This window comes from Leptospira chreensis (assembly GCF_016919165.1).
In the GTDB taxonomy this organism is placed as follows: Bacteria; Spirochaetota; Leptospiria; order Leptospirales; family Leptospiraceae; genus Leptospira_A; species Leptospira_A chreensis.
This window is the reverse complement of record NZ_JAFFPS010000028.1, coordinates 1-57671: the sequence shown is the minus strand read 5'-3', so window position 1 is coordinate 57671 and position 57671 is coordinate 1. Positions and strand designations below refer to the sequence as shown.

The following is a 57671-nucleotide window of genomic DNA, read 5'->3' as shown; positions in this document are numbered from 1 at the left end:
ATGGGGAAAAGATTCCATCCAAAAGTCTGGATACGGAAACATTCTATATTCTGAACTAGAACGAATCCAAAATTTGACAGAAACCCAGTCCATTAACGAAAAAACTTTTTTATTTAGAAACGAAATGAGGATCGAAGTGTCAGAAACCGCTGTGGCTTCCCCCACTACCGAATCGGCAAAAAAAACAAACACAGATCCCATCGTCCTTCCCACAGAAATCAAAGCGGGTAGGATTTTATTACAACATAGTTATACCAGTTTACAAACTTCTCAAAGTCTATTGGCAAAACTAAATGAAGAAATACAAAAAGAAATTGAAGAACCTTTGGAAGCTGAATTCACTAAAATCAAATCAGACCTTCCTTCTAGTTCTAAAGTAGGAAATTTCCTACACCGAATTTTAGAGTTATCCGAGTTTTCCATCTTTGAACTTCCAGTAGATTCCATTCTAAACCATCCTTCTTGGAAATGGGCCTATGCCGAATCCATTCGACAGTATCCGATCCAACTTCCACTCAGTTCAGAAGAACCATTAGAATCAATTGTGGTCAAACTTTTGAAACGAGCCATGACAGCAGAGATCACACTTGCTGACGGCGAAAATTTTTCTTTGAGTGGATTGAAACCAGAAGAGAAGTCTTCTGAATTAAAATTCCATTTATATGTGCAGAAGATGTTGGAGGCCTCGGGGGTTCCACTGACGCAAGGATTCGAAAACTATCTCAAAGGAGCGATTGATTTAGTTTTTTGCAAAAATGGAAAGTATTACATTGCCGATTACAAATCCAATCTTTTACCAAACGGGAATTATGATACAAATGCCGTGACCTCTGCGGTGATTGAGAAAGGATATATGATTCAAAAATCAGTCTATGCTTTGATTCTTTATGATTATCTTTCTTCTTTGTACGGAAATGAATTGGCCTTGGAACGATTTGGAGGCGTGTATTATCTTTTCCTTCGGGGTATGGGACTTACCAAAAATTCAGGTATCTATTCCGATCTTAAATCATCCGCAATGGAATGGAACCAAGAGACATTCAGAGAAATTCGGAAAGAAATTTTATCTTATATCCAAGAAGCCGCATCCAGTTTGGAGAAATTATATTTATGAAACAAACCGAATCATCTTATTTGGAACTAGCAAAAGAAATTTTAACCTACTTTCCAAAAATGCAAGGAACACAAGCAGACTTGGTGGCAAAACTCATTGAAGCCAACCAAAATGGAGATCTCTACCTCTCTTTAACAGATCTATCATCCAGTAGCGATTTTCCAAACCAATTCCCTTTTCATATAGAAGCGGTAGATGGAGAGAATAGACTTTTTTTTCAAAAAACATACAAAGAAAAAATTCATTTTGAATCCAAAGTCAAAAGTTTCATAACAAACCGCAAAGAAGAAACTCCCGACAAACAGGACTCTACAAAAATAGAGTCTGTCATCTCTACGCTCGAGTCTCAATTTGGGAACAAACTCTCTTCCGAACAAAAACAAGCAGTCATAGAATCCATCACCTCTTCCTTCCGAATCATTGCCGGGGGACCGGGTACCGGAAAAACTACCGTGGCTTCTTTCATCTTAAAGGTGTTAGATGCCTTGCAGAAACTACCGACACCGAACCATATTGCGCTTGTGGCACCGACAGGAAGAGCCGCACAAAGACTCACAGAATCCATCCAAAAAAATCTAAACCACTTCGCAGATACCAAAGAACTCGCCTCTTCCTTACGAGGACAAACCATCCACAACCTACTAAGGATTTTTCCGGATGCACCCAAACCGTATTATGGAGAAAAAAGATACTTACCGTTTGACCTCATCATCATGGATGAAACCTCTATGGTGGATCTAACTCTAATGAATCTTTTTTTAGATTCCATTGGCGAAAAAACACACCTAATTTTGTTAGGTGATCCGAACCAACTTCCTTCTGTAGGACAAGGAGAGGTTCTAAGAGACCTACTCACGGAATTCAAAAAAAGAGGCACGTTTGTCTCCGAACTAAAAACCAATCATAGATCCAAATCATCTTCGAAGTTTAGTGTATTTGCCGAACTGGTAAAAGATTCTTTTGATTCACCCGATCTCCACCCAACATTTTCTGATCCCAAAATCACGGAATCACTCAAAAGAGATGAGGAGGAGGATTTCATTTGGTTACAAAAAGAACCATCCAAACCTTCTGACACCAGTCCCTTTAAAGATTGGAAAGGAGATGATCTAATTCAGTTTTTATGGAAGGATTTCTTTTTACCAACAGCGATTAAAGCCACAAACCTAGACTGGAAAGGAGATGATCTAACTGAAGGAAAACACAAAACCCATTTAGAAGAAATGATTTCCGAATATCGATGTTTGACTATTTTAAGAAATGGATATTACGGAATCGAATCCATACAAAGCCGGATTCTGGAACTTGCCAAAAAACAACTGACTTCTTCGAATACCAATCCGCATCACATTGAATACCGACACTTGGCAAAATCTTTTTACTTCCAAGGAATGCCCATCATCATCAAAAGAAACGACCAAATTAGAAAACTCTTTAATGGTGACATTGGCCTCGTCATCAAAATTGATTCCGAACTACGAGCCGTTTTTCCTATCGAAAATCGTTTGTATTCTTTTGCTTTGGACACTTTACCAGAACATGAACCAGCTTTTTTTCTCACCATCCATAAAAGCCAAGGCTCCGAATACAACACCATCTTACTCTATCTGCCACCGATCCCTAGCTTTGATTCGGAAAACACAAAAGAAATCCCCCTACTCAATCGAAGGATCCTCTACACAGCGGTGACAAGAGCGAAAAAGAAAGTCATTCTTATGGGAGATTATCATACTTGGAAGTTGGGGTTAGAGACATTTAGAAAACGAAACACAGGATTTCAATTATCTTAAACCTTTCAGAAGTTCCAAAACAGTTTTCAAATTTCCCAAAACCAAACTACCCCCAGACTCTAAAATGGAAAATTCCAACATCAGATTGATGCTGTTCCCAAAATCTTCATTCAATAAATATCCATCTTCATCAATCGCATAACCAGAAACATGTGGCTTTGTCGGAATTTTGGAGCGAACAATTTCCGGTAAACTACGTTTGTCATTCAAATAACCAAAAACAGGTTTTCCTTTCGCATAGGCATACCCAATTTCAAAAGCAGTTCCATCATCCACACAAACACCCCGGAAGGGATTGCAGTTGGCAATGACCATGTCGCTTTGATGGATGAGGGAAACATTTTCCTTAAAGATTTGTTTTGCTTTTGCCAATTGGATTTGGTCTGTCACTTCCCCATCAAAGGGGGTCAAAGCACGATATCCAAAAGATGTGCAGAGAACTTTTGCCTCAGAGAGGACTTCCACTGCATTGGGCAAAAAAACTTCCGGGCCCGCTAGATAGATAGTTTGCATACTGAAATTCTATCAGGAGCCGGAAAGAAATTTAAAGGATTTTTTAATTCATCCTGGGTTCTACTGGAGTGGCCTTGACTTCATTAAAAGCAAACTTCCCATCCAATCCAAAATAGAAGAACCTAGGCCTCTGAGGATTGTATTGTAAATCCCATGCATCTAAAGCATTGTCTACCCCGACAAACCATTGAAAGTGTCCAAAAAATCTTTGTGACAATCGTAAGTTAAGATTTGTATGTGGGTTCACCATTCGATATCCATAAGTAGCGCTAGTCGTACAAGCAGAGAGATTGTTTTCTGCACAATAATCAGAAACCCCTGCCGGAAGTGCACTCAGCGCATTCGTTATGTTAGCCTGGGCTTGACCTGCGAATACCGCTTCCAAACCATCAAAGTTCGTTGGAAGGTCTGGATTACACCAAAACGGATTTTTAACACAATAGTAAGGTTGTTTTCCAAAAACCACGGCAAATACAGACAAAGACATCCCACTCGATTTTTCATCTAACCGAATGCTGAAATTCCAACGATGAGGCCCTCTTCCTTCGAGAGGAAGTTTCGTCAGTTCATCTCTTGTATCCGTATAAGTATAACCAACGCTAGTGGATACAATTTCAGTCAATCGAAGGTTGATAGAGGACTCGATCCCTTGGGTTGTTGCCTTTTGGTAATTGGAAGTTTGGTAAACCATTAAACCTGATGAGTCTCTGGCAGGATTGGTTCTAAATCCAATTAGGTTGTCTACATTGTTGTGAAAAAGATTGGAACTATACCAAATTCTTTTTGTGATGTCCCACTCCCAACCAAAGTTATAACTTCGTGAAAGTTCTGGTTTGAGGTTCGAACTTCCGACAACGCGATACCCTACTCCTGGATTCAAAAAATTAAAGTATAAATCTTGAAAACTAGGCGCCCGATACCCAAGCCCATTGGCTGCACGAAATCGGAATTGGTCGGTAACATCATAACGGACCGCTAACTTAGGAAGCCACTCTCCCCCATAAATCGAATCATGATCATAACGAACTCCTGGAACAATTTGTATCCTAGGTTTATCAGACACTCGCCACTCATCTTGCAAATAAAAAGCATTTCTAAAACGATAGGCATTCCCATTGATTGTTTGTCCTTTTGCTATTTCTGGATTAAAATCTTCAAAACAAACATTGGGATAAGTTCTGCGGCAATCAGGAGCAATCCTTGCAGAAGAAATTTGGTCCTGTAAATTCTCTGCACCGACAGAAGTTACATGGTTTTCCGAGAATTTATAATCTACTCTAGAACGAAACTCAGCTACGGCATTGTCCGTCCTTTGTTGTGAATCTAAATCATCTGCCTTTCTTTGGTCCGTTGTATACAAATCTTGAAATCTAGAATAGTTAGCATTTAAATTTACATTCACTTTTTGAGTGGCAAGCCAGTCCACATTGAATGCACCCATAAAGTCATGGGTTTTATTTCTCCTGTCATAAACAGTTCTTGGAGGAGTAGCATCCACTGCTGTCTGGTCTAGGTGTCTATAGTAGAACTGACCTGTTAAAGTTAAGTTATCTGTAGCACGGTATACTGTTTTATTCGAAAGATTCATATCATTAAACGCACTTCCAGAAGTTGATTCTAGAGGTGGTGAATAATTCGGTAGCCTAGTTGCTAGTAGATAAGAATTAACAGCAGATGTATTTGCAGGATAGGGATTGTAACCGGGTGCAAGAGAGGCATACCTTCCATTCCTTGGACCTGGTGTCGCATCTGGTGTTAGGTCATAACCATCCCCCTTATGCCAACCGACAGTAATGAGAGTTGATAATTTATCACTTTTTGCTCCGACGGTTGCATAGTTTCGAAACTCCATATAAGGCCCGTAATACTTTTCACTTCCAGACCCACCGAGTGTTCGAAACTCAGCATACAACGGATCTTGGGCTTCTTTCGTAATGATATTGATCACACCAGCAATGGCATCTGATCCGTAAATGGCAGAAGAAGCTCCCTTAACAATTTCAATTCTTTCGATGTCTTCTGCTTTGAATCGAGTTAAGTCAATCGATCCACTAAAACGTCCCGTGGTTCTTTGTCCATCCACAAGGATGAGGACATTCTGTGCGGATAATCCTTGCAAACGAACTGTCTGACCTCTTTCACCGGCTTGGGCTGGTCTCACTTCAATTCCAGGCACATTCCCTAATGTTTGCGACAAGTCTCTTGCACCCATCGCATCGATGTCTTTTCTTGTTAAAACCTCTGTTGTAATCGTGGAATCTTTTAAGAGGTTCTTCCTTCTTGTTCCAGTCACAGTAATCATATTGGCACGATCAAAATTTGTTTCGTTTGGCTGGACCCCTGATTCACCATGTTTTGTCTGTTTGGTGGCCTCAGGAGTTTCTTCTTTTCCGGCAGAAGACTGGGAATACAAAGCTGAATGAATTAACGCTGAACTCAAATAAATTAAAAAAGAAAGATGGAGAACCTTTTGGGCGAGCAAACCCAAGGTTCTTTCAAAACTAGTTTTCATACATTATCTACTGATGATCCAATCGATTGAAATTATAACTTTTTCCATTGAAACTTTGGAGTCCCTGAAGTTCCTGCGGCGCTATAATAATCCAACATCTGAATTGCGTATTTAGATCCATCACTGCCGGTAATGATATAAACGTCCGTTTTGGCAGTTAAAATTGTATTAGAATAAGTATACCAAGCGCCATATCCGGCTGGCATCGGAGTCAAATCCAGGGGGGCAGCCATTACAGGATTAATACTTTCTGAGGAAGAAGTCACAGGTCCTCCACCAGCAGAGGAGAGCCGAACGTCCACAACTGGCGTACATTCTGCACCAGTAAAAGCGGAAGCGAAATTTGTAGAGCCCGATTTACATGCCCCACCACTCCCAGATCCACTCGTCCCACTATTTGTCTGAATATTATATCTTTTTAAAGCAATATCCCATTGCGAAGTAGATTCCACCTTAACTCCGTTTGACTTCAGACTGACATACACCCAAACACAACTTGAAGTTGCATTGACTGTCGTTGTATAAGTTCCCGTTGTGTTCACGGCATTGGCAGGAAGCGCGGTACAAGGAATACTACCACCTTCCACTCCCCCAGCTAAAAGTAATAATGCAACGGAGGAATCACCATCACCTTCTTTTTTTAGCGAACAATTATTGAAAAATAAAATAATTAATAAAATTGCGAATGAGAAATGTTTTAATGTTTGGAGTTTTGATTTTATAGCCATCTGAATGCCTCTTCTTATATTTATTTGCCAAAGAACCCGGAAGTCCTTTGGCAAATCCTACATTATTAAAATTATAGGATTGGTTTTGTGGATACGTGGACTTTTGTTGCTGTTAATAAAGCTGTGCTTGAAAAACGGAAGTATGCAGGAATAGTATCCGCCGTTGCCAAGACATTGCTTGCATCAGGCCAAGAAGAATACTTAATGATCGCATTATCATTATTAAGCGAACCTCTAACTTTACAATCAGCTCCGTTCACACCAGTTGCCCAGAAATGAACTGAAGGAGCAGCAGTTGTAGAGTTTCCAATGCTAATACAAACATCAGTAGCATTTGCTAAGGACAGAGTTGGGTTAGCACCGGAATCGACCTGACCTCCTTGGTAGTTTCCGTAATCTTTATTCCGAAACCAAGCGTATGGATTGGCACTGGAAACAGATTTACCAACTACAAAAGAATACTGGCCAGTCAAAGTGGGAGCCGTAGCAGTAGGAGCCGTTTTATAACCTAAGAAAAAATAAAAATAGCCATTGTCTCCTAGAGCTTTTAAGTTCTCGATTCGAACAAAATTTCCATTTCCAGCAACCGGCTTACAAAGTGCTGCATAAGTGCCTGATGTATAAGATGCATCGATGGTTTTTTCACAAACGGTATTGGGGTCTTCGAAGTTCGCAGCAAGAGCTAACAATCCAAGGGAAGTATTATTATTATCGCTCGATTCGTCAGGACATGCAATCGAGAGGGAACCCACTACTAGTAGGGTAAGAATCAGAGTCAATTTGCGGAGTTGTTTCATTGGTCATTTTCCTAAAAGAGAATGAGTCTCATTTTTTGTACCTCCGAATTCCGTCAAGTACTTTGAGACTCATTCTCTTTTGTATTGACGTTTCCTCCCTTCTCCTCGAACCTTGGATCATGATTCAACTCAACTCGACCAAAACATTAGGAACCATTTTGGCATCCCTGATGGTTCTATCATCAGCCATAAATGCAGAAACGACCCATCGAATTGTTTCTGTAAACGGTACAGTCACTGAAATTATTTACGCACTCCAACTCGAAAGCCAATTGGTTGCTGTAGATTCCACATCCTATTTCCCAAAACAAGCAACTTCACTTCCGAATGTTGGTTACCAAAGAACACTGACAAGTGAAGGGATTTTAAACGTGAAACCCACACAAGTGATTGGTTTAGAATCCGCAGGTCCACCAGCGACCCTCCAAAACTTAAAAGACGCAGGGATTCCCCTTCTATTGTTTCCAGATGAATACAAACTAGAAACCCCAAGCAATCGAGTGTTAGAGATTGGAAAAATTTTCGGCAAACAAAAAGAAGCAGAAAGTTTAGCAAAATCGATCAAAGAACAAATCCAAAAACTTAAAATCAAAAAAAGTAATCTAAAGGTTCTCTTCATCTATTCACGAAATCCAAGTTCTGTTTTTATTGCTGGGACGGGAACTGCCGCTCATGCCATGATCGAACTCTCCGGTGCAAAAAACGCCGTGAACGAATTTTCTGAATACAAACCGCTGACTAGCGAAGCCTTAGCAAAAACAAATCCCGATATCATTCTGATGCCAGAAAAATCGGCACAAGGATTTGGTGGTGAAAAAGCCATTTGGGAAATCAACGGAATGGAATTCACTCGCGCAGGCAAAGAAAAGAATTTAATTTTAGTTGATGATTTACTTCTACTTGGGTTTGGTCCAAGGCTACCTGTAGTTTTAAAAACACTCAATGATAAGTGGAAGCAGTTGGAATGAAGAAAAAAATTCTTTTTATCACCTTCTGCATAACCTTTACTATTTTTTCTGCATTCGCATCTTCGTTATTCGGAGCGATGAACATTCACTGGGGAGATTTATTCCTCAGTGATAGTATGGAAGCTCGAGTATTTTTTGAGTTACGCGTACCAAGGATTCTTCTCGGACTCATGGTAGGAGGATCTCTTGCTTGGTCTGGTGCTCTGGCTCAAGGATTATTTAGAAATCCTATAGTAGATCCAGGCCTGATTGGAATCACAGCAGGTTGTTCTTTATTTGCTTCCATTGCCATTGTACTCGGTAGTTCCATCCCATTTTTACATTCGATCTGGAGTGTTGTTCTCTTCTCTTTTGTTGGAGGCATTTTATCTTCCTTTATCATTTTCTTTTTTGCAAAATCAAAAGGAAGAACCGATATTTTTGCAATGTTACTCTCCGGAATTGCAGTCAATGCAATTTGTTTTTCAGCGATTGGAATTTTGAGTTACATCGCAAACGAAGCACAACTTAGGAACCTTTCCCTTTGGAATATGGGGAGTTTAGGTGGTGCCTCCTGGAATCTCTTAAAATCATTTTCCTGTTTTTTTGTATTACCACTTCTCGTAAGTCCCTTCATTGCAAAACAATTGAATGTATTTATCCTGGGAGAGAGAGAAGCAACACACTTAGGAATCTCCACTGAAATTTTAAAAACCTCCATCATCCTCTTAATTGGTGTGAGTGTAGGGACTTGTGTTTCAATTGTAGGTAACATTGGATTCGTTGGTTTGGCAGTACCTCATATCGTCAGGCTTGCCATTGGACAGGACTATAGGTATCTACTCATCACAACTTACATTTTAGGTGGGGGACTACTTTGTTTTGCGGATGCGATTTGCCGCGTGATCATTGCTCCTTCCGAAATTCCTGTAGGGATTGCAACAGCACTACTGGGATCGCCTTTCTTTCTTAGTTTGATCAGAAAAAGGATGCACTCTACATGACAATACAAGCTATCGACTTAGACTATTCGATTGGATCCAAACAAATCCTCTCCCAAATAGAGTTAGAAATCAAGCCAGGGGAACTCCATGTATTAATTGGGCGCAATGGTGCTGGTAAATCTTCCCTCTTTCATATGTTATGTGGTGATATAATCCCACAAAAGGGAAATATATATTTGGATGGAATCGAATTACGGAATTACTCCAAAAGCCAGTTGGCCCGGATCAGAGCCGTTCTCACACAAGAGACAAACATCACCTTCCCCATTCATTCGGAAGCCGTGATCGCACTCGGTCGACACCCCCATCCAACAGATGTCTCTAGGGATAAAGAAATTGTTCAAACTTGTTTGAAGATTACTGATTCTATTGAACAAAGAGAACAAAACTATGCCACTCTTTCCGGCGGAGAGAGACAAAAGATCAACTTTGGTAGGATCTTAGCGCAAGCCTGGGAAACACCACCTCGGTATATATTCCTTGATGAACCGGTATCTGCTTTGGATATCCCCAACCAATACAAAACTCTCAATATCTGTAGGCATATGGCAGACCAAGGTTATGCGGTTTTTATGATCTTACACGATTTAAACCTAGCAGCCCAGTATGCAGACAAGGTGACCCTACTCCACAAAGGGAAGATCATTAAGTCTGGGAAACCAAATGATGTACTCACGATCGAAAACTTAGAAACTGCATTTGGAATCAAAACAAGAATTTTAAATGCACCTGAAGGTAATTTTATCATTCCAGAAATCATAGGAGAAACAATATGAATGAAAACTTAAAACAACAATGGGAAAATCTAACAAAAGAAATGCCCAAACTCAGAATCCGTGACGCTGCCAAACATTTAAAAGTAAGTGAAGCGGAACTACTTGCCACAAAAATTGGACCTTCTGTAAAACTTCTTAAACCAGACTGGGCAGGATTTTTACTCGAAACAACAAAACTCGGTTATGTGATGGCGCTCACCCGAAACGAATCTTGTGTTCACGAAAGAAAGGGAGTCTACAAAGATGTATCGGTCAATGGACAAACGGCTCTTGCGGTTGGCGAAGACATAGACCTTCGAATTTTTCTTAAAGATTGGAAATACGGATTTTATGCAGAAGAACCAAGAGAAAACGACGTGATGTGTAGTTTTCAATTCTTTGACTCAAAAGGCGAAGCAGTTCACAAAATCTACCAAACAGAAAAATCGTTAGTCGATGGTTGGGAAAGTATTAAAAACCAATTTGTGGATGAGACACAAACCTTTACCACACCAACAGGGGCAACGCCCCCAAAAACAGAAACCAACGACCCGAAAGACATTCCACAATTTTTAGAAGCATGGGGCAAACTCGAAGATACACATGATTTCTTTTCTTTACTTCGTAAGTTTCAATACTCCCGAGAATTTTCTCTCAAAGCCGCTAGTGGTAAGTTCTCTTTTAAGATTTCGACAGAAGAATTTCTAAATTTAATGAAACAGGCAAGCAAATTAGAATTGGACATTATGATCTTTGTTGGAAACCCAGGAATGATCCAAATCCACACGGGAAAAATTCAAAAATTAGAACCGATGGGGCCTTGGTTCAATGTATTGGATCCTGAATTCAATTTACATCTAAGAACCGATAGGATTGAATCCGTATACATCGTCGACAAACCAACTAGAGATGGGCTCGTAACTTCTGTCGAAGTTTTTGACAATGATGGAATTCTGATCTTACAAATGTTTGGAAAACGTAAACCCGGAATTCCACAATCAAACCATTGGTTCCAACTATCGAGAGAATATACGAATAAAAGCGAGGAACTAAACCCTTCTCTTGTATAAATCACTAGGGAAACTCAACTTCATTCGAAAACCTTGAGTACCATCAATACTCAAGGTACCTCTCATCTGTTTCTCTGCGATCGTTTTCGCTAAACTTAAACCCAACTTCTTTTCTTTCAACAAATCAAACCCTACAGGTAACCCAACACCATTATCACCATATTCAAAATGGCATACATTTTCTTGGAAAGAAAATAGAATCGATATCTCACCAACCTTATGATCAGGAAAAGCATATTTAAAACTATTGGATAGTACTTCCGTAAACACAAGCCCCAGGGGAACGGCAGTATCAAGAAGTAATGACCCCTCACCTACCTGGATATTTACGCGAATTTCTGCCCCAGAAGGAGGATAGGTATCACGAACCATAACAACTAACGAATTCAAATAATCAGAAACTGGAATTTCGCTTAGGTCTTTGTTGGCATATAAATGGTCATGAACCAATGACATAGTTTGGATTTTTATCGAAGTATCCTCTACAATGGCCTGGATATTTTTATCATCTGGAAAATCTGATGCCTGAATCATTAAAATAGAACGAACCATCTGAATTGAATTTTTGGTTCTATGAAAAATTTCTGCGACCAAACTTTCTTTTTCTCGCAAAGACTTCCGGATCACTTCTGCATAAACTTTGTTTTCTTCAATTTCTCCGGAAAGAAGCCTGTTACTCTGAATTAACTTCTCATAAGGATCATTGATTGCGGCGAGAAAAACTGCCTTATAAATCAAATAAAAAGCACCAATTTTATAGATATGCCCGATGACATTGTATACATCAAACACACTTGTATACACGGCAAAAACCATTTCACTAAAAATACAAACAATAAAAGCAGATAAATAATATTGCCTTTGCCTTTTCGATACATAAAAGGTAGCTCTTCTATAAATCATGAGAGAAAAAAAGAGGAGGGCAATGATCACAAACTCTGCATTTTTTTTGAAGTTGGTTAGTCCTTTCCCCTGTTCATAGGTTTTAGGGATCCACTCAGAATAAAAAATAACCAAAAGGAAAACGACAAAAGCCAAAAGTAGAGCAAAGAATAACAAAAAATACTTTTTTACCAAACGGTAGTTTTCCTGTGGTTTGATAAAAATAGCACCAAACAAAACCATTGCCGTGATCATCCGAGAAAAAATCCAAAACTGCGAAGACTTATTACCTGAGTTTTGGGTGATGAAATCAGGCATACCGGTATACCCCAGTGCATGCATAAAGTCAATCAACCCGACAACAAGGAACCCAACCCCAAGAAACAAGGTATGGGCATTGCGACTTTGCGAATAAGAAAAGTAACCGAGTCCAAAAATAGAAAAAGAAACAATAACACTAAAGATTTCGGTAACATTATGAAATACCAGAAAATACCCAATTTCATATTCACAATAAAAATAACCAGGGAATGCACTAACAAGCAGAAGTGGGGAAAAACAAAAGAAAACAACACCGAGATACAGGTAATTGCTTTTCAATACTGCAAAAAAAGAATTATTCAGGTGCATTCGTTAGCAGGAAATTAAACAGGTTTCTTTCATTCAGGCAAGAATTTATTTTAAAATGGTGAATAATAAAAACAATGGCCTGCTTTTAAGTCTTCGTTAGATCGATAGAAACCAAAGTGATATCATCTTTTGATACCTGTCGCATTGCGGACAATCTGTTCATCAAATTTGTGTGGAACAAATTCTGAGGGAGGTCCACTAGCGGCTTAATTTCTGGAAACAAAATAGCATCAGGCTCTTCATCTGGCCTTAGGTTTTCGTACAATCCGTCCGTAAAAATCAAAATACGGTCTCCTTCTTTCAAACCAATCACTTTTTGTTCGTATTCAAAATTAGACCGAACGCCAAGCAAAAGGCCAGGACATTCGAATGATTCTATCTCTCCATTACGGATCAAAACAAAAGGAGGATTCCCCGCAGAACTAAAGTATAATTTCATTTGTAAAAAATCGATATAGAAATAAGCGGCACTGACAAAGCGGGCGTTAAGACTTGTACAAAGGAACCGGTTCATAGCCGCGATTAACTCTTTCGGTGATTCTTTAAATTCTTTTGCGTTACGAAATGCAATTTTGACAGTGGAGGAGTCGAGAGCCGCGCTCACTCCATGACCTGTCACATCCGCCATCACAAGCCCAAAACCATCCGAGAATTCGAAATAATCATAAAAATCTCCACCCACATCATAGAGTGGATGATAGGAGACAACCATGGACAATCTCCGATTATCCGGCAGTTTGTCTGGTAAAATGCGCATTTGGATCTTTCTTGCAGTCTCCAAATCTTTTTTGATCGTCGTTAGTTGGCTTTGTGCAACGAGATTCTCTTCCAACAAAAAACGTAACCGTCGACCTAGGGCAAGAGAAAACAAAATGACTTCGAATGCTGTTCCGATTTGCACCCCATAACGACCGAAAGTCGAGGATGGAATGAGCGAGGCCTTTGTTAAAGAATCAAAAATCACACCAATAAACAAGGTGACCCAAGCAAAAAGAAAAAACAAAGAAGACTTCACTCCCTTCAAATAGGAGTAAGCACCCGCAGACATGAGCAAAAGAAAAATATAAGGGAAGGTATAAATAAAAGAAACTTCGATCCAATTATGGGGGATCACAAAGGAAAAAATTGCCATAAATCCAAAAGTGATCACACTCAAAAGTATCAAACGGTGCAAAAGTAGATTTACCTTTTTTAAATTCAGGAATGTTAACGAAAAAAGACCCACAAAGGTAAGAGATGCGTTTACAGAAACATAAAGATAGGGTTTGACCGACATCGCTACATTCGGAAGGAATAATTGTTTAAAAAACCCTCCGAGTAGTGAGTAGTTGATTGCGAGTGTTGCCAAATACATACAATAATATACATAGGCTTTTTCTCGAACACTGACATAAATGAGTAAGTTGTATAACAATAGAGCAAGAATGATCCCGAAATAAATTCCATTGGCAATATAATCTCTTTCCATCCTGTCGAAAAATGAATTGATCTTCCAAATCCGAAAAGGTGCACTCAAAATTCCCGAATTTTGTATATTAGCATATATTGTTTTGGTTTCAGAAGGCTTTAAAGTTAATTTATAAATTGGATTTCTATGTTGTATTTCTCTTTCCGCGAAAGGTTTAGAGCCATCAAATTGTTTTTGAACGATCACACCACCCATCTCCCAACCGAACAAAACCCGGTCCACCCAGGGAGCTTCCAATTCCAAAATATAATCATTGGTTTCTTCATCAGGATTGGAGATGTCAAACTTCACCCAAACAGAAGGTTTCCAATAACCAAAGTTATATTTGAGTTCGTGTGCTTTTGACCAAACAGCCTCGCCTGACAGGATTTGGTCCAAAGACTTAGTTTCGAAGGTATATTGGATGAGGGGACGTTCTGGAAAATTTGAGCCGCAGGAGATAAAAATTAGAATGGATAGAAATAAATTAATTCTTCTGAGTTGGTTCATAGAGCGAGAACTGAAATATAATACCAATCTTTTGAATGGAACAGTTCCTGGAATTCAAAATCAAAATTAAGAAGAAAACGTATTGCCAAAATCCCTAAAGACCAGATACTCTTGGCAAATCAAGGAGATAGGTTTATGTCAGCAAAATTTGAAATTTACAAAGACAAAGCAGGAGAATTTCGCTTCCGCCTCAAAGCAGGCAACGGGGAAATCATTGCCTCTAGCGAAGGATATGCATCCAAACAATCTTGCGAAAACGGCATCGCTTCAGTAAAGAATAATGCCGCAGCAGCAGAGATCGTGGATCAAACGTAAGAACAGCAATAGTCTGTTATAGTTTGAACTTTTAATTTAAACTTGGATCCAGCAGGGACTTCAAATTCGGACTGACCGTCGATTTGGAGCCATGTTTCGGATCCTGCTAACAAAACAGAGAGTTTTCCTGACTGGATTTCCATAATTTCTTTCTGGTCGGTTCCAAATTCATATTCCCCGGGCATCATAATTCCCAAGGTTTTCTTTTCCCCATTCGGAAATAGGACCGTACGGCTGGTAACGTTCCCGTTGAAATAGATATTGGCTGGTTTTAGTACTGTTACGGATTCAAATGAACTCATACAGACCAAAATCTGGACAGACTCCAGACTTCCAAGTGAATTCTAAAGGCCCCATCTCTTCGATTTGGCATTAAAAAGTGTTTGCGAAATTCGAAAGTACCAGAACGGTGAAGTCAGTGCCCATTAAGTCCTCACAAAAATCCGAGAACAAAAAACAACAAGCCAGGGAGAAGTCCATCGAAAGGATTCTCACCTCAGCCATTGTTTTGTTCGCAAAACATGGGTTCTCTCAAACTACCATGGAAATGATTGCCAACCATGCTAAAATTTCCAAGGGTCTAGCTTATAATTATTTCAAAAGCAAAAACCAAATTTTCGAACAAATCATAGACAACCACCTCGCCAAACAAGAGAAGTTTTACAACAACATCCCACCCAATCTTTCTGCGAAGGAATATGTCAGGGAATTTTTTAACCGCTCTATCCAATTTGCAAAAGAAGAAAGAAAAACCATGGTTTTGATTTCAGTATGTCTTTTCCAACCGGGGTCTGTTTCTCTTTCGAAGAAGATGTTAGAAAATGTAGAGAAACGATTTGCCCCATTCAAAGAGGCAATGAAAGAAAGGTTCCGATCTTACGGGGTCAAAGAACCTGATAAAGAAATGATCCTCATCAAAACCTTTCTTCACGGTGTCATCATGAGCCAACATTTTAATGACACCACAACTTGCACTCCAACGATCATTGAAATGGTTTTGGAAAGATACGATTACAAAAATTAATTCCTAATCCCCTGCCCCACCAGGAATTTTTAAGATCAAAAGGTTCGTGGTTGCAGTTGCTAAAAGTTTATCTTTTTCTGTTCGCATCTCTCCTACCATATGAATGGTAGAAAACCCTTTTGCTTCTACAGTTGCTGTTACAACCACCTTTTGGTTCACCGCCACTCCCCGAATGTATTGAATGTTCATGTCAATGGTAGTTGTAGGACGTTTTGCGACTAAATAACTGAGTGGTCCAAACGCATTGTCAAAGGCTGCGGCAATCACACCACCTTGCATCATTCCCATGGGATTGGTTTGGTCTTCTGAAACAGGGAAGGCAACAGTAATACTTTTTCCCTTTGTATAAGATAAAATTTCTGCCTTCATCGCGACAAATATGGGAGGGGGAACAGTGATTTTCCTTCCACCATGATTAAAATTAACAGTCATATCGTTTAAGATACTTTGGGTTTCTTCGGCTGTCAGGGTTTGCATAAAACAACCTCCATATGTTACCAACAGTAACATTATTTGGTTTTATTTCAAGAAAAATGTTGCCAATGGTAACTTATTTTCCAAAATTCTATTGTGAAACGATCCTCTTACCACCATGGTGATTTAAAAAATTCCATCATCAAATCTTGTCATAAATTGTTACAAAAAAAAGGTGCTTCTGATTTTTCCCTTAGAGAGGTGGCTACCCTTTCGGGAGTTTCCCATGCTGCCGTGTACAGGCATTTCCAACACAAAGAAGAGGTTTTAGAAATTTTATCAGCCATTGGTTTTGATCGGCTTGGGTCTTTACAGAAAAAAGTACTCCAAAATTTAAAGAACCCAGATGATTATTATGTAAAACTAGGTTTGGTTTATATCCAGTTTGCGATCAAAAATCCCAATTATTACCGTCTCATGTTCCAAACAAAAAGACCCAAAGAATCAAAGATTTTAAAACGATCCAAATTGAAATCTTATGCAATCCTCGTTCGCGGGTGCCGGTTCTATTTAAAAGCAAAACGTCGTAAGGAAAACCATCGCAGTTTTGCCCTTATGGCTTGGTCTCTTGTCCATGGTTATAGCAATTTATGTATCGAAACAGACTTCCCTGATACCGAGAGCCAAGTGTTGAACAAATCCAAAACAGAAATGGCAGAAGACATCTTACGGTTTTCCATTTAGAAAACAGGATCCAATTTTTAAATTTTTAGTTCTTCAAATTTTTCCAAAAACTCAGATTTCTCTCTTACAAATTTCATGGGATTTTCCTTCCCGTATTCACAATAATAAACCATCTGTTGGCCATCATTGGCATTGGTACAGTTTTTGGCCTCATCCAACTTTAAGTATAAGTTCCCTGTTTTTTTGTGCCTATAAACGATCATAATAAAATCTCCGATGATTCAATTCAACTGCGAAAGGAATGGCTGGCTTGAACCATTCTCTGGTTAGGAATTGTATTTGTCTCCATCCAGTTTTTCCAAATCAATTGCAAACTTCCGGCTAAAGATTCCGGTGAAGGTAAGTTCAAAATCTGATAGTGGGTTGACTTTGATAAAGTCTTTTCACTCCAAATTTTAAATTCATCCCAAGAGGTTTTCTTTTGTACTCTTTTTTGTACCTCTATTGTACTAATAAAGGGAGAGCTATTGTTTTCCGAACCTGCATTGGATTTTTGTAAGACGGGGGTTTGGAGATTCTTACTTTCTTTTTCCTTCTGCATTGGATTTTTTTCCAGGGTCAGCTCTTTATGAATCACTTCTTTTGCGGTAGGTTTCGAAAATATAGGTCTTAAGAATCTCCTTCTTCCATCAAATCCAGTTTGTTCTAACAACCCCAGTTTTTTTAGAGAGGTGATGAGTCTTGAAACTGTGTCCATTTTGAGTCCAAGGACTTCGCCGAAGTAACGGTTGGAGGCAAAACATCCTCCTTTGTCATGTAGGGAGACAATTTCTGCGTAGAGTTTGGTTTGGCTATGAGAGAGATTGAGATCCTCTATCCAAACGGGAATCCAAATTCCGGTTCGATTTGTTTTCATTTTAGGTTCCTTCTTCCAAACGAACACATCTCCGGCTACGAGCGTTTGGTTGTTTTTGCCAATACACCTTTTGGGTATATCTCCCCTACTCTAGTTTTGAAAATTTGTTTTTAAATTCGAACAAACCTTCGGTCAAATTAGAGAAGAGAAATTTTGGAAGTTCTTTCGAACGTCCTTTCGGAACTTTTTTAGGATTCCGGTTTGAACAATGACGGCATTGTGGTAGAGCCGTGTTCGGTTGTGTGACCCGAACGTTCCCTATATGTACAAAATCAAAAATTTCGTCAAGTGAAAAATGAGACATAATTCTGGGAGGGTCTCATTAGATCTAGAGCTTTGTAGATTGGGGTTTGGGGGAATCAGAGAGAGGAAATGGCCCCGGGTCGCTACCACACTTCCCAGGGCTTTTATTGTTCAACCCGGTTACGGATCTAATGAACAATTTAGTCTGCAATCTAAAGGAGTACAAGTTTTTTTCTGATTCTTTGCCAAAAAAACTAGGTTCTTTTTCGCTTTGAATTTGAGACCAATGGACGGGTTTATTTTTTGAACTTACGAATCGCCTCTTCTAGGATTGATTTTTCATTCTGTAGTTGGGAGATTTTTTCTTTGATTTTTAAGAGTTTGTTTTTTAGATCTTTGAGTTCTAGGTTCCCCAGTTTTGGTTTTGATGCTTTGGGTTTGTTCGGTTTTAAGGGACGTACAAATTCTCTTAGGTCGTTACGAGAAGGGAAGTCCCCTTTTTTTTCTAATCCTTTGATCAGGTAGTCGATTGCTTTTTTTCTGTTGGATACATCTAAAGGGGCAATCTCTGTAAACAAACTGGTCGGAATTTGGAAGATCGGATGATTTTTGTCGGAGGTTATGCTGATATTTGTTTCTTTTAGGATTTCTGCATGAGCTATTTTAGTTTTCACCCATTGCCCCGATTTATTGATTCGTTTAGCGAGTTGTTCGTTTGTTTCTTTGTGCCTATTTTTTAATTCCTGGAGAGAAAGGGCCAGGTCAGATTCGGAAAGATCCTCACGTTGTAAGTTTTCGACCAACTTAATTTCGGGTAATTTGGATATATCGATTTGTTCTACGTTTTTGACAATGGCTAGGATGTTTTTTCTTTTGAGAAGTTTATGTGCCCGGAACCTTCTTTCCCCATTGATGAGTTCATATTTCCCTGCTTTTTTTCTGACAACAATCGGTTGCAAAAGACCGTACTGGGAAATGGATTCCGCAAGTTCTCTGATTGTGGATTCGTTAAAAGTTTTTCTTGGATTGTTTTCTGTGAGGATTTGGTCTACAGGAATCTCTGTTGCATTGTGATTTGATGTGGCCTCTTCTTTTAAGAATGGGTTGAGTGAGGAAGTTCTAGCACTTGCTCTGGAAAGGATATCGGCTGGGTTATAATTTGTTTTATTTTTCATGGTTTTGGTAAGGTACGCCGGCGTACTTTATTTTAATTTCTCCGCTAAAGTTTCGAAAGCTTTCCAAGGAGCACTTCCTTCTTGTAGAGGTTTCCCAGTTTCTGTACGGTCCCGAATACTGTCATTTTTTGGGATTGGTTCTAAAATTTTTAGAGTTTTAATGGTGTTTAATTTTTCCAAAAGATCCATCTGTTTTTGGGAAGTTCCCCACTGGGAGGGGAGGATCATTACGGATTTTTTCTTTGATTGTTCGTCGAACCTTTCTGCTTCATCTACTTTTTTGAGAACCTGTGCGACAGTTCGGACTGCCCATTTGGATGGTGTGACGGGAACTAAAATTACTGAAGCAGGTAAGTAGGATGCGATGTTTTCCGAAGATCCTGAACCGGGTGTGTCTATGATTACATAATCGTATTTGGCTTTGAGTAGAATATTTTTTAGCCGAGGGATCATAGAGAAATCCTTGGAGGCTAGATAACTTAGGTCAGAAAGTTCGATGATGGAAGGTAATACATCGATGTTGTTTGAGGGTTTTACTGACTCTGCGAGTGTTGTTTCTGCGTTAAGGACAGAAAGAGTGTTCCCGGAATCAAAAAATTCTACAGGTTCTTCCGGGAAAAAAAAGTCGGAAAGATCTGCTTGTGGGTCCATGTCTATGGCCAGAGTGGATCCCCGTTTGGATAATGCTAGGGCCAAGTGGATGGCTGTTGTAGATTTGGAAGTTCCGCCTTTGATATTGGCAACAGTAATGATCTTCATTGCAAAATGAGTTTGTGACTAGTGGTTTTGTGTGCAATGAAAAATCTAAAATTGGGATTATTTTTGAAAAGTACGCCGGCGTACCTAACCACTTATAAAAAATCAGAGAATTGTTTTTCTTTTGGGACTTAAGAAGATATCTCTTTAAAAGAAAAATCCTTCGCGCAAAGGATCGAAGCGGAAATCCTTTCCCTGCGGGAAAGATTGCAGCGAAGAGCCTGTCGGTTTTGGAGGGATTGTAATCGAGGGAAAAATTCGATGCGCCCAGATGATGGGTTCCATTTTTATTTTCTCGCGACAGAAAAAATTCTTGTACTAATTCTCCGGATTGTTAGATTGTTCGTAACCCCTTTAACCGGGTGATGTAAACTCTCTGGATTGTGTGGAAGCAGTTCAGAGAGACTTCCCTTCTCGCTCACCCCTCTTTTAAAAAATTCCCCTACTCCACTTTTTGAAACGCTCTATAACCTTAAATGTTCGTTGTCATTGGTCCAATTTGACTGGAAGTCTGCCTGGGAATTATGTCACATTAAAACTTGACAGAAAATAGAATCTGATGTTTCTAGAGTTAGGGTAGGGGAGGTGTCTCTATACCCGAAAGCGGTCTTCCACAATTTATTCCGCTTCTATACATCACCTGGAATTCAAAAAGAATTCCAATACGGACGTTCGAAAGAACTTCCAAACTCTTAGTAACGGTGCCGAAGGTTTGTCTTCTCGTTGTTACAGGTCCAAGAAAAAAATCTCTTCTTGGATACCGGAGGTTTGTGTTGGCCAAGGGGTTATATGAGTGAATCAAAAAGAATGGGTGTATGGGTCGCCCAATGGATGGAAGATTTGGGGCTCAGTCCCAATCAGACAAGGCTGTATGCTGAAATCGTTTCCTTAAATGCGAAGGGAGGATGTTTTGCCTCGAATGAATATTTGGGTGCGGTGTTACGATTGAAACGAGATACAGTGTCTCGGTTGGTGTCGCAGTTAAAGAAGAAAGGGCTTTTGAAACAAACGGGGTTTGATGGAAGAAAACGATATCTATTGCCTCTCGTTTTGGAAGCTGGGTCTGGATCGGAGCCTCATCCTAAAGAGGTTCGCTCCTCTGGTTTGAAGGTCGAAACCTCCTTGGGATTTAGATCCAAGTCTGAATCCCATCCAGATACGAAGCCTTCTCTTAAATACGAAGTACATACCTATATACAAAAGAGTGGGGATGGGAAAAGTAAGGGTGAAGATTGGAAAGAGTTTTTAGCCTGGAGCGAAAAGCGGCTCTCCTTTTCCACAAGTCTTGCTTTGTCTAAACTGCGAGGCCCAGAGGTCCTCACGGGATTGCCTCTCTCTTATTGGGAAAGGTTTAAGGCAAACCCAAGATAGAACAGTCTTGGGTTTGTTTGCTGGGTTTTTATAGGAATCGGTGTGGGAGTTTCAAAGTGTCACTTAATTTGCGTTAGATCTTGGCGAAATTGTTTTCTCCCGCCGGGGTATTCAATGGTATAAAAACATTGGCAGGATTCCCAAGCAGGGCTTGTGAAAAAATAACTGCCTTCTTCTGTTTGGCAGGATTCTTGTTTGGGTTTGATTTTGTGAGCGGAGATGAGTCTACCTAAATCTTTGGTTTCGACTTCATCTAACTGGATGGATTCTTGTTCTAAGAGGATGGCGGTGAGTTTGGGGGAAGTGGAAAGAAGGTTTGTTGCGTTGATACAAGTGCTTCGTCTCATGGCGAGGCTTCCCGATTCGATGGCCTGTTGGCTCGCTTTTGCGGAGACGGCAGCGTAAAACAATTCGACTCCGTCTTTTGTTTTCCATTCGGATTTCCAAGGCATATAACTTTGGCAGGTGATTAGGACCAAGGGGATGCAGAGAAATGAATATTTCATAAGAGAATCCTAACTCGGATGGGGGCTTTGTCAATGGAAACCCATCTTCCTTTGGCCCATCCAGGATAATTTATTGAAACTATTCTCAACCGAATCAAAGTTGGGAGGATCTGCTATGAGCCTTTTTAAGCCCCTCCCTATTTTTTCCGGTGCCATGGTGCAGTCTTTTATGGCTTCCTTTAAATCGAAATCGGACAAACGTTATGCCCATTCGGTTGCGGGTTCATGGAAGTCGGTAAAGGCAAAAGACGGAACCACTCTCCTTGCCAAGGTGCATGATGTGGTAAATCCCAAAGGCCTTGTGGTTCTTGTACATGGATGGGAAGGGAGTATTCATTCGAGTTATATCGTTCGAACCGCTAGGCATTTTTTACAGAAAGGATTTTCTGTTTATCGCTTGAATCTGCGAGATCATGGGGACACCCATCATTTGAATGAAGGAATCTTTAACGGTAGTTTGCTTCCAGAAACTTATGAAGCTGTGAGGGAGCTGGTCAAAGCTTCCGGCTCGAAGGGGCCTGTGTATTTAGCGGGATTTTCTTTGGGTGGGAATTTTGTTTTGCGGATGGCAGGAAGGCATTCTCTTTCTAAAGTGGCTGACCAAATTCCGGGATTAAAACATTGTTTTGCATTTAGTCCGGCGCTCGATCCGAAAAGAGCTACCATCAAAATGGACGAACATCCTTTTTTACGAAAGTATTTCCTCAACTCATGGAAGTCTTCCCTTGTTAAGAAAGCAAATTTGTTTCCGCACTTGTATTCGTTTCATGATTTGGATGATTACCAATCGGTGATGCATTTAACAGAGAAGATGGTGAAAGAGTTCTCCCATTTTTCTTCTGTGGATGAGTATTTTGATTCTTATACTTTGAATGAATTGTTTTTTAAATCGGTTCGGATCCCAACAACCATTCTCACTTCTATGGATGATCCTGTGATTCCTTGGAAGGAATTTGTAGAGATCCCCACTTCTTCTTATTTAGAAGTTGTGATTGAGTCGAAGGGGGGACACTGCGGATTCATTGAGGACTGGAATCGTTCTTCTTACTATTGGAAATTGATGGAAAAAAAGATGGGTTGATCTCTTCCCAAATGGTTTTCCAGTAACTCGCCCAATCTTCTTTTTTTGAAGTCCAGAATTTTGAGTAGAAGGAATCGAGTAACTCTCTGTTCGATAAAATTTTTAAAAGGGATTTTGTTTCTAAACCACCGGGACCTTTTGTGAGTAAGGTTTTTAAATCTACTTCGGTGGATTTGGGAAGTTTAGATTGGTAAAGTTTATTCCCTTGGAGTTGTTTGTGTTCTTTGTGGAATACAGGATGCACCAGGGCAAAGAAGAATTCCCGACCTTCCAGATAACTATTCTTATGCGAGTTAAGTTCTTCTTCTAATCTTTGGGTCAAATTTGTATTTGGTTTCCAAAAAGAAGGATCGAGCGATTTGTTTAGAAGTTTTTGTTCCCTTCCTGTTAGGACCACAAGAGGGATGGCCAAAATCCATCCGATCCAGATGGGCATTGTCAGAATGAATAACATGGTGGAATGCGCATGGCTGATATAAGCACAGGCAAGTCCTAAAATGGTCACACCAAAAAAAGAAGAAAGTATGTAGGTGAGACTGTATCCGGAATCAGCATCCCTGTTTTGCGGCCCCCAAGTGATCCTTTTGTTGAGTAGGATGGAAAACACAAAAATGCTATGATAGATCATGTAGATGGGTGCGATCAGGATGGAGAATGCAGTTTCCAAAAGAAAGGCTGGAAACTTCTTTAGGATTTGGATTACAGGGAGGCTTATGAAACTAAGCACTCTTGGTAGAAATAATAACACTAAAGAAAGGTATAATAGTTTTACGTAAAGAGGGTCGTAAATCTGAGATTTGAAAAACTCAAATTCTTCGGGTAACATGGAGTAGTTTAAATATTTGTTATCCTCTAAATAATTCCATAAACTCAAAACGATATAACACATCCAAATGGGTGAGTTGAGGTAAGAGAGGATTCCATTCAGGATATGGATTCTGTTGATAAAGGGAATTTTTTTTCCAAATAAAAACCAAAAATGCTGCAAGTTCCCTTGGCACCAACGTTGGTCTCGTTTGAGGGCATCAATGATGTTAGGTGGGTTTTCTTCGTAACTTCCATCGAGTTCGTAAGCGCATAAAACTTCATATCCTGCTTTTCGCATGAGAGCGGCTTCCACCGTATCGTGGCTTAAAATTTTTCCGCCAAGGCCCCCGTATTCGGGAAGGTGGGGGAGGGCGCAGTGTTCCATGAATGGTTTCACCCGAAGGATGGCGTTGTGTCCCCAATACCCGGAAGAGTTGACTTGCCAAAAACTGGCTCCTTTTAAGAAAAAAGGGCTGAATAGATAAGAGGAAAATTCTGTTAGTTTTTGGAATAGGGTGGTGGAACGAAAAATGCGAGTGCTGGATTGGATGATTCCGGCAGTGGGATTTTTTTCCATATTGGCAATTAGTTGGAGGATGAGATCTCCTGAGACAAGGCTATCCGCGTCAAGGATGAGCATGTATTTGTATTTTTTCCCCCACCGCCGGCAGAAGTCGGCGATGTTTCCACTTTTGCCGTTGAGATTACTTTTTCTCCTGCGGTAGTGGAAGTTATGAAAGTTTCCTGTGGACTCGCATAATTTAATGTAGGCGGCTTCTTCTTTGATCCATTTTTCTGGTGTTCTTGTGTCACTTAAGATAAAAAAATCAAGTTGTGGTAGTTTGTGGATTTTGTTTGCGGACTCAAAGATCACTTTGATTCTAGAAAAGATGGAAATTTCATTTTCTTCGTAAACGGGCATCACAACGGCAACGGGAAGAGATGCAATTAAGGATAAGTCGAGTTCCCCTTCTGGGATTCGTTTTGCTTTGAGGAGTGTATCGGCATTTTTTTTGAGAGAAAGTAAAAATCCAAAGAAGGCAGTACTGGCACCGTAAGACAACATCGGCAAAAGAAAAATCAGTGTGATGAATTGGTAGTATTCTGTGATTTCAATTCCTTGGAAGGAAATGATTTCAATAAACAAACTAAATCCCCAGATGACAGGAATGATGAAGGTAAGAAAAAATAAAGAGCGATGGATCTGGATCATAACAACCTAAATATAATGATGTAATAGAGGAAACTCCAAAGAAAGATGGAGGCAATGATGAATACTGGTTTTAAAGATCCAACAGTGGATTGTTTTGTTTTGATGGTATCCCTCTTCCATTCCGCAGATTGTGGAATCATCGACCCGAATTGCCAGGAACGATCAGGTAATGGTAAGGATTGTGTGAGTTCTAATTTATTGGCGCGTAAATGGTCTAACCAAAGTTTCCAATCCGATTCAAATGCTAAAATTAGAGCTGCCGATTTAAAAAATTCATTCAGCACTTCGGCAATTTTATATTCGTTATGAATCCCACTTAAAATTAAATAGGAACGCATCCTTTCGCTCAGTTCATTTAGATAAATTGTGTTATTTGGATAGTCCATCTCGATAAATCCATGTTTCTGTAATTCTTTGGTTTTCATTTTTTAGGAAAACGCTCCAATTGGATTCCCCTTCCGAACTTGGATACCAGATTTGAAGGCGCCACTGGTCTAGTTCTGTTATTTTTTCGATTTTGTAACGAATTTGTTCAGGTGGAATTTCGCTATTTTGAATGAGGGCGCTTAACGATGTTTTTTTGTCCAAAGACTTTAAGTAGTCACCAGTGAAGTACAAGGTGAACACTTTTTCTTTTGGAAAAACTGGATCCACTCCTCTGTAAAAGGCAGATGCTTTCCCAAGAGTATGGTGTTTCGGTGATCTTTCTGTATAATGCAAAGTGTATTCAAATTCATAACCTTCATTTAGATTCGGTGGAATGGCGGGTTCCCAAAAGGTTGTGACATTGTCGTCAGAGTCTAGGTTGGTTGTGAATTCCAAAAGATACAAACTTCCCTTTCCCCAGTTGCCTTTCGGTTCTACCCAAACACTAGGTCTTAAATGGTATTGGAGTTTTTCGTCTTGGTAACTTTTGAATTTTCTATCTCTTTGGATGAGACCATATCCAGACGGTGAATCAAGTTGAATTCTTGTTAGTTGGGTTTTTTTAGGGTTGATGAGTGGTCTCCATTCCCAATCACCTTCTTTGGTTTGGACAAGTAAGCCGTCTGAGTCATGTACTTCTGGGTGGATATTCCCAAGAATCGGATTGTCTGATTCGCCATACAAATACATGGAAGTGATGGGAGCAAATCCCAGGCGTTTGATTTTTTTGCGAAGGTAGATTTTGGCTCTTACATCAATGGTTGTGATTTCGCCCGGTTTTACGATGAATTCATAAGATCCAACCACAGACTCACTATTCATAATGGCATAGATGGTAATGGATGTATCCGTTTTTTGAGGTCGTTTGATATAGAAACTTTCAAAGACGGGAAACTCTTCTTTGTCCTTTGGGCCTGTGTTGATGGCAAGGCCTCTTCCGGACAATCCGTACACTTGGTCTTTGGAGATGGCCCGAAAGTAGGAAGCTCCCTGAAAGACTAAAAATTCTTCTAAGGCTTCTTTTTGGTTGATAGGGTAGTGGACTCGAAAGCCGGTATAATGAAGTTTTTGTGTCAGGTCTGCAAAGTCGTCTGAGAGTGGTAAGTCGCCAAAATTAAACCGAGAGGCGTCATAGGGAATTTCTGCCGGCTTTTCATTGATCACTTCGTAGATGTGAATTCCGTTACTGTAGATATGACCCGGATGAAAAAAATGCAATTGGTAGGGAAGGGCTAGATTTTTCCAAATGGCGACATCAGGTTTGTATTCGATTTGTCTATAGTCGTCGTAGCTAATCCCATCCAGTCCTGGGATTTTAAATTCTGGTGTGGGTATGAATTTGGACTTTAATTTTTGTTTTGCAATGGTATCGGCAGTGTGAAAATCAAAGACTTCCGTGGGAGTGGAGATGGCCATCAAAGTGGCAACTTTGGTTAAGGTCAGATCGTTTTTTCGAATGATGATGACGACACACAATACCAAGGCAATGAGTGCAAGATATATGTTCAGTTTCTTCATAGGTGTAATGATTATTACCCAATCCAAATGGTCACCTAAATATTCTGATGTAGCATTTTTGCCTCACTAAACATGGATTAAGCAAGCTGTGTTTTTTTTTCTATTGCATATTTAGATCACTTCTATACGATTCCCCTCATCTTATGAAACTTGTTTCGATCATTTCCCTTCTTTTCTTAACAGTCGCCTTATTCCTGCAATGTTCTGGTTCTCAGAAAACGGATAAGATTTTTGGCGAATCCGTGTTCACTGCCAACAAACCACAATCTTTCAAAAAAATTGCACCACTGACTGCAAACTCCCTTGGTTCTAGAAAAAACCTTTGGGAACATGGATGGGCAGTCATTCCTTCAGGAAAAAAGAGTATAGATTTGGCTTATGAAAATGGTGGGATGAGTTCCCGCGTTGCCAAAGCCATGGTGCTCGTTCATATGAAAAAACGAAGTGCTGACTATCCAGGGAAGTTGGGTGATACTATGGCTTCCGTGGCTTCTTGGACCAAGAGTGGAATCAAAGATTCTTTTGGCAGAACAGAAGATATTTATGATGCCGGTTGGCAATTGAGTAAAACGGAATGGAAAGCTTCTAAAGATAATTTTGAAGAAGCGGGTTCTCGATTTGTACAAGGTTATGTATATCTAGTTCCAAGAATCGAATCGGATACAAAAGCGCTTAAGTCTTCTTTCGCCGAAATGGGTAGTGATTATGACAAAAAGAATTCCAAGTTAAACGAACTTTTTGACAGAACAATCAATCAAAATTCCAAGAATATTGTTTCTGCTTGGAGTGATTCCTTTTCGAAAGCATCCGATGAGTTTGCAAAAAACTATGAAGAATCCGGGGATCGTGGGAATTCCCTTCTTGCCCTCGTTGATATTTTTAAAGGTTATTCCGTTGCCTTAAAAGAAGTGATGGTGGCCCCCATTGGTAAAACCAGTGCGAACGCAGGTGAGATTCTTGTGGTCAATGGAGTCTACGTTCCTCTTTCTAAAACAATGAATTTTTCATCGACAGCTTTGATATCTACTGGAGCGGTTCTCTTCTATTCGACTAAGTTCGGTTATCGGGTGATTTCTCCCACATTGGAAGCGGGCCTTTTTAGTTCTATGGGGATACTTTCTGCGTCTTCTACCGTTCCGACTTATACTGCGGGCACTACACTTGCTGCTTTCAACCAAGTCACTACTGTTGCAGCAACCACTGCAGGCGGAACCATTGGTGTCGTAGGTGGAACGGCTTATGAGACGGGTGCTTATGCAACAGGAATGGTTTATGATTTGTCGAAGGGTTCTGCAGAAGCCGGAATGTATGCGATGAGTTCCGGAATGATTTTGGGGTATACGGCTCTCACCGCCCTTCCTTCCCAGCTGGTCTTAACCGCGGTGGATGGTCCGATTTTCATCACTTATGATGGCCCTCGTGTTGTCATCGCTGTTGTGAAAGGCAACTATGCGGACTTAGATGATGCACCCACAGGTACGGTGATCAATTTAGAAGAAGCAAAAAAAGCAGGGAAACTCAAAATCCTAACAGACGATCCAAAGATTATCAAAAAAGTATTGGATGCGGAAATCGCAGAACAAACAAAACGTGCAAATGCAAAGGCATCCGAAAACAAATGAAACCAAACTTATATAAAATATTTTTAATTTCTATATCCATATCTGTATTTTTCTCCTATTGTTCTGGTTCCGATAAAAAGGCAGAAGATCCACTAAAGAATACCAAAAAATTGGCAATCGAAGGACATACTTCTTTGTACTACCAAGGGGCTTTGCCAGTCAAAGGAACGAGTATTAAATTTATCCCACCCTTTAGTGAAGCCACGGTATACATTGGGCGGTATACTTTTGCAAAAGCAGAGTTCTCTCGTTCTGTTTTAAAAGCACGTGAATCTGTAGTCATTGTCAAAGATGGAACCAAAATGAGTTGGTCTGCTGCCGGGAAGGTAAGTGAAGGAGGCGATGCAGCAGTTCAATATTTAAATGAAAATGCCACCAAACCTGGGTTATTTATCATGTATGCCTCTGTGGCTGAGTCTTATGGGATGGTAGGGTCTTCCTGGGAACGAGGTGTCGATTCGCACAAAACGGTTGTAGCAAACTCGGTAGCCCTTCGTAAGGAATGGGATGAATGGGCGGATATGCAATTGAACCAAAAAGAGGCAGTAGACAATTCTCCTTCTGCTAAAAAAAGATTCAATCAGTACAAAGAAGAATACCAGAAGGTATTTGAGTCAACGGTTCTTGGGTATGTGGATTTGGATGATGCACTTAAATCTTCTTATGATGAAACATATGAGGATTTAAAATCAGGAAGTTGGAAACAAAGGTTTTCTAAACTAGAAGATTTTCGTTCTTCTGTTTCGGAAAAGATTTTTGGAAATTGGAAAGAAACAATTTTTACTATTGGTCAGGATAGTTCCAAGGAGCTAGGTCGAGCCAAAGCGGATATAGAATCCATTGCGGATGGGGAAGGAGTCCCTTTAGCTTTACTGAAAGCATTTTCCAGAACCGCCAAAGCATTGTTTTATGACGGGCTTATCAAACCAATTGGAAAAATGACCCTACTTTCTGTTGGGTACATTACTTGGAATGGAATCATTTATCCCGCTGCTGTGGTCACAAATTCGACAGGCACAGCTTTGTATTGCCTGGTTGAGACATTTACACTCGCAGGAAAAGGGGTTGTTTATATTACAGCACCAAGTGTTGAGCTAGCGTTAGGTGCTTTGATAAACAGTACGGGAGCGGTCTTGAATGAGTCAGTTCAGTCCATGGAACAAGGTGTAAAAGTTACCTCGGCAGTGGTTAGAAAGACATCCGCTTATTCCGTGAAATCTGCGGCTGTTGTCACAGAGTCTTCTGGAAAATATATTTTAGCTCCGATGAGTCTTGTGGGAGTTGCGGGGGGACAAACCGTTCTAGGGGGAGGACTTGCCGTTGGTGGGACTGTGACTGGTGCCACGGTAGCAGGAACTTCAGCGACAGCACAAGCAGTCACCTATACTTCGTCGAAAGTAGCTGCAGGAAGTGTAGGGGCTGTGGGAACGGTAGCTTCCTTTGGAACAGGAACCACTTATGGAATTTACCAATTAACAAAAGCAGTCGGTGTTCCGACTGGAGTGGCAGTTGGTTCAGGAATTGTACTGAGTTATGAATTTGTATCTCATATGTCCGCTCATTCTGTTCTTGCCGTTGCGGATTGTACTTACTTAGTGTTATCCCTGGAAGGGGGTAAATGGGTGGTTTATGGTGTGAAAGACGGATCAAAAAGAGCATCTCGCCTCCTAACGGGCGCAGTGGTGGATGTGGACCAAATCCGCAAGGAAGGGGGAACGGTAGTAAAAGTTCCTTTGGAGCCGGGTGAGGTTGAAAAAATACTAGGTAAAAAAAAGAAAAAATAAAATCATTGGAGAATGGAGAACGAAGGTAAAAAAATTCTTATCATAGAAGACTCTGAGTTACAGAGAAAACTTCTCCATCGATGGATAACCAATCATGGATACATTCCTTTGGAAGCTGTCAATCTTTCGCAAGCCAGGGAGATCATCATCAAAGACCAAATTGATGTCGTTCTCTTGGATTGGGAATTGCCAGATGGATCTGGGATTGAACTCATCTCGGAAATTTTTTCCTCTTCTTCTGTGGGTTGGCTTCCTGTCATTATGGTCACTGGCCATACAGAGCCTGAAAACCTGAAACTTGCCATTGAAGCTGGGGCGACCGATTACATCACAAAACCTGCCAAAGAGATTGAACTCTTGGCAAGGATCTTCAGTGCTTTACGCATGAAATCTTTACATGACCAACTAAGGGAAACGTCAATTCGGGATGTAATGACTGGGCTGTATAACCGTCGTTATATGGAAGAGCGAATTGATCAAGAGTTCCAAAGATGTAAAAGGCACAAACATAACCTTTCTTTGGCAATGATTGATATCGACTTCTTTAAAAAAATCAATGATACCTATGGGCATGAGACCGGGGATATTGTTTTAAAGAGAATTGCTTCTGAATTAAAAACATGTTTGCGTAAGTCAGACATTATTTCCAGATTTGGTGGGGAAGAATTCGTGATCGTTTTTCCAGAAACTGGACTTGTTGATGCGACCCGTGTTCTCGATAAAATTAGAGAGATGGTTTCTGGTCTTGAGTTACATTCGGAGTCAGAACAAGTCTTCAAAATTTCTTTTAGTGGAGGAGTTGCCGGTGGAGATATCACCGAAATTGAAAATCCCATTGAACTTCTTCGGACCGCCGACAAACTTCTATATGAAGCAAAGTCATCTGGTCGAAATCGGATCATAAGTTAAATTATCAATTTGGACATCAATCATTCCTTTTACCAACTAACACCCGACACAATACTGAATGCGCTCGAATCATTGGGTTATGAACCTACAGGTCGGTTCTATCCATTAAATAGTGTGGAAAATCGAGTTTACGATATTGAAACATCGAATTCAGGAAGGATCGTAGTCAAGTTCTATAGGCCCGGTAAATGGACCTATGATGAGATTCTAGAAGAACATCAATTCTTAGAAGAGTTGTCTCTAGAAGAAATTCCTGTTCTAACTCCCATAACTATCAAAGGGAAAACTTTATTTGAGTGGTTGGGAATTTACTTCGCCATTTGGCCCCTTCGGAATGGAAGGATCGTCGAAGAAATTGCCGGTGGAGATTTAGAAAGAGTGGGTGCACTTCTTGGAAGGATTCATTCTGTTGGGATGAGATCGAGTTCTATCCATAGACCGATTCTTGATATTCCATCCTATGGTTTGGAGTCATTAAACTTTATTTTAGAAAAAAAACTAATACCAAACAATGCTTTGGCGGAACGTTACAAAACCACGGCACTCCGTGCCTTTGAAATTTTTGAATCTTTGGTGAAAGAATACCAAATTCCATTCCAACGAATCCACGGAGACTGCCACAAAGGGAATTTGCTCGTTTCACCGGAAGGATACAGCATTTTGGATTTTGATGATTTTCTAACAGGCCCTATTGTCCAAGATTTTTGGATGTTGCTACCGTTAGGTGAATCGGATCGAAAAAATGATGTATTTCAGTTTTTGCAAGGGTACACAATGTTTGCCGAGTTTGATGAAAATTGGTTACAATTGGTAGAACCACTTCGTATTGTAAGATACATTCATTATGCTGCTTGGATTGCTAAACGTTGGCAAGACCCATCCTTTCCATCCTTGTTTCCTCATTTTGGAACAGAAGAGTATTGGTTGAAAGAAACCTTAGATTTGGAATCTGCTAAAAAAGATTTAGAAGACCAATCATTTGAAGGAAGTCCTAACGCAACCGATACGGAACCTGAAATGACAAATAAAGATTTTTTTTGGGATTGGGAAAACTAAAAGAACTAACTAAAGTAAATGCGATAAAGCAACTGCGAGTGCATGGGACACATTTAAAGAATCGATTTGGTTTTTCATAGGTATATAAACCAGACTGTCGGATAAATTGAGTACATCCGGTTCCACTCCTTCCGCCTCATTCCCAACTACGAGTACAAATTTACTTTGTTTTCCTATTTCATATACAGATTTGGTTTTAGATAACAAATTTTCTCCTTCCCTTGGAAGAGATAGAGATAGAATTTTATGGTCTGTGTTTTGTAACGAGCGCAAAGTTTCTGTTAGGTTAGGAATGCGGACCAACTGAATCTGGAAAAGAGAGCCCATCGATACTCTTACTGATCTTCGCAAATAGGGTGATGCCGATTTTGAATCGAAGAGGATGGATTGGATTCCAAAAGCCGCAGCTGTACGAAGTATGGATCCAATATTTTCACTATCAACAATTGCATTGACGAAAAGCATCGGTGCCGTGGCCTCCGTTATCGCATTCCATCTTTGGAGCCCGACTGCCATAAAACCCTGATGTACGGAAAAGCCAATGGTATCCTCAAAGACTGATTTTTCGGCAACAAAACACTGGTTAGTATCTGGTAGGCGTGATTGGATTAAATCTTTATGTTTTTCCCAATACTTGGGCATACAGAATACGGATTCTACTTTCAGATGGGAGTGAAGGAGTCGGACCGCTGTTTTTTCATGGTCGGCAATGAACGTATCGGTTGGGTCTTCCTTTGCTTTGAGGAGTTGGTAGGCAGTGAGCCTTGAGTCGTGGGGGGAAAGGATGGTTTGCATTATGTCACATTACCCCTGAAGAGCCCCCGCCCTGAATTGGGTGGTGGAGGTGGGCTTGTGGGTTTCTCCCAAAACTTTTATCACAAATCGCGCCTTCCTTCAATCGAAGATTGACTTCCCGGCGATTTTTTCTCAATAAGTTCATATTAACTCAGAGATGGTATTCCGATTGGACAAACCCATTCGAAAATGTAGAAGTCTGAATGTGTTTTAACTTTCTATCTTTATGGGAATCGCCAAATAAAGGTAGACCCGATCCAACTAATACAGGTATCCGAGTAATGATGATTTGGTTTAACATAGATTTGCTTATGTAAGATTGAATCAATTGGCCTCCATCCACGTAGGCATTTTTTATTTGGTTTCCCAGTAAAATAGAATCCAATTCTTCGAGGGTTCCTTGGAATATTCGAATCGGATGTTGTGATTCGAATTGATAATCTGAATTTCGAGTTAATACATAAATGGGAATGGATCCAAAAGGATATGGTTCGAAGGTCAATACTGTTTCAAAAGTAATTCTTCCCATAACAATGCAATCGATACCTTCCATAAAGGAAGAATAACCTAGGTCATCATTTTCCAATGTAAATTCGTCAGAGGTAAGCCAATCGAGGGAACCGTCAGTTCTCGCAATAAACCCATCTAAACTGCTTGCAATAAATGCTTTGTATTGTATCATTGTTGTAAATTATTCTACGGCGTAGAGTTATTATTTCTACAGTGTAGAAATAATCCAATTAAAATGAAAGAAAAAATTATACAAACAGCGCTTCGGATTTGTGAAAAAGATGGCTATGAATCTTTTAGTATGCGAAAATTAGCTACAAAACTGGATTTGGATCCTATGGCGATCTATCATTATTTTGAAAATAAAGAAGCTTTGACGAAGGCAATGGTGGAACAAATTTTCGATCGTTTTCAGAAAGAAATTCTGATTACTAATAAAAATCCGAAAACAAGTCTTAAAAAAATCCTAATAGAGTATTGGAATTTGTTTATCGAATACCCAGGAATGTCTCTTTATTTAATTAAGAATTCGCATACAGATTTCCCTTCTGTTTTGTCGCTCAATCAAACGCTCCTAAACTTACTGAGCAACCTTCAGCCTGGTAAGGATATAGAGAAGATGTTGCATATCATAATTGATTTTATTCATGGTAATGCACTTGCGTTCTCTTCCCTCCCCAAAGGAAAAAATAAAGGAGGAAGGATTTTGCCGAACCAAAAGGCATTTGAATCTTCCTTATCCTATCTTTTGGATCTCGTCTTCGATTCGTAACCACCTAAGTGTGGTTTAGAGGGGTGGTTCTTTCGCTCCGTAACTAGTAAATTTCCTTAACAATCCTTCATTTGTAGTTGATTAAATTACACTTAAAAAAACTATTTAAATGGAATCTTGGATTTCTAACCACCCCATGAATATTGATCCACGCACAGTCGTTTTCATTAATGTAATCGGATGTTTGCTGATGTCGGGTGGACTTTGGTTTGCGGCTCGGGGTTATTTTCAGAAGCTACGGTATGTAAAAGACTGGGCCATAGCCACACTGATACAAGCAATGGGATGGATTGTGATGGGTGTCCTGCGGGGGGTCATTCCCGATTGGATCTCTGTTAGTCTTGGAAATTCGCTCATACTTTTGTCATTAGTATATTCTAATAATATTATACTATCAATGTTTGATAAAAAACCAATGTGGAAGTTTGGAATCTTCTCTGTGGTTTTTGTTTTTATTGTGCTTGTATTACATCAGTTTTCCGATTATGCCCCCAAATATCGAATTTCTTTGATTTCTTTCGCCGCGGGTTTACAGCTCACTTTGTCTGCGAGAACAATTTTGGCAGCAAATCAAAATGCAAAACTATCCAGTCGTTTTGCTGCATTTGTATTTTTGTCTTGTGGAGTTTTTTTATTTCTTCGGTCTCTCTATTATACCTTTGCCGATGTTTCAGTCGCACAAATTGCATTTGGAAAGGGTCCGATTCAGGATATAACATATTTGTTTTTTTATGTGACTTCTGTAATGATGACGTTTGGATTTTTGATGATGTGTATTGACATATTCATCAAAAGCCAAGAGGAAAGTGAGCAAAAGTATAGGTTACTTGCGGAAAATACAACGGATGTTATCTGGGTATTGAATTTTGATGAACAAAAATATGTTTATGTCAGCCCATCCGTGATTAATATCACTGGTTTTACATCGGAAGAGGTCATTACCCATTCCTTACAAAGTTCTCTCGTACCTGCATCCTTACAATATGTAATGGATGTTCTACCAAAACGGATTCAGGAATTTAAAGATACAGGTGAAAGGAAACCTTTTAGCGACGAAGTAGAACAATACTGCAAAAATGGTTCTACAGTCTGGGTTGAGGCGAATACAGTGTTCCAGTGGAATCCCAATGGTACTATAAATATTTTGGGAGTATCCAGAAACATTGATAAACGGAAAAAAACGGAGTTGGAAAAAGATAAATTCTATTCCGAGTTGCAGTTATTAAATCATACAAAAGATAAATTTTTTTCTATCATAGCCCATGATTTAAAGGGTCCGATTGGCGGAATGAATACTTTCGCAGGTATGATTCTCGAAGATTTGGATACAAGGCCTTTGAAACGTACAAAAAACGATTTAAGTATTCTCTTTCAATCATCTGGCGAAGTGTTTGTTCTGCTCGAAAATCTTTTGACTTGGGCAAGGTCACAAACAGGTGAAATTTCCTTTTTCCCTGAAGAGATATCTTTATATCGTTCTATAGAGGCCTCACTTGCTTCTGCGTCTTTCTCAATTCAAAACAAGTCAATGGTTGTGAAAAATTCTGTAGATGAACGAGCAGTTGCTTATGCAGACGAAAAAATGATAGAAACCATTCTTAGAAATTTAATCTCAAATGCAGTTAAATACTCCCATCCTGGTGGTGAAATTCGAATTGGTTCCAAATCTATAGGAGATGATATCGAAATCTCCATAGTAGATTTTGGTACTGGCATCACTCAGGAGATTAAAGATAAGTTGTTTCGTATCGATGCAAAACAAAAGAGTATGCCAGGTACAATTGGAGAGAGGGGAACTGCATTAGGTTTGATTTTGTGTAAAGAATTTGTAGAAAAACATGGAGGTACGATTCGAGTGGAAAGCGAATTAAGCCAAGGTTCTCGATTCTATTTTACCTTACCCAAAGAATCTAGCGTTCCTATTCGGGGATGAACGGCAACAACCTTTGACTTCGAGGATAGTCCTGATAGGATTTCTACATTGCTTTTCGGTACATGAAAATGTTTGGATAGTAGTGTGATCAATTCCTCATTTGCCTTTCCGTCAACTGGTGGAGACTTCAAACGTGCGATGCACTCTGTTTCCGTTAAAAATTCCAAACCAGGTTGTTTGTTGTTAGGTTTTACTTTTACGGTCAATTTCATAAAATTTTATTTTCGTAGGATTCTAATAAAGAATCATACATAGTATATTTGAAAATCAAGAAAGAGGCATCAGGAAACATTAAATCCATCCCAAGGATCGAATCCAATGTTTATATTTTTTTGGACGCCTCGAATTTGTTTGTCGATACAAATCTCCTTTAGGCACGATCCCGCTCTCCGCTTCAATCTTTCGCAACGCGAAAGGATTTTCGCTGCGATCGGTGGCGCAGAGAGAATAGGGAATAGGCAAGTTGCTCATAATGTAAACACTAAATTTAGAAATGAATCGAACCGTTAGTTTTTTAAAATGATTGTTAGGTGACATTGCTTAGAATTTCACTTGCTTGCCTTAAACTGAACTGCAATGTTCTCTTAGAAGTAACTGCATTGAGATCACTGTATCTTAATGGTATAGGATTCTTGAGGGTAGGAATGTCGGTTCAAAAAAATCTATTAGATATTTTATGGGTACTTGTTTGTTCAGGTCTTGTGTTGATGATGCAAGGTGGATTTTTAGTATTAGAGTCTGGTTTGACTCGCGCAAAAAATTCGATCAATGTTGCGATTAAGAACATTGCTGATTTTGGAGTTGCCACACTTTTATTTTACCTCTTTGGATTTGGAATCATGTTTGGTTCCTCCTTCTATGGACTTTTTGGATTGGATTTATTTTTACCAGGCTTTCCAAAAGACAATGCATGGCCTCCTACTTTCTTTTTGTTCCAATTGATGTTTTGCGGAACCTCTTCCACTATTGTTTCTGGCGCGGTTGCAGAACGACTCAAATTCCCATCTTATCTTTTAGCAACAGCCCTCATCTCTGGGATCATCTATCCTATTGTTGGTCATTGGGTTTGGGGAGGAGCATTCAATGAAACTTCCAGTGGTTGGTTAGAACAATTAGGATTTCATGATTTTGCCGGATCAACCCAAGTCCACAGTGTGGGCGGTTGGGTTTCCTTAGCACTTCTTTTGGTTGTAGGTCCGAGACTTGGCAGGTTCAAAGCAGGAGAACCGTCAAAATCAGTCACCGGCAGTAATCTTCCATTGGCGATGTTAGGTGGTATTATCCTTTGGTTTGGTTGGATGGGTTTTAATGGAGGAAGTACACTTGCATTCAATGGAACTGTCCCTCTGGTGATTTTAAATACAATCATTGCTTCTGGATTCTCCATGTTGGTTGCATTATTTTTGACTTGGTTTGTAAAAGGATACCCCGAGGCAATCTCTCCATTAAACGGATCTTTGGCGGGACTTGTTGCCATCACTGCTAGTGCAGATTGTGTGGAACCTTCCCAAGCTGCTATGATTGGGATGATCGCAGGGGGTCTTACCATCCCGGCAGAGAAGTTACTCGAAAGATTAAGAATCGATGATGCCGTGGGTGCAGTTCCCGTCCACTTAGTCGGGGGTCTTTGGGGGACAATCGCTGTTGGAATATTTGGAGACATTGAAAGGTTGGGAGCGGTTAACGGAAGAGGGGACTTCATTCTCATCCAAATATTAGGTGCTGCCGTAGTCGGGCTTTTTGCTTTTGGTGTGTCCTATCTTCTTTTTAAAGGGATCAACCGAATCTATCCTCTGCGAGTTGATGAAATGGAAGAAAGGATGGGTTTGAATATATCCGAACACAAAGCCACAACCGAACTGATCGATTTATTTTTATCCATGGACTACCAACATAAAACAGGAGATCTCACTCTTGATGTACCAGTGGAGCCTTTTACCGAAGTCGGACAAATTGCAGAACGATACAATTTAGTATTAGGTAAGGTGCGATCTACATTAAAAGAAAATGAAGATTCCCGAGTGGAAATTGCGAATGCATATGAAAAAGTGAGAAATGAACAAGAAAGAGCCGAAAAACTATTGTTAAATGTTCTTCCAAAAGCAATCGCAGAAGAATTGAAAGAAAAACAAGGATTAATCGCAAACAGTTATCCAGAAGTATCGGTTATCTTTGCTGACATTGTTGGGTTCACGCAAATTTCATCAGGTATGAGACCAGAAGCTGTGGTTCGTATCTTAAATGAAATTTTTTCTTATTTTGATGTCCTTGCGGAAAAATACAGATTAGAAAAAATCAAAACCATTGGGGATGCATATATGGCAGTGGCAGGACTTCCCGCTCCCGATCAGTATCATTCCTTACTCGCTGCCCATATGGCTTGGGACATGAAGGCTTTACTCTCTAGGTTACGGCTAGGAAAAAGTGGAACTAAACTCAGTATGCGGATTGGAATCAATACAGGTCCTGTGGTGGCAGGTGTGATTGGAACCAAAAAATTCATTTACGATATTTGGGGTGATGCGGTAAACCTTGCCTCCCGTATGGAATCTCAAGGATTGCCCAATGAAATCCAAATCACAGAATCAACTGCTAAATTGATCCAATCCGATTTTGAATTGGAAACAAGAGGGGAGATCGAAATCAAAGGGAAAGGAAAAATTAAAACCTTCCTCGTCAAACAAAGAATACGCGAACCAGAAGATAGTTTACCATACTTCCAATTTGCTACTTAGATAGAGGGATTTCTAATTTGAAGTGTTCGATAAATAGCCATATATGACATTTTACGTCTATATTTGTTAATATTTATCATATATGCTGCTTTAAATAAATTTAGATAACGTATCATAAATGGTAAATAATGTCTTGAAAATCAAATAATCCATCATATAATACTAATTAAGATGGATTGGGAAGGCAAGAATTTATACGAAATTCAAGAAAACATAGGGACCTCCTTAAAAGGAAGGCGTATCCAGATGGAACTTTCACAAGAAGAGTTATCAGAGAGAAGTGGAGTCTCTCCTTCCTCCATTGCTCGTTTAGAAACAGGAAAGGGGAATATTTCCTTACTCAATTTACTTTCTCTTCTGAAAGAACTAGATCTATTAAACGAATTACAACTTATCTTTAGAGATCCCAGTTTTTCTTTGGCCCTTCTTGCAAAATCAAAAACAAAAAAACTCAGGCAAAGAGTAAGAAAACCAAAAACAATTCCCCCAAACAAAAACAAGGTTTGGGTTTGGGGGAACCAAAATGAGTGAACCTGTAACTTTAGCCAAGGTATATCTCTGGGGTAGTCTTGTTGGTTATGTTTCTTGGAATGAAGAAGGGGGATTTACATCCTTTGAATACGATAATGAATTCTTGAATGCACCAGTAGAACCCTCACCACTCCTGATGCCAAAAAACCGCACACTTTATTCTTTTCGTAATCTCAATGTTGAAACATTTAAGGGACTTCCTGGAATGCTTGCGGATTCCCTTCCCGATAAATTTGGAAATGCTTTAATTGATGTTTGGTTATCTACAATCGGAAGGGATAACCAATCATTCAATCCAGTCGAAAGGTTGTGTTATATTGGCGAACGTGGAATGGGGGCTTTGGAATTTAAACCAGCAACCTATAAACTAAGAATCAAAAATGTTCCGATTGAGATCGCAGAGATGGTCCAATTGGCATCAGAAATTTTAAACCATAGAAAAAAATTTTCGTCGAAACTCGAACTCACCAATCAAAAGAAACTAAATGAATCTTTAACAAGCCTACTAACTATCGGTACATCCGCAGGTGGCGCCAGAGCAAAATGTATTATTGCCTATAATGAAAAAACAGGAGAGGTTCGATCCGGACAAGTAGAAACTACTGAAGATTTTTCCTATTGGATATTAAAACTAGATGGGATTCAAAATAATAAAGATAAAGAGTTAAGTGACCCAAAAGGATTTGGTAATATCGAATATGCTTACTACCGGATGGCACTCGATTGTGGGATAAATATGATGGAGTCCAAACTCCTCGAAGAAAATGGCAGATTCCATTTTATGACCAAACGTTTTGATCGGAACGCTAGCGGCAAAAAACTCCATATGCAATCACTATGTGCCATGGCTCATTATGATTTTAATATGGCGGGTGCTTATAGTTATGAACAAACCTTTGAGGTGATTCGGAAAGTGATCACCGAGAATACAAGAATCACACTGGAACAACAATTCAAAAGAACTGTATTTAATGTGATTTCTCGCAATCAAGATGATCATACAAAAAACATAGCCTTCCTTATGGACCAGACTGGGAAATGGAAACTATCACCAGCCTTTGATATGACCTATAGTTATAATCCCAATGGGCAATGGACAAGTCGCCACCAGATGAGTGTGAATGGGAAACGAGAAAAATTCACAATCGAAGATTTGATTGAGCTCGGAAAAAAAACTGACTTAAAAAATTCTCAAATCAAATCCATTATCGAACAAACCAAAGAGACTGTCTCCCAATGGAAAAAATATGCGGCGGAAGCAAAGGTGACTCCATCCTTACAAAAAAAAATTCAAAAGAATCTGAATTTATCGATATAATATTTTCTTCCAATTGGAATCATCATTCAAGAAACGAATGGCGCTTTAGGAAATTTTAAAAAAATTGATCTTTCTTTTTATAGTCTCCGCTAAGTTGGCTATCCCGTTTGAAGTGGCGGTCATCTCTTCGAGGCCTGCAGCCGTTCCTTGTGTGAGGTCGTTGATACTGAAAATCGCCTGACCCACTTCCTTAATGGCATTTTTTTGTTCTTCCATGGACATCCGTATTGCTAGGCTAATATGGTTTACCTTGTCCACCTCTTCCCCCACCTTCTGGTTGATGATGAGCTGTTCCTTTGTGCTTTTTTCGATGTTATTGGTCATATCATCAAAAGAACTAATTCCTTGGATGATCCTTTGGATAAGAGAAATTGTTGTTTCTATAGTTTCTCGACCACTTTCAATTTCCTTTTCATTCGCTTGGATGAGGTCCCCAATATCATTGATGGAAATTGCTGTTTTTTCGGCGAGTTTCCCAACTTCATCGGCAACAACAGCAAAACCACGCCCATACACACCAGCTCTTGCTGCTTCAATTGCGGCGTTTAACGCAAGCAAGTTGATTTGTTCAGATATATTATTTATAATCTCAATCACACTTCCAATCTCTTCAGAGCTATTACTAATTTTATTGATGGAATTTCTCATGGAATCGAGTGCGGTTTGGCCAAGTTTTGCCTCTACTGAGATTTGGTTCACATCTTGAGAAGCTTTCCTAACTTGTTTCCCTGTCGCTTCACTGAGACTGGAGAGTTCCGTCATTTTTCCTTTTAAAAAATCCACTTTTCGAACTTGGTCTTCTGCCTGGGCATCAACATTTTGTATGCCTGCAGAAATCTCTTCTATCGAAGCAGAAATTTCTTCTGCCGATGCGGCTTGTGATTGTGCATTGGAAGACAACAAATTGAGAGATCCTGACATTTGTTCGGCGGATGTTGCTAAATCTTCAGAAATCACCTGGTTCGAACCTACAACCTCAGTGATTTGTTTGAGTGTGGAGTTGAGACCTCGTGACAATCGGGCAAATTCATCGGAAGATTCTAACTTTACATTGGATCTTAAATCGCCAACTTCAACATTTTGCAGAATTCTTTCAATTGTTTTCATAGGACTGAACCTTGCCGAAAACAAAATATATATCGAAAGTGCAATCACGAAGGATCCGGTAAAACTAATTACCGTTAACCCCAGTAAAGATGACAAACTTTCCACTTCTATTTCTTCTAAATCAAAAGTAGCAAAAAACTGAAGCCCATACTTTGTACTTACTTTTCTACGGAGTAAAAAAGTAGAACCTTCCCAAAAGTTACGAAAAGATTCCGTTTCACCGGCATTCTGTGCACGCGCTTCAAATTCGCTATTTTTAAAACTCATCAATAGATACTTTTGATTTGGGTGATAAACAACTGTGGATTCACGATCCAGTAAATAGGAATAACCAGTAGACCCAATTTTGACATTTTTTAGAGAAGATTCCATTGCCTTTCCCACTAAAAATGGCATCCCAACCAATCCAACCACAGTTCCATTTCTATTTTTGACAGGTGCAGTGACTAAAACTACTACCTGACCACTGATAGGTGATTTAATTGCAATTCCTACATGAGTTTTCCCTTCCTTGGATGCTATTATATTTTCTGATATTTCCGAATTGGAGGATAGCTTATACCCAACACTCATATGATCAGGAAGTCCGGAAGCAACAATTGGTGTACCTACATCAAAGGATGCAATGAATGCATTGTCTAAAAGGAATTGATTGTCATCATATACTTTTTCCAAAGCAGGCCCTGCTAGTATATAATTTCTAGTTTCTAATGCTTGTTTGATGGAGGGGAGAGAAGATATATATTTTATCCTATTTTCTACAGCTTCAAAATAGACATTAATCCTAGCTTCATTACTCTGGTTAAAATTGTACAATTGATTTGAGAATGCCTTTTCCAATGATTTTGCATTCACATTAAAGGAATAAATCAAAAGGAATAGAGAAAACACCAATATCACAAGGGAAAACAGAATGGGGACAGTGGTTTTTAAATTGCGATAGTATGGAGTGATACGATCGTTTAGTTCCGACTGGAATATGTCATCGTCCAATACGATATGAGAAGCTTTCTCTAAAAAAACATAAGAGATGATCACATTGAGCATCGCTGTAAGTAATAAACTGCAAACGATATAAAATCCATCTGACTTACTAGTCTCTGGTAAATAAAGGATGGGGCCAAGTACGATGGGTATAGCAATGATCCATTGTGCGGCTCCAATAAGTGCTCCAATCACAGGCATTTTTGCAATCGCATCCCAAACTTCTGTATAAGTTTTTGGATTTTTTTCTGATTGGGTTTCTAGAACAATCAGTCCGTTTTTGATAAAATTTAATTTTTTGCGAAAAATATAACTTGGGAGTAATAAACTTGTAAGTGCCGCAATGATGGAACTAGCCAGAAAAGTTTTGATCTGTGTGACATTTAAATCTACATAAAATAAAACAAGGGTGATCCCAATAGGAACCACAACTCCGAGAGATAACACTTGCGATGCCAGAATAAAGGCACGTCTATAACGCTTATACAAATTCATTTGAACTTAGACCTTGACATATCAAAAAAACCATGCGCGGTATGGCAAGGTTTTCTGGATTTCGCGAAAGTTTTCTAAAATAAAATATATAAACTTTGTTTTGTCGAGTAACGATTCATGCCACCAAACAATTGCATGACGATTAGTTCATTTGCAAATAAAATTTTGAATCGCACAAACGCCGTTTAATTAATATCAGTTGGAATATGATTTTAAAATAATTTTTATATTTTGATCAAAAAAATATAAATTTTACCTAGAGGTAATTGCATTATGCTCTGGCGTAGTTTATGATCGAGATTTTAGAGGAGATCTATCTAATCTATGGTTAATGTGTTTATCGACTGTATCAATATTGGCCTAGAAACATAAGGTGTTTACAATGAATTTATCTAAAGAAGTTCGCTATATTTTTCTCATTTTCTGTTCCTTATCTTTCTATAGTTATGGCACCGCCATGATGGATTATTTTTTAGTTTATCCTTCGCGATTTCTAGTTGGTGAAGAAGAATTCATAATTTACCATAAATTATTAGAAGCTGCTATTTGGCCGATAAGTGTAATACCGTTTTTAGTGATCATTAGTTTAAATGCATTTTTATTGACAAAAGCACTATCAAAAGAATTGCGAAATTTATTGATGGTCTCTTTTAGCCTACTTATTTTAGATTTTCTTTCGACGATCTTGTTGCAAGCTCCATGGAATGAACAACTATCAGCTGGTAAAAATATTGTATTAATGCAGAAGATATCTGATACAAACTGGGGACGAGTTTTCTTAGAAACAGCTCAAGTAGCTGTAGTTTTCAAATTGTTGGTTAATTTTAATAGTTCACAAAAGCAATAGACAAATCTTTATGTTAAGAATTCCAAATAAGCTTAATCTAGAGTATCAGCTCATTGAACACACCATCATCGATTGCTTCAAGGCCTTCACTGCATATGCGTAAATCATTTCCTTATCTTTGTTGGAGTAGATTGAATCTAAGGGCATTTAATGAGCCTTTTCCCATAAAGTGCAATGTGACACGAGGATGGAGCTAACGTTGTCGATATGGAGACTTGGTGTCGGAAAAAACCTTACTAGGTTCATAATGAATTCCGAAATTGGAACAAAAACATTTTTACAAAATAGGATGAACTATTGATGAATTTAAATCAAATAACAATACCGTCATTGGAGCTTACAAAGGCTATCCAATTTTATCAGACATTAGGATTGAATTTAATAGTGAATTCTATTCCACATTACGGACGATTTGAGTGTAAAGATGGCAATTCCACTTTTTCAATTCACCAAGTTGAGCAACTTCCAATAGGTGACGGCATTTGGATATATTTCGAATGTGAAGAACTTGACGAAGTAGTAGAGCGATTATCAAGCAAAGGGTTTGTATTCGAAGAAATGCCTAATGACAAAAGTTGGCTTTGGCGTGAAGCGAGGTTGAAAGATCCCGATAACAATCAACTGATTTTATACCATGCAGGAAATAACAGGCTAAACCCACCTTGGAGAATCAAATGAAGTAAGCCTGAACGCCTAAAAGTTACCTATCTGCGGCCTCTACCAGATTTTATGGGCAGTCGTGAATGCAACTATCGATTCCGTTGCTAGGGACTTTGTTCTTCCAGTGGAGAGCTCGGCGAACTAATAAAATCACCAGACTTACTTGAACTTGTTCCATTAGACATTTCAATTCCAAGTAAAAGTATAGCAGTCGAATCTGAGCTTACACCTCCACCACATTCGAATAAAAATAAAATAAAAACGGATATTGCGAAAATTAATCCTTCCGTGAAAGCCTTCATCAAAATTCTGACCAACTTACTTTAAGGATAGACTATATCAAGAAGCAACGCAATTACCCCTAAGTAATACTAAACGAAAAAATTGCTATAAATTACATATCTGCTATATAAAAGTTTTATACTAGAGACTGATTGGTCACTGCAAAAGAGGTAAATAGGTATTTTGGATCCTTAATAATTTTTTTCATTTTTCTCGAAAACGAAGTAATATCCAAAAAATTACCTTCTGGTAATTGCTTTAAGAATGTAAGTTCGTTATCATTTTCTTAATCAACTTCGCTCCAGTCAATGGAGACGATATAAATCATGGAGCTAATTTTGAAACTGAAGAAAACCGTATATATTGGGATAACAATAGTTATAATATATGTTCTAATGGGGAACATATTGCACCGTTTTGTATTTCCAGAGCCAACCATTCCAGCAGATGTTTATCCAATTATCGGTGACACGATGCTGAATCCATTTGCCAAAGAAAGTTTCGTTGTTCTAAAAACCGATAAAGAAACGAACGGCGCTTATGCCGAAGTCGAAATGCATTTGGACCCAGGCGGTGCAGTTCCAGAACCACATATTCATCCTCAATATAACGAGACTTTTAAGGTAGTCAAAGGTGAATTAACTTTGGTGATGGAAGGCGTTGAACATAAAGTAGGTCCAGGTCAATCGATCACTGTACCTAAAGGAGTGCCACACCAACCATTCAATAGAGAAAATATAGAATTCGTTGGAAATGTTAGCGTAGATCGACCTGCTAAATGGGCCTTATTTATCACTCAATTTCATGGGTTTCTCACGGAGAAGAAAGAACCGCGTACGAACTTAGAATTTTTTTTGCAGGCAATGCTGGTTACAGACTTTTATGAGGATACCTATCTTGCTTCGCCTCCGATTCCAGTCCAAAAAGTATTATCTTTTATTGTAGCACCAACAGCTCGCTTATTGGGTCACCAGAGTTGGAAACCAGAAATCTCAAAAAAGTGGCGAAAAAAAGTTAGTTTGTCTGAGGAAATCTAGGTCATTGAAAATTTTCGTGTGTTTTATCAGTTTATTTTAGATTATCTTCATTATGCTGTAGCTTGGATCGTTTGAATTAGAGTGATGAAATAAAAAACTAACATCAATTTGCAAATTGATGTTAGTTTTTTCCGGTATTGGGGATTGTCTCGCAAATTTCGAAATCCCTCTTCGGATTGAAGACTTGTTATTGGAAAAACATTTACGAATTTCCTAGGTTCTCAAGTCCTTGGAACAACATTGACTTCATAACTGCTAAGATCTTATGCTAAAAGAGTGGGCCGGATTAGTACCACTTTAGAGTCACTACTTCTCGAAAATCCAATACAAACCATTCAAACGATTTCTTTCGAAGTCGAATCGAAATCCTCTATTAATCATGCATTAGTTTGTTTCACAGGAAAACGACATAGAAATCTCGAAGAAAAGAATCTCGTTTATAAACTCAGTCATTTTTTTTCGTATACATTTATAGATCCAGACGATTTTACTCCGCGAGCAATGTAGAATATACATAGATTTTTATTCTTGGTCATTATGAAACTCAAAGCTATGTCTAGACAAATTAATCCTAAATTGATGAAGGTTTTGTTTTCATCTCCTGGGATTTCATTTTCTTCCAAACATTTTTTCATTCTTCTAATGGAAATTATACCATGTAAGATTTTGAAATGGATCTATATGTTTTTAGAAATTCTCATACATATAAAGTTCAGAAAGAATCCAATTGTATTTCCACAGTCTTGTGAAAAGGAACTTCTTGAGTTTGGTGAGACGAATGCACGCTAAACTCACAAAAAAATTTATAGGAGCTTGAATTAAATGACGAATTCGTTTGGTAAATTGTTGCGAATGTTACGGAAAGCTAAGAAAAAAAGTCAATTGGATTTGGCATTGGAAGCAGGTATTTCAAGTAAACATTTAAGTTTTCTGGAATCAGGAAGGTCAATTCCTGGTCGCGACGTTGTTAGAAAATTAACGAATGCACTAGATATTCAGAGTCTTTATAGAAGTTTACTTTTTCTCAAGGCGGGTTTTTCAATGGATTTTCCTTTGGTAAATCAGGAAGAATCTGAGAGTTTGTTAACAATTTTGACTTCGCAAATGGATGAATACTTTGCCTCGCCTACCTTTGTTGTAAGCTCGAATGGTAAGATTAATCTTTCAAATCCGGCACTGAATTTTCTACTTTCTGCTCTGCAAGGCAAAGAATCAAAAGCAGAAAGTTTATCCGTAGACGAACTTTTATTAGGAGAGGAAGGATTTGGGCCATATATTTTAAATTTTGATAATCTGGCAGAAAGATTGATAACTCGTCGTTCGTTGGAGAACTATTTAGGTTCTGAAGAGGCTAAGCCACATTTTCTTAAATTAAATGGATTGGATAAAAGTGAACATGGAAATTTCACAATTCAATTAGAATACAACGGATTATTAACCTTTGAGATTATACAGGCAGTCATTGGACATCCTTTGGAAGTAAATACGCGTTCGGTAAGAATTTTCTACATGATTCCATCTGATCCAATTTCTAAAGATATAATGAGAAGTTTGGTTTCGAATGACTTGAATCAATTTAGTATCCTTTAATTTAATCGCATTGGAAATTGAAGCGAATTTTGAATCAGATAAAGAATTTTTTCTGAAAGAATCGGAGTTGTCTATTATTCTCTAATATGAAGCGTATTGCATCGATTAGGTCCCTGATAAATCAGTCTTACCGCCACTCAAAAATTGTATTCTATTTCGACCTTTCTTTTTTGCTAAATATAAACGATCGTCCGCATACTTAATCAGCTTGCCAAAATCTTCAATTTCTCCATTGCTATGTGAGATACCGATACTCAGTGTTCGTTTAATAGGAGATTCATTTTCCAATTGGATTTCTATTTTTTCCATTGCCTTTCTAATTCTTTCTGCAACTAAAATGCCAGTATCAAAATCTGTATTGGGTAGAAAAATAATAAATTCTTCGCCTCCATATCTTCCAACTATATCTTTCTTTCGTGTTGAAAAATGTAAAACTTCCGCGACTTTTTTTAAAAATAAATCGCCAATTTCGTGTCCATAATTATCATTTAAGGATTTGAATTGATCAATGTCTAACATAAGTAGGCAAACTGGAACAGATTTTTGTAATGATGCCTCCCATTCAATTTGTGCAGAGTTTAGAAATGATCTTCTGTTCCTGAGTCCGGTTAGCTCATCTGTATTTGCTAAATACATTGCTTCTTTCAATTGAATTTCTTTTGCTAAAATACTTTTCGTAGCTGCGTTTAGTTCCAACAAATTCTGTATCCTAGCAAACAGCTCAGATTTATCGAATGGTTTGGATAAAAAATCATTTGCCCCAGCGCTTATACCCATTGCATAGTCGTCACTCTGATTTCTGGCAGTTAATAAAATTATTTTTAGTTCCGATGAGTTAAATCTTTTTCTCAATTCTCTACAAACTTCATAGCCTGACATAATAGGCATCATTACATCTAATAAAATTAAATCATATATATTGGAATAACATTTCTCTAATGCTTCCTTCCCATTTTTTGCAGTATCTATTTCACAATTTTTTCTAGATAAGAAATTGTATATCAATCTTATATTGATATCTTCATCGTCTACAATCAGAATGCGTTTACTTTCGGAACTTTTCTCTCTCACAAGTTCAGATATTTCAATCGTGCCTGATTGAAGCTCAACAAGTTGTTTGGTTATTGTTAGCCCAAGACCATTGCCCTGGTATTTTAAGCATTCATCAATTTCTAGCTGATCAAATCTTTCGAATATCTTTTGAATATCAGCTTTATTAATTCCTCTACCAGTATCATGAATTGATATCTTTGCTTTTTCTGAATCAAGTTCTTGGCTGAAACTAAGAGAAATCATCCCAAAGTCTGTGAATTTTATTGAGTTACTTAATATATTGAATAATATCTGCTGAATTCTATTTTCATCACATAGAAGAAGAGGGGCATCTAAAGGAATTAAATTTGCAATTCTAATATTAGAATTATTTTTGCTCCTTTCCAGAAGGGATATAACATGAGTTGAAACCTGATATAGATCTACTTTTTTAATATTTAATTTCAGAACACCATGTTTCAGTCTTGTTGAATCCAAAATATCGTTTACCAGTAAAGAAAGTCTCTTCCCACTTTTATGAATAAGGTCAATATTCATTTCGATTACCGGTGATATCTTTCCTATTGAGCCATCTAATATTGATTCAGCAATTCCTACCATGCCATGTAAGGGAGTTTTTATTTCATGAGACGTATTTGCTAAAAACTCCTCACGTAGTTTGTTCAACCGGGTATTCTCCTCCTTATATTTCTGAAAATTTTTTTCTATCGATAACTGAAGTCCATTAACCTTACTTGCCAAAGCAATTGAAAGAAAAATTGATTCTGTGCTGATGCCTAATTTGATTATTAGATGACTGAATTGATCTTCCGGGAGAAACCCCAATAAAAGTAAAGCGTAGTAAGAAATGGAACTCAGAGCAATCCCCCATGAAACTAAATACAATTTCGCTGGTCCGAAACCTTTTGCTAGAGATAGTATCCCCATTGATAAAAGACATATAGAATTAAGTAAAACTGCTATCTTTTGACATTTTAAATACTGACCATATTCAATACTAAAAAATAATATTGAACAAACTATCCAAATAGAATATATGAAGTATTGTAGCTTCCTGATTTTCTTTGAACGACCTTTTGAATCTAGAAAATTGACAGTGAATAAAGTAGCAAAGATTCCTGCAGAAGTGACAATAACAGAATTCGAATATAAATTCCAATCAACAGATGTGGGCCAAATATATTGATATGCAATTCCAGACATTGAAGATATATATATCAAGATAGAAATTGTATAACATGAGTATAAAATATAAACTTTATCTTTTATGACAATCCATAGAAAAAAGTTATAGAATGCAACACCGCACAACAGTCCGATAAATGCGAATTCAATGCCTAGTAAAGTAGGGTCATTTTGATAAAAAAAAGTTTCCGTGAAGGCACTAAAAGAAATAAGTAATCCAGAAAATGTTTTTATACGTAAGTATAACTCCCCATCTTGTTTTAAATTATTTAGACTAAATACAATGTTTCTATTATTTAGTTCCCATTGAGTATGCGGATATTTACGCCCACTAGACTTTGAAATCCAAATATCATTCTCATTTTTATATTTTAATTCTACTTCAGATAAAGTTGGAAAACCTAACTTCAAAATATATGTTTCATTTGGATCTTTTACAGTGTAGGGAATTTTGATCCAAATAGGCCTGTTGACATGGCCAAGATTCATATTGGAACCATTATTTAACTGTAATGGAATCTTCCTTTTATTTTGAATATGGTCGTTCCAATCAAATTGAGTATCTAAATCTAAAAAATATGAAAATTCAGCGTTTTCAAAAAAGTTGCGATTGGATTTTTCGAAAATGACTTTATTGGATAGTAAAGGTGAGGCAAAAAATATCAAAATTGAAAATAGTAAAGATAATGATTTCAGATATTATCCCCCTTATTTGATAGCAGAATTCTTTTGCCATCTTTGATTTAAAGAGTCTAAATTAAATTCATCTATTGGGATTGGTTTGTTTATATAGTAACCTTGAACATAATCGCAGCCAATTTCACAAAGTAGATCAAATTGATCTTTATTTTCAACGCCTTCTGCAACTACTTTCATGAGTAAACTTTCTGCCATTTTAATAATGGCTTTTACTACCGATAACCCATTGTTATTGTGTTGAAGGTTATCTATAAATGACTTATCAATTTTAATGATATCAATTGGAAAATGGATCAGATAATTTAAGGAAGAATATCCTGTTCCAAAATCATCCAAATAAATGGTAAGGCCCATCTTTTTCAATTCGTACAGAACATTTATACTATGTTTTATATTGCTCATGATAAGCGATTCAGTCAATTCAATATGTATATTCTCTGCTTCTAGATGATACTGTGTCAGATATTTTGCAAACAGCTGAGGTAAATTTTTATTTTCGAATTGTAAAGGTGAGAGGTTGATTGCTATCGGAATAATAGTCTTTTTCTCTAGATTCCAACGTTCTATTTGTTTGCATGTATTGATTAAAATCCAATCACCAATTGTATGGATTTGGCCAGTCTCTTCCGCAATTTGTATAAATTCAGCAGGAGGGATATAACCGTGCGTTGGATGGTTCCATCTGCAAAGCGCCTCCGCATGTGAAATTTTATTTTCCTTCGTAGAAAAAATTGGCTGAACATGTAATTTCAGATTTTCATTTACTATTGCTTCTCTTAACCATGAGCTCATTTGCAAGGAGTTAAGTTTCTTTTCTTGCATTTTTAGTTCATATAGTCTAAATTTTCCTCGTCCGAGTTTTTTGGCCTCGTGCATTGCTATATCAGCATTTCTTAAAAGTTTTTCTGCATCTGTTGACGATTTGTCCCCTTTAGAAACACCAATTGAACATGTCATAAGAATTGATTGTCTTTCAATATAAATAATTTCCGACAATACCATTTGGATTTTGTTGCATATATCTATAATATTTATAGATCGAATTTTACTCTGGGTGACAAGTGCAAACTCATCACCACCTATTCGTGCAAGAAAATAATCATTGTTTTTGTTAATTAAATCTTTTAGCCTACTGGCGACAATTTTGAGTACTGTATCACCCGCCTCGTGACCAAGACTATCATTGATATCTTTAAAACGATCGATATCAATATAAAAAATATATAATTCTTCCAGTTTTCCGAATTTTAAGTCTTGTATAAGCAAATCTACGGATTCAAAAAGAAATTTTTTACTGGAAAGCTTTGTCAGTTCGTCTTTAGATATTTTTTCGATTAAAAAGTTATCATATTGAAATTTTTCGGTTACATCGCGCCCTAAATAGTAAACTCGTCCGCTGTCGCCAGTATTGTCTGAATATACAAAAAATTCAATTGTCGAATATCCTCCTGCTCTATTCTGAATTCTGATTTCAGCCAACTGAATATCTGATTTCTCCAACGCATTCTTATATAATTCTCTAAAGATGATTTTATCTTCATTATGAATGAAATTTTCGAAATTTTTTCCAACAATTTTCTTTGGTATCCAACCTAGAATATTATGAATAGATTCATTTGCCATTACAAGAGTTTTGTTCTTGTTTATCAATAAGAGAATATCTGGAATGGAATGAAACAAATTTGAAAATTGATTTTCCTTTGTAACTACTGAGTCCATAAGGTCGAGAAGATCAGTTACATTTTTAAAATGAAAAATGAATCGATTATTTGATGTAATGTTACAAGTAACATCCAATAACATAGTATTCCTAATTTTTTTGAATTCCAGAATTCCTAATCTTTGAATTTTTTTGCCATCTTTTGTAAACTTTAATGAAGCTAGGAAGTTCGAACTAGCTGATGGCAATTCTTGCAAAGTTAAAATTTCATTATTTTTGCTATTATGGAGATCAAAAATGAATTTAGCATATTTATTGGTATAATAGATATTAAAATAAATATCAGCAATGATGACTCCTTCACTAATCTCTTCTAAGATTTCGGTATGCTCTATTTCCATTTTTTTTCCTAGAATATTAAATTTGAATCTTGCTTCTACGTGTAAAGAATTCCGTTAAATGAATGGTATTCTTTTTTTATCATAAGCGCAATTATCTCAAGGTAAAATATATGAATAAAATGCTGTACTCTCTCATTTTATACACATTGGCGACTGTTTGCTGAGATTAATTATAGATTTCATTTCTAAATCATTAAGTATGACTCGCGCAAAATAGAATGAATTTTCTCTTATAAAAACATTAGATCTTTTCTGAATTTTACTGGAGTGATGTTCTCTATATTTTTAAACGATTTTAAGAATGCCGAGTAAGAATTGAAGCCGACAGCAAGTCCAATGGAGAGGACGGATCGATTTTTTTCCGATAGTAACATTTTTTTGGCTTCCACTATCCTAAATTCATTTACGTATTCATTAAACCCTTTTCCAATGTGATCGTTTAACAAAGCAGAAAGGCAGTGCAATGAAAGATTCATTTCTTCTGCGAGCCTTGGTAAACGAAGTTCTTCGTCCAAATATAATCGTTCTTGATTCATTAATCCATCTAATTTATTTCTTTGTTCTTTAAGATCCAATCCTTTGAAAAGTGAATACTTTTTCCCATCGATAAATGAGTTTTTAACATTCATCTCTTTTGATTGAATCATGTTTGTTTTATTTTTTTCGATCACAAGAAAAATGGGATGGGGAATTTCCAAAAATGATTGGATCCATTTCCAATCCATTAGGAGAAAAAATCCCAACAAAAGAAAGGAATAGGGTTGTGAAGAAATTAAAATTCCTATTGTTGCAATGAGTGCGATTATCAATTTTGGAGCAATTTGTAAAGAGATAGATTCGACTTTCATAAAAACCTCGCCGATAAATGAAAAAATCTATTTCTATTTTACCTTTCTTTTAGTGCATGTTCGTCTGGATTTATAAATGTTGACAAAAAAATACGACTGTATTTATAAACCAGATACTTTTCTGCGATATTCCTTCGGAGTTATTCCCGTGAATCGAAGAAACGCTTGGTTGAAAGAAGATTTTGAGTTGAATCCAACTTCAAAGGCAATTGCGAGAACGGTTTGTCTCGGTTTTTCAATCAGTATTTTTTGAGCTTCCGATATTCTATATTGATTGATGAAACTCGGAAAATTCATTTTTTTCTTTTCATTTAAAAATTCCGAAAGCTGGTGACTCGAAAGGGACACCGATTCAGCCAACTCTTTCAGTGTAAGATCTTCGCGTTTATATAGTTTGTGTTGTTCCATAAACTCATTCAACTTTTTTTGAATCGCATCGGTATCCAAACCGATCAAAAGGGAACGTTCATAACGGTTTTTTCTAACTTCCTGAATGAATAGTGCAAGTGATTCTGGATTTCCTAATGAATATATATACAACTGAATTAAAATTAAACTTACCATGACTGCTCCGATTTTTAATGAAGGTAAATTCAAGGTATAATGACCGTAGATAAGGAGAAGTGTCGCGATCAGACGAAAAGGAATCAAAAGGATTCCAAGACGGAAAGCCGGCAAAATTGGGGCTGTTTTTGAATTCCTAAAGTAAATCCAAAAAAGATAAAGGTTGTATCCCGTCAGACAAAATGCAGAAAAATAGATGCAAAGATTTATTGTCTCGAAAGTGTTTTGATGCCAAAACTCGAAAACGATTTTCTTTTTTAGATCTTCCGATTTTAGGAAAAACGGACTTGTTAACAAAAGAATAAGAATTACCGGAAGCAAATGTAGTGCCTCTTTCCAACCAAAGCTGAATTTTTCCTTCAAAAGCGAATCAGTATAGTATTGTTCGATAGGACCATAAATCGCGAGAGAGATTGGAAGAAGTATTACCAAAGTCGGAAAGTGAAATAGCCAACCGCTAAAGAAACCTGAAAGAATAAGTTGTGTGGTTCCGGTGGAAATAAAAAGCAATGAAACTAAAAAAGATTGAATCGTTCTTTGTTTAAAAGCTAGATATCGACTCATTCCCATCAGTAAACCCAAACCGCCTCCGAACTGAATAAGGGCATCAGAAAGAGAAGAAAAAAGATCCAACATGATTGATCTCCAAGTTTACCTTTCTAAATCGATCTCACAGGTGTGTTTATTACCCATTGAAGAGTCAATTTCTTGCTTCTTATCGGAAGCAATCTTCACTTTTATAAAAATCAAAGAAAGAAAGACTTATTTTGAGTATTCTAAGACACATTGGATCAGGAGTCAAGAATATGAAAGATCGTGTAGTTCTAGCATCTACCTCACTTGAGGATGAAAGATTTCAAATAGAAGACAGAACTAAGTATGAGGGAATAGAGTTCAAAAATCGACCGCCATCATTTGTAAAAAAATGGAAAATGTTTTTTGCCCGAGAGAGCTGTTTTGTTTTTCTTTTATCTTTAATTCAGTTTACCCATATCCTTGATTTTATGATAATGATGCCCCTTGGCAGGAATTTCGAAAGTCAGTTTCAAATCACTCCTAAGGAATTTTCGGTACTTATTTCTTCTTATACTTACAGCGCTTTTTTTGCAGGAATCCTAAGTTCTTTGTTTATTGATCGATTCAATAGGAGAATTACGGCTCTCTTTTTGTATTCGGGATTTATCTTAGGAACACTATTATGCGGAATCGCAAATACATATTGGATATTATTTGCAGGACGAATTCTAGCAGGTGCATTTGGGGGAATTATTACCTCAGTACTTTTTTCCTTTGTCGGAGATTTGATTCCAGAGGAAAGAAGGGGAAGAGCCACTGGTGTAATTATGGCGGCGTTTTCAGCTGCCGCTGTGATCGGAGTTCCAATAAGTTTAGAAATTTCTGGGCGATTTGGATGGAACGCGGTTTTTCTTTCGATTGTTTTTATCAGTTGTCTGATTCTCCTATTAATGTATCTGATTCTTCCTCATGTCACAATAGAAAAGGAGACAAAGGAATCGAATCTACAAGGTTTGAATGATATTGTAAGATCGAAGCGATACCTCCCTTCTTATTTACTCATTGCTTCAGTGATTCTAGGGGGATTCACCGTAATACCTTTTTTTGCTCCATACTTGGAGAGGAACGTAGGTGTTTCCAAAGATTATCTTTCCCTTATCTATTTCATCGGGGGTTCGATTACTTTCTTTTCCGCCCGTTTGATCGGATCTCTTTCCGATCGATATGGAAAAAAGAAAATGTTCTATATATTAGTTCCACTCGCATGTATCCCGATTCTTTTTTTCACGAATCTAAAACCAGGTTCAATTTTCCTGACGATCCTTTGTACAAGTGGATTCATGGCCTTGGTCTCAGCCCGTTTGATTCCAGCGATGGCCTTAATTACCTCAACTGTTGACCAAAAACAAAGGGGAAGATTTATGACGATCGTTTCCGCTATTCAAAATCTTGCTTCAGGAATGGGTGCTACGATAGGCGGTTTGATTTTAACCGTCAAAGATATCCACTCACCGTATCAAAATTTTGAGTGGGTTGGAATTTTAGCCGTTGTATTCAATCTTGCGGCATTGGTTTGCGTATCAAAAGTATTTAGTAGTATAGAATATTTAAAATTAAAACAGAATGGTGGAGTCATATGAAGAAGGAATTTCTTATTAAATCGGGCGCTTATTGCGCGATATTTGCTGGAGCTTTACGCTGCTTTGCCGCCTTCGCTAGTGAATTTATGTCAGGATTCTATTTAGAATCGCTTTATTTCGCAATTGATATTTGTCTTCTCTTCGCCGTGTTGGGTTTCTATTTTCAATATTATGAAAAATTAAAGGTACCTGCATTGATTGGATTTATTTCATGTATGACGGGAATTGGTCTCTTGATCGGTCCAGATCAATCAGCGACGGGCTTAAACGTTTATCCGTATGGTGCTGGTATCCTTTCCATCGGTTTGATATTAATCTCATTAGATTCCTGGAAATCAAATGTTATTTCTAAGTGGACACCGGGTATTTATATCCTCTCCGTTCTGACGGGTTCGGTAGGTTTTTTCGTTAGTGAATTGGCTTGGCTGTTTGTGTTTGGTGGAATCCTATTTGGAATTAGTTTTATTGGAATGGGTTTTTCTCTTTTGAAATCTAGTTCTACTCAGTAGTTAGAGATAGTTGTAAACCAAGCGGGATTGACTTTTTATTTTAGGGTAGAGGAAGATTATTATTCCAATTAAATTTTTCATAAAAACTCAAATGCAATCAATAAAATTTCAAGAAATTCAATGATGGTATTTGAGAGGAACGTGCAGTAAATAAAGGCTAGAGCTATCACTAGTAATGTGGGAGATCTAGTCAATTTATCATCGTAAGTTCGCATGGCTATCGAAGAACTACTTTCCGCATCAGAGGATTTTACCTTATACTCTTTCAAAAATACTATTGGAAGTATGGCATTCAATCGGCAACAGGATCAATAGACAAAAAGTCCGTCAGATTCGAATACCATCTATTATGAAGCTATATGTTACTTCCGATAATATAGATTATGTCGCATAACATAAAATATGCGACTGAGTGTACTCATACATCCTTTACAGTTCTGTCTTGATACATACTTTACAAAAAGATGCATCAAAATCCTGT

51 protein-coding genes (1 of these 51 running past the window's edge) are annotated in these 57671 nt (G+C 38.1%); 26 read left to right on the top strand and 25 right to left on the bottom strand.

From position 1 onward, the window contains the following. Window positions 1-1114: the final stretch of a UvrD-helicase domain-containing protein gene (locus tag JWG41_RS09140; protein ID WP_205269624.1), read on the top strand. The gene continues 2498 nt to the left of window position 1, outside the view; only the last 1114 of its 3612 coding nucleotides appear in the window; its start codon lies beyond the left edge, outside the window; its stop codon occupies window positions 1112-1114. Continuing rightward, window positions 1111-2904 carry an exodeoxyribonuclease V subunit alpha gene (gene recD, locus JWG41_RS09135; protein ID WP_205269623.1) on the top strand — a complete coding sequence of 598 codons (1794 nt, stop codon included), beginning with the start codon at window positions 1111-1113 and terminating at the stop codon, window positions 2902-2904. Before JWG41_RS09140 ends, recD begins: the two co-directional genes overlap by 4 nt. Here the strand turns inward: recD and JWG41_RS09130 are convergent. From JWG41_RS09130 to JWG41_RS09115, 4 genes are all read right to left on the bottom strand, one after another. Then, window positions 2896-3417 carry a nucleoside 2-deoxyribosyltransferase gene (locus JWG41_RS09130; protein WP_205269622.1) on the bottom strand — a complete coding sequence of 174 codons (522 nt, stop codon included), beginning with the start codon at window positions 3415-3417 and terminating at the stop codon, window positions 2896-2898. The genes recD and JWG41_RS09130 overlap by 9 nt on opposite strands. Before the next feature lie 43 nt (window positions 3418-3460). Continuing rightward, window positions 3461-5929, bottom strand: coding sequence for a TonB-dependent receptor plug domain-containing protein (locus tag JWG41_RS09125; protein ID WP_232373891.1), 2469 nt, complete (start codon window positions 5927-5929; stop codon window positions 3461-3463). Window positions 5930-5961: 32 nt separating this feature from the next. After that, entirely contained in the window at window positions 5962-6657 is a 696-nt protein-coding gene (locus JWG41_RS09120) for an HmuY family protein (RefSeq protein WP_205269621.1), read from the bottom strand. Window positions 6658-6728: 71 nt separating this feature from the next. Beyond that, on the bottom strand, window positions 6729-7454 hold the full coding sequence (locus tag JWG41_RS09115; protein WP_205269620.1) for a hypothetical protein: 726 nt from the start codon (window positions 7452-7454) through the stop codon (window positions 6729-6731). Window positions 7455-7573: 119 nt separating this feature from the next. On the opposite strand from JWG41_RS09115, the gene JWG41_RS09110 reads away from it, so the two are divergent. From JWG41_RS09110 to JWG41_RS09095, 4 genes are read left to right on the top strand one after another with little or no spacing between them, the layout of a single operon-like run. Then, on the top strand, window positions 7574-8422 hold the full coding sequence (locus JWG41_RS09110) for a heme/hemin ABC transporter substrate-binding protein (RefSeq protein ID WP_205269619.1): 849 nt from the start codon (window positions 7574-7576) through the stop codon (window positions 8420-8422). After that, window positions 8419-9405 carry a FecCD family ABC transporter permease gene (locus JWG41_RS09105; RefSeq protein ID WP_205269618.1) on the top strand — a complete coding sequence of 329 codons (987 nt, stop codon included), beginning with the start codon at window positions 8419-8421 and terminating at the stop codon, window positions 9403-9405. The genes JWG41_RS09110 and JWG41_RS09105 overlap by 4 nt, the downstream gene beginning before the upstream one ends. Continuing rightward, window positions 9402-10181 carry a heme ABC transporter ATP-binding protein gene (locus tag JWG41_RS09100; protein ID WP_205269617.1) on the top strand — a complete coding sequence of 260 codons (780 nt, stop codon included), beginning with the start codon at window positions 9402-9404 and terminating at the stop codon, window positions 10179-10181. The genes JWG41_RS09105 and JWG41_RS09100 overlap by 4 nt, the downstream gene beginning before the upstream one ends. After that, on the top strand, window positions 10178-11230 hold the full coding sequence (locus tag JWG41_RS09095) for a hemin-degrading factor (RefSeq protein ID WP_205269616.1): 1053 nt from the start codon (window positions 10178-10180) through the stop codon (window positions 11228-11230). The genes JWG41_RS09100 and JWG41_RS09095 overlap by 4 nt, the downstream gene beginning before the upstream one ends. Here JWG41_RS09095 and JWG41_RS09090 read toward each other — a convergent pair. Further along, window positions 11210-12712, bottom strand: a complete 1503-nt coding sequence (locus tag JWG41_RS09090) for an MASE3 domain-containing protein (protein WP_232373890.1) — start codon at window positions 12710-12712, stop codon at window positions 11210-11212. The genes JWG41_RS09095 and JWG41_RS09090 overlap by 21 nt on opposite strands. A gap of 115 nt (window positions 12713-12827) precedes the next feature. Beyond that, window positions 12828-14699 (bottom strand): 7TM diverse intracellular signaling domain-containing protein, encoded by a 1872-nt coding sequence (locus tag JWG41_RS09085; protein ID WP_205269614.1) that lies wholly within the window; start codon window positions 14697-14699, stop codon window positions 12828-12830. 135 nt (window positions 14700-14834) lie between these two features. Here JWG41_RS09085 and JWG41_RS09080 point away from each other — a divergent pair, with 135 nt between their 5' ends. Continuing rightward, window positions 14835-15014, top strand: a complete 180-nt coding sequence (locus JWG41_RS09080; protein ID WP_205269613.1) for a YegP family protein — start codon at window positions 14835-14837, stop codon at window positions 15012-15014. Here the strand turns inward: JWG41_RS09080 and ppnP are convergent. After that, complete coding sequence (gene ppnP / locus JWG41_RS09075) at window positions 15005-15316, bottom strand: pyrimidine/purine nucleoside phosphorylase (RefSeq protein ID WP_205269612.1); 312 nt, start codon at window positions 15314-15316, stop codon at window positions 15005-15007. The two genes, JWG41_RS09080 and ppnP, sit on opposite strands and share 10 nt — an antisense overlap. A gap of 116 nt (window positions 15317-15432) precedes the next feature. Here ppnP and JWG41_RS09070 point away from each other — a divergent pair, with 116 nt between their 5' ends. Continuing rightward, a complete protein-coding gene (locus JWG41_RS09070) occupies window positions 15433-16038 on the top strand; it encodes a TetR/AcrR family transcriptional regulator (protein ID WP_205269635.1) in 606 nt (201 codons plus the stop codon). Window positions 16039-16041: 3 nt separating this feature from the next. On the opposite strand, the gene JWG41_RS09065 is transcribed toward JWG41_RS09070, so the two are convergent. Further along, window positions 16042-16515: a PaaI family thioesterase gene (locus JWG41_RS09065; RefSeq protein WP_205269611.1), complete on the bottom strand. Its 474-nt coding sequence runs from the start codon at window positions 16513-16515 to the stop codon at window positions 16042-16044. Window positions 16516-16608: 93 nt separating this feature from the next. Between JWG41_RS09065 and JWG41_RS21215 the strand changes: the two genes are divergently transcribed. Then, window positions 16609-17196 (top strand): TetR/AcrR family transcriptional regulator, encoded by a 588-nt coding sequence (locus JWG41_RS21215; RefSeq protein ID WP_205269610.1) that lies wholly within the window; start codon window positions 16609-16611, stop codon window positions 17194-17196. Window positions 17197-17213: 17 nt separating this feature from the next. On the opposite strand, the gene JWG41_RS09055 is transcribed toward JWG41_RS21215, so the two are convergent. The 5 genes from JWG41_RS09055 to JWG41_RS09035 form a co-directional block, all read right to left on the bottom strand. Further along, window positions 17214-17399, bottom strand: coding sequence for a hypothetical protein (locus JWG41_RS09055; protein ID WP_205269609.1), 186 nt, complete (start codon window positions 17397-17399; stop codon window positions 17214-17216). A gap of 23 nt (window positions 17400-17422) precedes the next feature. Next, window positions 17423-18052: a helix-turn-helix domain-containing protein gene (locus tag JWG41_RS09050; RefSeq protein ID WP_205269608.1), complete on the bottom strand. Its 630-nt coding sequence runs from the start codon at window positions 18050-18052 to the stop codon at window positions 17423-17425. A gap of 539 nt (window positions 18053-18591) precedes the next feature. Next, window positions 18592-19470 carry a ParB/RepB/Spo0J family partition protein gene (locus JWG41_RS09045; protein ID WP_205269607.1) on the bottom strand — a complete coding sequence of 293 codons (879 nt, stop codon included), beginning with the start codon at window positions 19468-19470 and terminating at the stop codon, window positions 18592-18594. A 27-nt stretch (window positions 19471-19497) separates the two neighbouring features. Further along, on the bottom strand, window positions 19498-20229 hold the full coding sequence (locus tag JWG41_RS09040; protein WP_205269606.1) for a ParA family protein: 732 nt from the start codon (window positions 20227-20229) through the stop codon (window positions 19498-19500). Window positions 20230-20373: 144 nt separating this feature from the next. Further along, window positions 20374-20511, bottom strand: coding sequence for a hypothetical protein (locus tag JWG41_RS09035; protein ID WP_205269605.1), 138 nt, complete (start codon window positions 20509-20511; stop codon window positions 20374-20376). A gap of 504 nt (window positions 20512-21015) precedes the next feature. On the opposite strand from JWG41_RS09035, the gene JWG41_RS09030 reads away from it, so the two are divergent. Beyond that, complete coding sequence (locus JWG41_RS09030) at window positions 21016-21597, top strand: helix-turn-helix domain-containing protein (RefSeq protein WP_205269604.1); 582 nt, start codon at window positions 21016-21018, stop codon at window positions 21595-21597. A 59-nt stretch (window positions 21598-21656) separates the two neighbouring features. Here JWG41_RS09030 and JWG41_RS09025 read toward each other — a convergent pair whose 3' ends face one another. Continuing rightward, complete coding sequence (locus tag JWG41_RS09025) at window positions 21657-22103, bottom strand: hypothetical protein (protein WP_205269603.1); 447 nt, start codon at window positions 22101-22103, stop codon at window positions 21657-21659. Between the two features lie 115 nt (window positions 22104-22218). On the opposite strand from JWG41_RS09025, the gene JWG41_RS09020 reads away from it, so the two are divergent. After that, a complete protein-coding gene (locus JWG41_RS09020) occupies window positions 22219-23184 on the top strand; it encodes a YheT family hydrolase (RefSeq protein WP_205269602.1) in 966 nt (321 codons plus the stop codon). Here the strand turns inward: JWG41_RS09020 and mdoH are convergent. From mdoH to JWG41_RS09005, 3 genes are read right to left on the bottom strand one after another with little or no spacing between them, the layout of a single operon-like run. Further along, window positions 23123-25204: a glucans biosynthesis glucosyltransferase MdoH gene (gene mdoH, locus JWG41_RS09015; protein ID WP_205269601.1), complete on the bottom strand. Its 2082-nt coding sequence runs from the start codon at window positions 25202-25204 to the stop codon at window positions 23123-23125. The two genes, JWG41_RS09020 and mdoH, sit on opposite strands and share 62 nt — an antisense overlap. Next, window positions 25201-25629 carry a hypothetical protein gene (locus tag JWG41_RS09010; RefSeq protein WP_332461289.1) on the bottom strand — a complete coding sequence of 143 codons (429 nt, stop codon included), beginning with the start codon at window positions 25627-25629 and terminating at the stop codon, window positions 25201-25203. Before JWG41_RS09010 ends, mdoH begins: the two co-directional genes overlap by 4 nt. Continuing rightward, window positions 25574-27148 carry an OpgD/OpgG family glucan biosynthesis protein gene (locus JWG41_RS09005; RefSeq protein WP_205269600.1) on the bottom strand — a complete coding sequence of 525 codons (1575 nt, stop codon included), beginning with the start codon at window positions 27146-27148 and terminating at the stop codon, window positions 25574-25576. Before JWG41_RS09005 ends, JWG41_RS09010 begins: the two co-directional genes overlap by 56 nt. Before the next feature lie 143 nt (window positions 27149-27291). On the opposite strand from JWG41_RS09005, the gene JWG41_RS09000 reads away from it, so the two are divergent. The 4 genes from JWG41_RS09000 to JWG41_RS08985 are packed head-to-tail and all read left to right on the top strand — an operon-like array spanning window position 27292 to window position 32519. After that, window positions 27292-28770: a hypothetical protein gene (locus JWG41_RS09000; RefSeq protein ID WP_205269599.1), complete on the top strand. Its 1479-nt coding sequence runs from the start codon at window positions 27292-27294 to the stop codon at window positions 28768-28770. Next, a complete protein-coding gene (locus JWG41_RS08995; protein ID WP_205269598.1) occupies window positions 28767-30554 on the top strand; it encodes a hypothetical protein in 1788 nt (595 codons plus the stop codon). The genes JWG41_RS09000 and JWG41_RS08995 overlap by 4 nt, the downstream gene beginning before the upstream one ends. Before the next feature lie 12 nt (window positions 30555-30566). Next, window positions 30567-31463 (top strand): diguanylate cyclase DgcR, encoded by an 897-nt coding sequence (gene dgcR / locus JWG41_RS08990; RefSeq protein WP_205269597.1) that lies wholly within the window; start codon window positions 30567-30569, stop codon window positions 31461-31463. A gap of 9 nt (window positions 31464-31472) precedes the next feature. Continuing rightward, window positions 31473-32519 (top strand): serine/threonine protein kinase, encoded by a 1047-nt coding sequence (locus JWG41_RS08985; RefSeq protein ID WP_205269596.1) that lies wholly within the window; start codon window positions 31473-31475, stop codon window positions 32517-32519. Between the two features lie 9 nt (window positions 32520-32528). On the opposite strand, the gene JWG41_RS08980 is transcribed toward JWG41_RS08985, so the two are convergent. After that, window positions 32529-33314, bottom strand: coding sequence for a TrmH family RNA methyltransferase (locus JWG41_RS08980; RefSeq protein ID WP_205269595.1), 786 nt, complete (start codon window positions 33312-33314; stop codon window positions 32529-32531). Window positions 33315-33465: 151 nt separating this feature from the next. Next, entirely contained in the window at window positions 33466-33996 is a 531-nt protein-coding gene (locus tag JWG41_RS08975; protein ID WP_205269594.1) for a dihydrofolate reductase family protein, read from the bottom strand. 63 nt (window positions 33997-34059) lie between these two features. On the opposite strand from JWG41_RS08975, the gene JWG41_RS08970 reads away from it, so the two are divergent. Both JWG41_RS08970 and JWG41_RS08965 read left to right on the top strand, forming a co-directional pair. Beyond that, the gene (locus tag JWG41_RS08970; protein ID WP_205269593.1) at window positions 34060-34596 is read left to right on the top strand and encodes a TetR/AcrR family transcriptional regulator; all 537 of its coding nucleotides are present in this window, start codon (window positions 34060-34062) and stop codon (window positions 34594-34596) included. A 190-nt stretch (window positions 34597-34786) separates the two neighbouring features. After that, window positions 34787-36529 (top strand): PAS domain-containing sensor histidine kinase, encoded by a 1743-nt coding sequence (locus JWG41_RS08965; protein WP_205269633.1) that lies wholly within the window; start codon window positions 34787-34789, stop codon window positions 36527-36529. On the opposite strand, the gene JWG41_RS08960 is transcribed toward JWG41_RS08965, so the two are convergent. Continuing rightward, window positions 36484-36741, bottom strand: coding sequence for a DUF167 domain-containing protein (locus JWG41_RS08960; RefSeq protein ID WP_205269592.1), 258 nt, complete (start codon window positions 36739-36741; stop codon window positions 36484-36486). The genes JWG41_RS08965 and JWG41_RS08960 overlap by 46 nt on opposite strands. A 432-nt stretch (window positions 36742-37173) precedes the next feature. Between JWG41_RS08960 and amt the strand changes: the two genes are divergently transcribed. From amt to JWG41_RS08945, 3 genes are all read left to right on the top strand, one after another. After that, window positions 37174-39264 (top strand): ammonium transporter, encoded by a 2091-nt coding sequence (gene amt / locus JWG41_RS08955; RefSeq protein ID WP_205269591.1) that lies wholly within the window; start codon window positions 37174-37176, stop codon window positions 39262-39264. A 171-nt stretch (window positions 39265-39435) separates the two neighbouring features. Then, complete coding sequence (locus JWG41_RS08950; RefSeq protein WP_205269590.1) at window positions 39436-39795, top strand: helix-turn-helix domain-containing protein; 360 nt, start codon at window positions 39436-39438, stop codon at window positions 39793-39795. Then, window positions 39788-41113, top strand: a complete 1326-nt coding sequence (locus JWG41_RS08945) for a type II toxin-antitoxin system HipA family toxin (RefSeq protein WP_205269589.1) — start codon at window positions 39788-39790, stop codon at window positions 41111-41113. The genes JWG41_RS08950 and JWG41_RS08945 overlap by 8 nt, the downstream gene beginning before the upstream one ends. A 45-nt stretch (window positions 41114-41158) precedes the next feature. On the opposite strand, the gene JWG41_RS08940 is transcribed toward JWG41_RS08945, so the two are convergent. Then, the gene (locus JWG41_RS08940; RefSeq protein ID WP_205269588.1) at window positions 41159-43699 is read right to left on the bottom strand and encodes a methyl-accepting chemotaxis protein; all 2541 of its coding nucleotides are present in this window, start codon (window positions 43697-43699) and stop codon (window positions 41159-41161) included. A gap of 382 nt (window positions 43700-44081) precedes the next feature. On the opposite strand from JWG41_RS08940, the gene JWG41_RS08935 reads away from it, so the two are divergent. The 4 genes from JWG41_RS08935 to JWG41_RS08920 all read left to right on the top strand — a co-directional run bounded on the left by JWG41_RS08935 (window position 44082) and on the right by JWG41_RS08920 (window position 48115). Further along, window positions 44082-44546: a hypothetical protein gene (locus tag JWG41_RS08935; RefSeq protein WP_205269587.1), complete on the top strand. Its 465-nt coding sequence runs from the start codon at window positions 44082-44084 to the stop codon at window positions 44544-44546. Window positions 44547-44846: 300 nt separating this feature from the next. Next, window positions 44847-45224, top strand: coding sequence for a VOC family protein (locus JWG41_RS08930; RefSeq protein ID WP_205269586.1), 378 nt, complete (start codon window positions 44847-44849; stop codon window positions 45222-45224). Window positions 45225-45826: 602 nt separating this feature from the next. Beyond that, entirely contained in the window at window positions 45827-46525 is a 699-nt protein-coding gene (locus JWG41_RS08925) for a cupin domain-containing protein (RefSeq protein ID WP_232373887.1), read from the top strand. An 822-nt stretch (window positions 46526-47347) separates the two neighbouring features. Continuing rightward, the gene (locus tag JWG41_RS08920) at window positions 47348-48115 is read left to right on the top strand and encodes a helix-turn-helix domain-containing protein (RefSeq protein ID WP_205269584.1); all 768 of its coding nucleotides are present in this window, start codon (window positions 47348-47350) and stop codon (window positions 48113-48115) included. A gap of 105 nt (window positions 48116-48220) precedes the next feature. On the opposite strand, the gene JWG41_RS08915 is transcribed toward JWG41_RS08920, so the two are convergent. The 4 genes from JWG41_RS08915 to JWG41_RS08900 form a co-directional block, all read right to left on the bottom strand. Next, a complete protein-coding gene (locus JWG41_RS08915; RefSeq protein WP_205269583.1) occupies window positions 48221-51019 on the bottom strand; it encodes a diguanylate cyclase in 2799 nt (932 codons plus the stop codon). A 42-nt stretch (window positions 51020-51061) separates the two neighbouring features. Continuing rightward, the gene (locus JWG41_RS08910; protein ID WP_205269582.1) at window positions 51062-53113 is read right to left on the bottom strand and encodes an EAL domain-containing protein; all 2052 of its coding nucleotides are present in this window, start codon (window positions 53111-53113) and stop codon (window positions 51062-51064) included. Window positions 53114-53343: 230 nt separating this feature from the next. Further along, window positions 53344-53961 (bottom strand): helix-turn-helix domain-containing protein, encoded by a 618-nt coding sequence (locus JWG41_RS08905; RefSeq protein WP_205269581.1) that lies wholly within the window; start codon window positions 53959-53961, stop codon window positions 53344-53346. A 102-nt stretch (window positions 53962-54063) separates the two neighbouring features. After that, window positions 54064-54612: a helix-turn-helix domain-containing protein gene (locus tag JWG41_RS08900; protein WP_205269580.1), complete on the bottom strand. Its 549-nt coding sequence runs from the start codon at window positions 54610-54612 to the stop codon at window positions 54064-54066. An 845-nt stretch (window positions 54613-55457) separates the two neighbouring features. Between JWG41_RS08900 and JWG41_RS08895 the strand changes: the two genes are divergently transcribed. Together JWG41_RS08895 and JWG41_RS08890 are read left to right on the top strand one after the other, a co-directional pair. Further along, window positions 55458-56681: an MFS transporter gene (locus JWG41_RS08895; RefSeq protein WP_205269632.1), complete on the top strand. Its 1224-nt coding sequence runs from the start codon at window positions 55458-55460 to the stop codon at window positions 56679-56681. Next, complete coding sequence (locus tag JWG41_RS08890; RefSeq protein ID WP_205269579.1) at window positions 56678-57190, top strand: hypothetical protein; 513 nt, start codon at window positions 56678-56680, stop codon at window positions 57188-57190. The genes JWG41_RS08895 and JWG41_RS08890 overlap by 4 nt, the downstream gene beginning before the upstream one ends. The last annotated feature ends 481 nt before the right edge of the window (window positions 57191-57671 follow it).

Excerpts from the sequence above, each read along its gene's own strand:
- recD (WP_205269623.1), top strand. The coding sequence starts at position 1,111 with ATGAAACAAACCGAATCATCTTATTTGGAACTAGCAAAAGAAATTTTA.
- JWG41_RS09130 (WP_205269622.1), bottom strand. The coding sequence starts at position 3,417 with ATGCAAACTATCTATCTAGCGGGCCCGGAAGTTTTTTTGCCCAATGCA.
- JWG41_RS09125 (WP_232373891.1), bottom strand. The coding sequence starts at position 5,929 with ATGAAAACTAGTTTTGAAAGAACCTTGGGTTTGCTCGCCCAAAAGGTT.
- JWG41_RS09120 (WP_205269621.1), bottom strand. The coding sequence starts at position 6,657 with ATGGCTATAAAATCAAAACTCCAAACATTAAAACATTTCTCATTCGCA.
- JWG41_RS09115 (WP_205269620.1), bottom strand. The coding sequence starts at position 7,454 with ATGAAACAACTCCGCAAATTGACTCTGATTCTTACCCTACTAGTAGTG.
- JWG41_RS09110 (WP_205269619.1), top strand. The coding sequence starts at position 7,574 with ATGATTCAACTCAACTCGACCAAAACATTAGGAACCATTTTGGCATCC.
- JWG41_RS09105 (WP_205269618.1), top strand. The coding sequence starts at position 8,419 with ATGAAGAAAAAAATTCTTTTTATCACCTTCTGCATAACCTTTACTATT.
- JWG41_RS09100 (WP_205269617.1), top strand. The coding sequence starts at position 9,402 with ATGACAATACAAGCTATCGACTTAGACTATTCGATTGGATCCAAACAA.
- JWG41_RS09095 (WP_205269616.1), top strand. The coding sequence starts at position 10,178 with ATGAATGAAAACTTAAAACAACAATGGGAAAATCTAACAAAAGAAATG.
- JWG41_RS09085 (WP_205269614.1), bottom strand. The coding sequence starts at position 14,699 with ATGAACCAACTCAGAAGAATTAATTTATTTCTATCCATTCTAATTTTT.
- JWG41_RS09080 (WP_205269613.1), top strand. The coding sequence starts at position 14,835 with ATGTCAGCAAAATTTGAAATTTACAAAGACAAAGCAGGAGAATTTCGC.
- ppnP (WP_205269612.1), bottom strand. The coding sequence starts at position 15,316 with ATGAGTTCATTTGAATCCGTAACAGTACTAAAACCAGCCAATATCTAT.
- JWG41_RS09065 (WP_205269611.1), bottom strand. The coding sequence starts at position 16,515 with ATGCAAACCCTGACAGCCGAAGAAACCCAAAGTATCTTAAACGATATG.
- JWG41_RS09055 (WP_205269609.1), bottom strand. The coding sequence starts at position 17,399 with ATGATCGTTTATAGGCACAAAAAAACAGGGAACTTATACTTAAAGTTG.
- JWG41_RS09050 (WP_205269608.1), bottom strand. The coding sequence starts at position 18,052 with ATGAAAACAAATCGAACCGGAATTTGGATTCCCGTTTGGATAGAGGAT.
- JWG41_RS09045 (WP_205269607.1), bottom strand. The coding sequence starts at position 19,470 with ATGAAAAATAAAACAAATTATAACCCAGCCGATATCCTTTCCAGAGCA.
- JWG41_RS09040 (WP_205269606.1), bottom strand. The coding sequence starts at position 20,229 with ATGAAGATCATTACTGTTGCCAATATCAAAGGCGGAACTTCCAAATCT.
- JWG41_RS09035 (WP_205269605.1), bottom strand. The coding sequence starts at position 20,511 with ATGGAACCCATCATCTGGGCGCATCGAATTTTTCCCTCGATTACAATC.
- JWG41_RS09030 (WP_205269604.1), top strand. The coding sequence starts at position 21,016 with ATGAGTGAATCAAAAAGAATGGGTGTATGGGTCGCCCAATGGATGGAA.
- JWG41_RS09025 (WP_205269603.1), bottom strand. The coding sequence starts at position 22,103 with ATGAAATATTCATTTCTCTGCATCCCCTTGGTCCTAATCACCTGCCAA.
- JWG41_RS09020 (WP_205269602.1), top strand. The coding sequence starts at position 22,219 with ATGAGCCTTTTTAAGCCCCTCCCTATTTTTTCCGGTGCCATGGTGCAG.
- mdoH (WP_205269601.1), bottom strand. The coding sequence starts at position 25,204 with ATGATCCAGATCCATCGCTCTTTATTTTTTCTTACCTTCATCATTCCT.
- JWG41_RS09010 (WP_332461289.1), bottom strand. The coding sequence starts at position 25,629 with ATGAAAACCAAAGAATTACAGAAACATGGATTTATCGAGATGGACTAT.
- JWG41_RS09005 (WP_205269600.1), bottom strand. The coding sequence starts at position 27,148 with ATGAAGAAACTGAACATATATCTTGCACTCATTGCCTTGGTATTGTGT.
- JWG41_RS09000 (WP_205269599.1), top strand. The coding sequence starts at position 27,292 with ATGAAACTTGTTTCGATCATTTCCCTTCTTTTCTTAACAGTCGCCTTA.
- JWG41_RS08995 (WP_205269598.1), top strand. The coding sequence starts at position 28,767 with ATGAAACCAAACTTATATAAAATATTTTTAATTTCTATATCCATATCT.
- dgcR (WP_205269597.1), top strand. The coding sequence starts at position 30,567 with ATGGAGAACGAAGGTAAAAAAATTCTTATCATAGAAGACTCTGAGTTA.
- JWG41_RS08980 (WP_205269595.1), bottom strand. The coding sequence starts at position 33,314 with ATGCAAACCATCCTTTCCCCCCACGACTCAAGGCTCACTGCCTACCAA.
- JWG41_RS08975 (WP_205269594.1), bottom strand. The coding sequence starts at position 33,996 with ATGATACAATACAAAGCATTTATTGCAAGCAGTTTAGATGGGTTTATT.
- JWG41_RS08970 (WP_205269593.1), top strand. The coding sequence starts at position 34,060 with ATGAAAGAAAAAATTATACAAACAGCGCTTCGGATTTGTGAAAAAGAT.
- JWG41_RS08965 (WP_205269633.1), top strand. The coding sequence starts at position 34,787 with ATGTCGGGTGGACTTTGGTTTGCGGCTCGGGGTTATTTTCAGAAGCTA.
- JWG41_RS08960 (WP_205269592.1), bottom strand. The coding sequence starts at position 36,741 with ATGAAATTGACCGTAAAAGTAAAACCTAACAACAAACAACCTGGTTTG.
- amt (WP_205269591.1), top strand. The coding sequence starts at position 37,174 with ATGTCGGTTCAAAAAAATCTATTAGATATTTTATGGGTACTTGTTTGT.
- JWG41_RS08950 (WP_205269590.1), top strand. The coding sequence starts at position 39,436 with ATGGATTGGGAAGGCAAGAATTTATACGAAATTCAAGAAAACATAGGG.
- JWG41_RS08945 (WP_205269589.1), top strand. The coding sequence starts at position 39,788 with ATGAGTGAACCTGTAACTTTAGCCAAGGTATATCTCTGGGGTAGTCTT.
- JWG41_RS08940 (WP_205269588.1), bottom strand. The coding sequence starts at position 43,699 with ATGAATTTGTATAAGCGTTATAGACGTGCCTTTATTCTGGCATCGCAA.
- JWG41_RS08935 (WP_205269587.1), top strand. The coding sequence starts at position 44,082 with ATGAATTTATCTAAAGAAGTTCGCTATATTTTTCTCATTTTCTGTTCC.
- JWG41_RS08930 (WP_205269586.1), top strand. The coding sequence starts at position 44,847 with ATGAATTTAAATCAAATAACAATACCGTCATTGGAGCTTACAAAGGCT.
- JWG41_RS08920 (WP_205269584.1), top strand. The coding sequence starts at position 47,348 with ATGACGAATTCGTTTGGTAAATTGTTGCGAATGTTACGGAAAGCTAAG.
- JWG41_RS08910 (WP_205269582.1), bottom strand. The coding sequence starts at position 53,113 with ATGGAAATAGAGCATACCGAAATCTTAGAAGAGATTAGTGAAGGAGTC.
- JWG41_RS08905 (WP_205269581.1), bottom strand. The coding sequence starts at position 53,961 with ATGAAAGTCGAATCTATCTCTTTACAAATTGCTCCAAAATTGATAATC.
- JWG41_RS08895 (WP_205269632.1), top strand. The coding sequence starts at position 55,458 with ATGTTTTTTGCCCGAGAGAGCTGTTTTGTTTTTCTTTTATCTTTAATT.
- JWG41_RS08890 (WP_205269579.1), top strand. The coding sequence starts at position 56,678 with ATGAAGAAGGAATTTCTTATTAAATCGGGCGCTTATTGCGCGATATTT.